36 protein-coding genes, 6 tRNA genes and 3 pseudogenes are annotated in these 57,671 nt (G+C 57.4%); 25 read left to right on the plus strand and 20 right to left on the minus strand.

What is annotated here, in order from left to right; genetic code table 11:
- Window positions 1-557 precede the first annotated feature (557 nt).
- A tRNA-Arg gene (locus tag J3U88_RS30200) sits at window positions 558-634 on the minus strand.
- Window positions 635-836: 202 nt separating this feature from the next.
- On the opposite strand from J3U88_RS30200, the gene J3U88_RS30205 reads away from it, so the two are divergent.
- The 4 genes from J3U88_RS30205 to J3U88_RS30220 all read left to right on the plus strand — a co-directional run bounded on the left by J3U88_RS30205 (window position 837) and on the right by J3U88_RS30220 (window position 4,608).
- Complete coding sequence (locus tag J3U88_RS30205) at window positions 837-1,868, plus strand: potassium channel family protein (protein WP_207862753.1); 1,032 nt, start codon at window positions 837-839, stop codon at window positions 1,866-1,868.
- A gap of 245 nt (window positions 1,869-2,113) precedes the next feature.
- On the plus strand, window positions 2,114-2,737 hold the full coding sequence (locus tag J3U88_RS30210; RefSeq protein WP_207862754.1) for an L-threonylcarbamoyladenylate synthase: 624 nt from the start codon (window positions 2,114-2,116) through the stop codon (window positions 2,735-2,737).
- Between the two features lie 72 nt (window positions 2,738-2,809).
- Window positions 2,810-3,856, plus strand: a complete 1,047-nt coding sequence (gene rfbB / locus J3U88_RS30215; protein WP_207862798.1) for a dTDP-glucose 4,6-dehydratase — start codon at window positions 2,810-2,812, stop codon at window positions 3,854-3,856.
- A gap of 161 nt (window positions 3,857-4,017) precedes the next feature.
- Window positions 4,018-4,608, plus strand: a complete 591-nt coding sequence (locus tag J3U88_RS30220) for a DUF4126 domain-containing protein (RefSeq protein WP_207862755.1) — start codon at window positions 4,018-4,020, stop codon at window positions 4,606-4,608.
- A 1,172-nt stretch (window positions 4,609-5,780) separates the two neighbouring features.
- On the opposite strand, the gene J3U88_RS30230 is transcribed toward J3U88_RS30220, so the two are convergent.
- The gene (locus J3U88_RS30230) at window positions 5,781-8,447 is read right to left on the minus strand and encodes a TonB-dependent receptor plug domain-containing protein (RefSeq protein WP_207862757.1); all 2,667 of its coding nucleotides are present in this window, start codon (window positions 8,445-8,447) and stop codon (window positions 5,781-5,783) included.
- 797 nt (window positions 8,448-9,244) lie between these two features.
- On the opposite strand from J3U88_RS30230, the gene J3U88_RS30235 reads away from it, so the two are divergent.
- Window positions 9,245-10,873, plus strand: a complete 1,629-nt coding sequence (locus J3U88_RS30235; RefSeq protein WP_207862758.1) for a hypothetical protein — start codon at window positions 9,245-9,247, stop codon at window positions 10,871-10,873.
- 323 nt (window positions 10,874-11,196) lie between these two features.
- On the opposite strand, the gene J3U88_RS30240 is transcribed toward J3U88_RS30235, so the two are convergent.
- The 4 genes from J3U88_RS30240 to J3U88_RS30255 all read right to left on the minus strand — a co-directional run bounded on the left by J3U88_RS30240 (window position 11,197) and on the right by J3U88_RS30255 (window position 11,669).
- Window positions 11,197-11,271 (minus strand) — tRNA-Gly (locus tag J3U88_RS30240).
- An 83-nt stretch (window positions 11,272-11,354) separates the two neighbouring features.
- Window positions 11,355-11,438 (minus strand) — tRNA-Leu (locus tag J3U88_RS30245).
- Window positions 11,439-11,455: 17 nt separating this feature from the next.
- Window positions 11,456-11,531 (minus strand) — tRNA-Cys (locus J3U88_RS30250).
- Between the two features lie 63 nt (window positions 11,532-11,594).
- A tRNA-Gly gene (locus J3U88_RS30255) sits at window positions 11,595-11,669 on the minus strand.
- Window positions 11,670-12,621: 952 nt separating this feature from the next.
- Between J3U88_RS30255 and J3U88_RS30260 the strand changes: the two genes are divergently transcribed.
- Both J3U88_RS30260 and J3U88_RS30265 read left to right on the plus strand, forming a co-directional pair.
- Window positions 12,622-13,074, plus strand: a complete 453-nt coding sequence (locus tag J3U88_RS30260; RefSeq protein WP_207862759.1) for a universal stress protein — start codon at window positions 12,622-12,624, stop codon at window positions 13,072-13,074.
- Window positions 13,075-13,219: 145 nt separating this feature from the next.
- Entirely contained in the window at window positions 13,220-14,116 is an 897-nt protein-coding gene (locus J3U88_RS30265; RefSeq protein WP_207862760.1) for a universal stress protein, read from the plus strand.
- 651 nt (window positions 14,117-14,767) lie between these two features.
- On the opposite strand, the gene J3U88_RS35485 is transcribed toward J3U88_RS30265, so the two are convergent.
- The 3 genes and pseudogenes from J3U88_RS35485 to J3U88_RS35495 all read right to left on the minus strand — a co-directional run.
- Entirely contained in the window at window positions 14,768-15,880 is a 1,113-nt protein-coding gene (locus J3U88_RS35485; protein ID WP_423842096.1) for a hybrid sensor histidine kinase/response regulator, read from the minus strand.
- Window positions 15,881-15,907: 27 nt separating this feature from the next.
- A pseudogene (locus tag J3U88_RS35490) lies at window positions 15,908-16,297 on the minus strand (PAS domain S-box protein); the annotation flags it as partial.
- Between the two features lie 21 nt (window positions 16,298-16,318).
- Window positions 16,319-16,648 (minus strand): annotated as a pseudogene (locus J3U88_RS35495) (hypothetical protein); the annotation flags it as partial.
- Window positions 16,649-17,092: 444 nt separating this feature from the next.
- Between J3U88_RS35495 and J3U88_RS30275 the strand changes: the two are divergent.
- The 10 genes from J3U88_RS30275 (at window position 17,093) to J3U88_RS30320 (ending at window position 41,272) form a co-directional block, all read left to right on the plus strand.
- Window positions 17,093-18,103, plus strand: a complete 1,011-nt coding sequence (locus J3U88_RS30275; protein WP_207862762.1) for a type 1 periplasmic-binding domain-containing protein — start codon at window positions 17,093-17,095, stop codon at window positions 18,101-18,103.
- A gap of 885 nt (window positions 18,104-18,988) precedes the next feature.
- The gene (locus tag J3U88_RS30280) at window positions 18,989-21,847 is read left to right on the plus strand and encodes a TonB-dependent receptor (protein ID WP_207862763.1); all 2,859 of its coding nucleotides are present in this window, start codon (window positions 18,989-18,991) and stop codon (window positions 21,845-21,847) included.
- A gap of 652 nt (window positions 21,848-22,499) precedes the next feature.
- Window positions 22,500-29,594, plus strand: coding sequence for a type I polyketide synthase (locus J3U88_RS30285; RefSeq protein ID WP_207862764.1), 7,095 nt, complete (start codon window positions 22,500-22,502; stop codon window positions 29,592-29,594).
- 142 nt (window positions 29,595-29,736) lie between these two features.
- A complete protein-coding gene (locus tag J3U88_RS30290) occupies window positions 29,737-34,071 on the plus strand; it encodes a beta-ketoacyl synthase N-terminal-like domain-containing protein (RefSeq protein WP_207862765.1) in 4,335 nt (1,444 codons plus the stop codon).
- Between the two features lie 11 nt (window positions 34,072-34,082).
- Window positions 34,083-34,361, plus strand: coding sequence for an acyl carrier protein (locus J3U88_RS30295; protein ID WP_207862766.1), 279 nt, complete (start codon window positions 34,083-34,085; stop codon window positions 34,359-34,361).
- Window positions 34,352-35,161 (plus strand): alpha/beta fold hydrolase, encoded by an 810-nt coding sequence (locus J3U88_RS30300; RefSeq protein ID WP_207862767.1) that lies wholly within the window; start codon window positions 34,352-34,354, stop codon window positions 35,159-35,161. The genes J3U88_RS30295 and J3U88_RS30300 overlap by 10 nt, the downstream gene beginning before the upstream one ends.
- A gap of 29 nt (window positions 35,162-35,190) precedes the next feature.
- Complete coding sequence (locus J3U88_RS30305; RefSeq protein ID WP_207862768.1) at window positions 35,191-35,982, plus strand: alpha/beta fold hydrolase; 792 nt, start codon at window positions 35,191-35,193, stop codon at window positions 35,980-35,982.
- Window position 35,983: 1 nt separating this feature from the next.
- Entirely contained in the window at window positions 35,984-37,183 is a 1,200-nt protein-coding gene (locus J3U88_RS30310) for a glycosyltransferase (protein ID WP_207862769.1), read from the plus strand.
- Between the two features lie 429 nt (window positions 37,184-37,612).
- A complete protein-coding gene (locus J3U88_RS30315; protein ID WP_207862770.1) occupies window positions 37,613-38,383 on the plus strand; it encodes a glucose 1-dehydrogenase in 771 nt (256 codons plus the stop codon).
- Window positions 38,384-39,367: 984 nt separating this feature from the next.
- Window positions 39,368-41,272 (plus strand): S8 family peptidase, encoded by a 1,905-nt coding sequence (locus J3U88_RS30320; protein ID WP_207862771.1) that lies wholly within the window; start codon window positions 39,368-39,370, stop codon window positions 41,270-41,272.
- 121 nt (window positions 41,273-41,393) lie between these two features.
- Here J3U88_RS30320 and J3U88_RS30325 read toward each other — a convergent pair whose 3' ends face one another.
- On the minus strand, window positions 41,394-41,999 hold the full coding sequence (locus J3U88_RS30325) for a DUF4291 domain-containing protein (RefSeq protein ID WP_207862772.1): 606 nt from the start codon (window positions 41,997-41,999) through the stop codon (window positions 41,394-41,396).
- A gap of 467 nt (window positions 42,000-42,466) precedes the next feature.
- Here J3U88_RS30325 and J3U88_RS30330 point away from each other — a divergent pair.
- The 4 genes and pseudogenes from J3U88_RS30330 to J3U88_RS30345 all read left to right on the plus strand — a co-directional run bounded on the left by J3U88_RS30330 (window position 42,467) and on the right by J3U88_RS30345 (window position 45,428).
- Window positions 42,467-42,538: transfer RNA gene (locus tag J3U88_RS30330), tRNA-Arg, on the plus strand.
- 24 nt (window positions 42,539-42,562) lie between these two features.
- The gene (locus J3U88_RS30335; protein WP_207862773.1) at window positions 42,563-43,870 is read left to right on the plus strand and encodes a hypothetical protein; all 1,308 of its coding nucleotides are present in this window, start codon (window positions 42,563-42,565) and stop codon (window positions 43,868-43,870) included.
- 812 nt (window positions 43,871-44,682) lie between these two features.
- Window positions 44,683-45,255: pseudogene (locus J3U88_RS35500) on the plus strand (ATPase).
- Complete coding sequence (locus J3U88_RS30345) at window positions 45,252-45,428, plus strand: hypothetical protein (RefSeq protein ID WP_207862775.1); 177 nt, start codon at window positions 45,252-45,254, stop codon at window positions 45,426-45,428. Before J3U88_RS35500 ends, J3U88_RS30345 begins: the two are co-directional and overlap by 4 nt.
- Before the next feature lie 60 nt (window positions 45,429-45,488).
- Here J3U88_RS30345 and J3U88_RS30350 read toward each other — a convergent pair whose 3' ends face one another.
- Together J3U88_RS30350 and J3U88_RS30355 are read right to left on the minus strand one after the other, a co-directional pair.
- Window positions 45,489-46,379, minus strand: a complete 891-nt coding sequence (locus J3U88_RS30350) for an SDR family oxidoreductase (protein ID WP_207862776.1) — start codon at window positions 46,377-46,379, stop codon at window positions 45,489-45,491.
- On the minus strand, window positions 46,376-46,660 hold the full coding sequence (locus J3U88_RS30355; RefSeq protein WP_207862777.1) for a hypothetical protein: 285 nt from the start codon (window positions 46,658-46,660) through the stop codon (window positions 46,376-46,378). The genes J3U88_RS30350 and J3U88_RS30355 overlap by 4 nt, the downstream gene beginning before the upstream one ends.
- 197 nt (window positions 46,661-46,857) lie before the next feature.
- Between J3U88_RS30355 and J3U88_RS30360 the strand changes: the two genes are divergently transcribed.
- Window positions 46,858-48,399: a sigma-54-dependent Fis family transcriptional regulator gene (locus J3U88_RS30360; RefSeq protein ID WP_207862778.1), complete on the plus strand. Its 1,542-nt coding sequence runs from the start codon at window positions 46,858-46,860 to the stop codon at window positions 48,397-48,399.
- Window positions 48,400-48,479: 80 nt separating this feature from the next.
- Here the strand turns inward: J3U88_RS30360 and J3U88_RS30365 are convergent, their stop codons facing one another.
- The gene (locus tag J3U88_RS30365; protein ID WP_207862779.1) at window positions 48,480-49,460 is read right to left on the minus strand and encodes a hypothetical protein; all 981 of its coding nucleotides are present in this window, start codon (window positions 49,458-49,460) and stop codon (window positions 48,480-48,482) included.
- Window positions 49,461-49,683: 223 nt separating this feature from the next.
- Window positions 49,684-49,860 carry a hypothetical protein gene (locus tag J3U88_RS30370; protein WP_207862780.1) on the minus strand — a complete coding sequence of 59 codons (177 nt, stop codon included), beginning with the start codon at window positions 49,858-49,860 and terminating at the stop codon, window positions 49,684-49,686.
- A gap of 365 nt (window positions 49,861-50,225) precedes the next feature.
- Between J3U88_RS30370 and J3U88_RS30375 the strand changes: the two genes are divergently transcribed.
- The 3 genes from J3U88_RS30375 to J3U88_RS30385 all read left to right on the plus strand — a co-directional run bounded on the left by J3U88_RS30375 (window position 50,226) and on the right by J3U88_RS30385 (window position 52,556).
- Complete coding sequence (locus J3U88_RS30375; RefSeq protein ID WP_207862781.1) at window positions 50,226-51,365, plus strand: helix-turn-helix domain-containing protein; 1,140 nt, start codon at window positions 50,226-50,228, stop codon at window positions 51,363-51,365.
- Between the two features lie 147 nt (window positions 51,366-51,512).
- Window positions 51,513-51,650 carry a hypothetical protein gene (locus J3U88_RS30380; protein WP_207862782.1) on the plus strand — a complete coding sequence of 46 codons (138 nt, stop codon included), beginning with the start codon at window positions 51,513-51,515 and terminating at the stop codon, window positions 51,648-51,650.
- 9 nt (window positions 51,651-51,659) lie between these two features.
- Entirely contained in the window at window positions 51,660-52,556 is an 897-nt protein-coding gene (locus tag J3U88_RS30385; RefSeq protein ID WP_207862783.1) for a sterol desaturase family protein, read from the plus strand.
- Here J3U88_RS30385 and J3U88_RS30390 read toward each other — a convergent pair.
- The 6 genes from J3U88_RS30390 to J3U88_RS30415 all read right to left on the minus strand — a co-directional run bounded on the left by J3U88_RS30390 (window position 52,464) and on the right by J3U88_RS30415 (window position 57,524).
- A complete protein-coding gene (locus J3U88_RS30390) occupies window positions 52,464-53,225 on the minus strand; it encodes a hypothetical protein (protein WP_207862784.1) in 762 nt (253 codons plus the stop codon). The genes J3U88_RS30385 and J3U88_RS30390 overlap by 93 nt on opposite strands.
- Before the next feature lie 70 nt (window positions 53,226-53,295).
- Window positions 53,296-54,930 (minus strand): DUF413 domain-containing protein, encoded by a 1,635-nt coding sequence (gene maoP / locus J3U88_RS30395; RefSeq protein WP_207862785.1) that lies wholly within the window; start codon window positions 54,928-54,930, stop codon window positions 53,296-53,298.
- Window positions 54,931-55,101: 171 nt separating this feature from the next.
- A complete protein-coding gene (locus J3U88_RS30400) occupies window positions 55,102-55,584 on the minus strand; it encodes a hypothetical protein (RefSeq protein ID WP_207862786.1) in 483 nt (160 codons plus the stop codon).
- On the minus strand, window positions 55,565-55,753 hold the full coding sequence (locus tag J3U88_RS30405; protein WP_207862787.1) for a hypothetical protein: 189 nt from the start codon (window positions 55,751-55,753) through the stop codon (window positions 55,565-55,567). Before J3U88_RS30405 ends, J3U88_RS30400 begins: the two co-directional genes overlap by 20 nt.
- 343 nt (window positions 55,754-56,096) lie before the next feature.
- Entirely contained in the window at window positions 56,097-56,921 is an 825-nt protein-coding gene (locus tag J3U88_RS30410; RefSeq protein WP_207862788.1) for a hypothetical protein, read from the minus strand.
- Between the two features lie 117 nt (window positions 56,922-57,038).
- A complete protein-coding gene (locus J3U88_RS30415; RefSeq protein ID WP_207862789.1) occupies window positions 57,039-57,524 on the minus strand; it encodes a nuclear transport factor 2 family protein in 486 nt (161 codons plus the stop codon).
- Between the last annotated feature and the right edge of the window lie 147 nt (window positions 57,525-57,671).

Genomic DNA, 57,671 nt, shown 5'->3' on the forward strand with positions numbered 1-57,671 from the left:
CCGAGAGACGGCACAGGGGTCCGACCTTTCGCGGGGCCGACCTTTCGCGGGGCCGACCTTTCGCGGGGCCGACCTTTCGCGGGGCCGACCTTTCGCGGGGCCGACCTTTCGCGGGGCCGACCTTTCGCGGGGCCGACCTTTCGCGGGGCCGACCTTTCGGCGTAGCAGCTGAGGCGAAGGCGGCTCGACCGAGTAATGCGGGAGGCAAACCCTCGTAATCGCATGGCTTGCCCCGTAGCAGAATTCCTTGTGAGCATTGCGGGTTAACCCGCAAAAAACCTTGCGAAGGGACGGGCACCAATCGACCACGGTTCACCGTGGGTGCCCCACCCCTGGGGTTCGATCAGTACCGCGCCCAAAAAGAAGTGCCACCCAGCGCGACGGACGCGAAACAAGCCGAGCGCGAGTCGACCGGCGCGTGATGCGCGCCAATGCTTCGTCAAAAACACGGGTGACCTCAGGACGAGGACGAATGGGACAAAAAAGATCCCAGAAACGACGAAAGCCCGGGAACTCAGAAGAGTCCCGGGCTTTTCGTATGTGGTGTTTGAGGGAGGTGGTGGAGGCAGGAGGATTCGAACCCCCGACCTTTTGGTTCGTAGCCAAATGCTCTATCCAGCTGAGCTATGCCTCCGTGGCGTCGCCCTCAGAACAGGCGCAAGAATATCGGTTTGCCCCAGGGTTGTCAAACACTTTTTTTATTTTTTTTTAACGCGCTTCCGGGCTTGCAACTTAGCCGGGTTACAGCCCGCCGCCGCCATGCTAAAATTCGGTTCTTTCGATGACCCATCCCTTATCGGCCCCATTCTGCCGCCACCTCATAAGGACCTTGCACCATGGATCCCGGCATTTATCAGGAATTTAAGCGAAAGGTTCGCAACCGCATCGCCGCCATGGTCGGTTTGCTGGCGTTGGTCGCGGCTTACGGCACCGCCGGCTTTTATTATTTCGAGCCCATGTCGCTGCGCGACGCCTTTTATATGACCATCATCAGCATCACCACCGTGGGTTACGCCGAGGTCATCCCCCTCTCTGACACCGGCCGCATGTTCGCGATAAGCACCATCCTGCTGGGTGTCAGCTCCTCGGGGATTGCACTGGGCATCCTCACCAACCTCGTGTTCGAAGAAACCCTGTTCAAAATTTTGCGAGGCAAACATATGGAAAAAGCGATCCACAACTTAAACGGCCATTATATTGTATGTGGCTACGGCACCACCGGCGCGAGTATTACCGAGGAGTTGCTGCTCCAAGGCGAAACGGTGGTGGTCATCGAAAACAATCCGGCTCGCGCACCCCATACCAACGAACGCACTTGCTTCCACCTCGAGGGCGACGCCCGCCAGGACGAAACCCTGGAGCAAGCCCATTTAAGCGGCGCCAAAGGTCTGGCCACCAGCTTGCCGGAAGACGCCGACAATGTCTTTGTGGTGCTCACCGCGCGTGCCCTCAACCCGGACCTGCGCATCGTAAGCCGTTACAAAGACGCGGATACCCAAAAGAAACTGCTCACCGCGGGCGCCAACCACGCCATCTCCCCCTACCAAATGGGCGGGCAACGCCTGGCCCTTGCCGCGGCCAACCCCATTCTGATGGAATTCATCGACAAACCCATCCGCCAAAAAGGCATGCTGATCCACTTTGTGCAGGTGGATGTCCCAGAAATGGCACCGATCATCGGTAAAGCTCTTAAAAACAGCTTAATCCGCGAACAGTCGATGGGCGCGCTCCTGGTTGGTTTGGTCCAAAAAAACGGCGAAACCGTGTTTAATCCCGGCCCCGACTTCCGGTTGGACAGCGTGCAACAACTGCTGATTCTCGGCGATGATGAGCAGATCAAGTCGCTCCGCCTTTATTTGGGTCATTAGGGGCTGGGACAGTTGAGGATTTGGGGGTCCCGATTATGCCGATCCTAACCGCCATTCCACACCCCCATCCCCTCATTCCTTGTTATAGTTAGGCTGTTTTGCGTCTTTCCGCCTTTGCCCCCATTTCTCTCAAGGCGTTCACGATCCAAACTTGTGGGAAATGCGGCCTGAATCGGTGCTGTTGAGCAATTTCCACCGGTGCCGATAAGACCAACGATGATGCTTTTGCATGAACAGGACGATTCATGAAAATTCTCAACATCCATCCCCAAACCCCACAGCAGCGTTTGTTGGATATCGCCCTCAACCACCTTAACCAAGGCGGGTTGTTGGCTTATCCAACCGACACCTGCTACGGGCTTGGATGCAGTATTCGCAACAAAAAAGCGATTGACGCCATTTACCGCCTTAAGCGCATGAAACCAGATAAGCCGCTCAGCTTTATCTGTAATGATTTGACCAACATCTCGGAATACGCCCAGGTTTCCAACCTGGCCTACAAGATGATGCGCAAGTTGCTGCCGGGACCTTATACCTTTGTGTTGCCCGCCACGCGCGAGGTTCCCAAATTGCTGCAAAGCAAACGCAAAGAAGTCGGCATTCGCGTACCCGACAACACCGTGGTCCTCGAACTCGTCCGCCAACTCGGAAACCCCATTATTTCCACAACCTGTCAACTGGCCGACGACGACATGCCCGCCACCGATGTGTGGGACATCAAAGATCGTTTCGGTCACTTGATTGATATGGCCATCGACGGGGATTATATCTACCCCGAGGTTTCGACCGTGGTTTCAATTCGCGATGATGAATGTGAGGTGCTGCGCGAAGGAAAAGGCGATACCAGCTTCTTCTCCTCGCTCGTGTGACCACCCGCCAATCCCCCTGCTTTTACCTAGATCCGAACCTTCCAGGAGGCTCCCGTGACCGTGAAAAATACCATGTTGGTGACCGGTGGTGCCGGTTTCATCGGTGCGAACTTTGTGCTGAATGCCGTTGATCAGGGCATCCCCGTGGTCAACCTCGACATACTGACCTATGCCGGCAATCCCAACAACCTGGCCCGCATTGCCGACAACCCCGGTTATACCTTTGTAAATGGCGATATCGGCGACGCCGCATTGGTCGCCAAACTGTTGCGCGACCACAAGGTTGGCGCGGTCGTTAACTTCGCGGCTGAAAGCCATGTCGACCGCTCGATTGACGGGCCCGCCGCCTTCATCCAAACCAACGTCAACGGAACCTTTAACCTGCTCGACCAATCCCGTCATTACTGGGGCGCGTTGGAAGGCGAAGCCAAGGAACACTTCCGTTTCCTCCACGTCTCCACCGACGAGGTTTACGGCTCACTGGGTCCCACCGGTTTCTTTACCGAGGAAACGCCTTATGCGCCCAACTCCCCCTATTCCGCTTCCAAAGCCGCTTCCGATCACCTTGTACGCGCCTATTTCCACACCTACGGCCTGCCCTGCGTGACCACCAACTGTTCCAACAACTACGGTCCCCTGCAGTTCCCCGAAAAGCTGATCCCGGTGATCATCCTCAAAGCGCTGCGCGGTGAATCGATCCCCGTTTACGGCGACGGCAGCAACATTCGCGACTGGTTGTACGTGGTTGATCACTGCACCGCCATCCAACGCGTGCTCGAGTCAGGGCGCCTGGGTGAAACCTACAACATCGGCGGCAACAACGAAAAAACCAACCTCGAGGTCGTCAAGCATATCTGTGCCCTACTCGACGAAATCAAACCCGGCGACAAACCCTACGCCGATCTGATTACCTTCGTCAAAGACCGACCCGGCCACGACCGCCGCTACGCCATCGACGCGAGCAAAATCAAACGCGAGTTGGACTGGGAACCCGCGGAAACCTTCACAACCGGCATGCGCAAAACGGTGCAGTGGTACCTCGACAACATGGCTTGGTGCGAAAACATTCTCAGCGGCGACTACCGCTTGGAACGGCTCGGCCTGGACGACGAAACCTAGCCGTGTTTCAGCGGACCCTGTAAGTCGCACCAAATGCGACGGACACGGTCGCCCCACGCCACCCACCTGGAAAAATACCGGGCGTCCCTTCCCTTTTCGCGATTGCGCTCTTATGTTTTAACAGAACAGCAATAAGGCACATCCAAAAGGAGGATTCGTCCATGGAAGAATTACTGGCACTCATGATTGGCGTCGGCTTGGCCGCGGCCTGCGGTTTCCGCATTTTCGTCCCCATACTCGGCCTAAGCCTCGCCGCCAATACCGGACACGTGGAACTCAGCGATTCATTCTTATGGCTGGGAGAACCCACCGCCGCGGCGGCCCTCGCCATCGCCACCTGTCTCGAAATCGGCGCGTACTACATCCCATGGCTGGACAACTTACTGGATACGGCCGCATCACCCTGCGCGGTGGTCGCGGGTGTCATCGCGACCGGGGCCATGACCACGGACATGAGCCCGCTCATGATGTGGAGCACGGCGGTGATCGCGGGCGGCGGAACCAGCGCCTTCTTCCAATTCGGCAGCACCATCACCCGGCAAATATCGACCCTTACCACCGGCGGTCTCGGCAATCCGGTCATCGCCACCGCGGAGCTGGGCGGCTCCATCGTCATGACGGTCCTAGCGATCCTCTTCCCGGTCCTCGCCATGGCCGCGCTGCTGGTTCTGGCGGTGCTGACCTTCCGCGCCTTCGGCCGATGGCGCGCCAAAAAGGCCCAGGCACAAGTCACGGCAGGCACCCTCGCTTAAAAAGCTCGCGAGAACAAGTCCCGTGCCAATGGTAGGGACGGGCCGTTCCTTTCCCAACCCATGCCCGCGCGGGCTTTTCCGCACGCGGCCCATGCCGGGATAGGCTTTTCCGCACGTGACCCATGTCCGCGTGGGCTTTTCCGCACGTGACCCATGTCCGCGCGGGCTTTTCCGCACGTGACCCCTGTCCGCGCGGGCCGTTGTTCACGCGTGTGCTGAAGGTACACGCACACCGCCATGCGTGGCCCACACTTAATTTGAACGTGAGGCAAAGCCGAACCTCTTCCTGCTGTCCTGAAAGGACTACCTATGGCAGCCCAGGGTCAAAAAACGAAGTGACTGCAACCCTGGGTCGCTTCGAATAACCGGAAACCCAGTCCTGAAGGGACTGGCGGCGGCACCGGTTCCCACCCACCAAAGGGCTCGTGTGGCAACCATTGGAAAACCGAAACGTTGGTATGGGTTCCTGATCGTAGAACCGAAACGTTGGTATGGGTTTTCAATGGCATCGGTGTATCCCGAAAAGGTTTCGGGGCCGGCACTTTCAGCGCCTGCGTTTCGGGAACCGCGGAGAACCAGGGTAGGCCCCTTTTTCAAAGGGCCCGACCCTTCGCTGCCATAGTTAGTCCTTACAGGACAGCTTGAGGTGGTTCGGCTCTGCCTCACATTTAAATGAAGCATGGTCCCCGCGGGACGGTGTGCGTGTACCTTCGGCACACGCCGGAGCAATATTATTTTTATTCCACGCCGCATCATTCCACACCGTATCATTCCACACCGTATCATTCCGTACCATATCGTTCCGCGCCGTTTCATTCCGTGCCGTATCATTCCGTGCCATATCATTCCGCGCCGTTTCATTCCGTGCCGTTTCATTCCGTGCCATATCATTCCGCGCCGTTTCATTCCGTGCTGTATCATGCCACGCCGTATCGATCCATCATCACTTCACGTCGTACCGAACCACCAACATCCACCCCCGCCCCCATCCCAGGCCACCCCGGATCAACACGAACCGAAACCACTCGATTTCCCATTACCCTCAACCCGACCTCGCTGTCGGCTATCGAATACCCGATCCAGAAATAAAAGAAACCCGGCCGCGTGCGGAACGCGAACCGGGTTTTGAGAACCGTAAGGCAATGTACCGTCCGAAGACGGTACCCTAATGCTTAGAAGCGGTTGGTGATTTGGGTGTAGAAGAACGTACCGTACAGGTTGTGGGTAGAACCATCGAAGTTGTCGTTAAACGCTTGCGCGGAGAACGGAGGCTCTTCGTCCAAAATGTTGTCGATACCAACGGAGATACGGAAGTCAGGGTTAATCGCGTAACCGGCTTGAACGTCAACCGTCAACCAGCTGTCGATTTCGCGAATGTTCCCGCTGAAAGGCTCAACTTCTTCGTAGGTGCTGATGTAGTTCATGCCACCGGAAACGTTGAGCTTGCCGGAGTTCAAAGACCACAACATGTTGATTTTGTAGTCGGGAACAGAACCAGGGCCGTCGTTACCGTCGAAGGTACCGGCGCGCTCGATAAACGCGGTGTCAGGCGTGGCTTGCTCGTCCCATTTGTCCATGTAGGTACCGTTCAAGGTGACACTCAAACCGTCCAACACATCAGGCATGCGGTAGTTGATGTTGAAATCCCAGCCACTTACCTCAACGCGACCCACGTTGATGGGGGTCGAAATCAACAATTGCAAGAAGCCGTCGGCGTCGCGGATAACCCGCTCGGCGAAGGCGCCGGAGTTGGCGTTTTCGTCGAGGATGTATTGCGCGTTGGCTTTAACCACGTCTTCTTGATCAATGACGAAACGGTCGATGGTGAAGCTCAGGTTTTCAACAGGCTCAACAACCAAACCGACGGTGGTTACCTCAGAACTCTCGGGAGAGAGGTCGGGGTTGGAACCTTCGACGGTCAAGAACTGAGTACGGGTTTCACCGGCAGGCGCCAGAGGGTCAACCAAGGTGGGGAAACCCTGAGAGTTACCGCTGAACAACTGGTTGAGGGTCGGCGCTTTAAAGGTTTCAGAGTAAGTAGCACGCAGTGCAACTTGCTCGATGGGCTTGTATTTGAAACCAAACTTGGGTGCGAAGTTGTCACCGAAGTCAGAGTAATCGGAGTAACGACCGGCGAAGGTCATTTCCAACAACTGAGCACCGGGAACGGAGTTGGCAATCGGAACGTACAATTCAGCGTACGCTTCTTTCAGATCGCGATCACCGAAGGTGCGCTCGAAGTTGGTGAAACCGATGGTTTCACCCAAGGAAACCAAGCTGTCGGGGTTGTCTTCACCGAATTCTTCACGGTACTCAACACCGGCCGCGAAGCCGAGACCACCGGCAGGCAAGAATGCCAAAGTACCGGCGATGTTGAACGCCAACTGTTTCATGTTGGAACGACCGGTGAACAGACCCGTGGTAGACACGTAGTCGAGCATTTCTTCAGTGATGCTGCCGGGGCCGCCGAACAGGTTCAACTGAACACAACCAGGGCTGGCGAGACATTGGTCGGCGGGACCAAGTGCCAATTCAACACGGGGACCGATCAAAGCACCGGCCTGGAAGTTACGGCGAGTATCTTCGTGCCACAAGAAGTAGGCATCCCAGCTCCAGTCCGTACCGAAAGAACCTTCAACACCACCGACGACGCGGTAGTTATCGCCTTCACGCTCGGCAGAGCGCAGGCCGGTTTCGATCATACGACGGCGAACATCGGGGATGTCCACACCGAAGGGGTTGTACTGGTTGTCGGCGGAAACGGTGATGGGACCGAAGCCGTTGAACGCGGTGAACAAAGGGTTCGGGGCCAAGCCGTTGTCGGTTTTAATTTTCATGTACCAGGCTTCGGCGAAGAAAGAGATGTTGTCTTTCCAATCGTAAGAACCGGTCATGAAGATGTTGCTGCGCTCTTGAGGCAGGGTGGCGGGTGTTTCTTCGCGGAAGTTGTAGCGGTCAACGGTGTTGTCGAACGCGCGGAAGTGAGACGCATCGGAACCGTCGCCGAGGGCGGGGTCCAAGGTCATGACACCCAAGCCGGGAACGTTGAAGTAACCGGTAGGGGTTGCGGAAGAACGGTTGAAGTAACCCAGGTCGATGCCGAAGGTTTGGCTGGTATCGGCGTCGTTCGAGATCGAACGATCACGGCTGAAGATACCGGTTTTTTCGTAGTAGTTCGCGCTAACCATGATGCGTGCACGGTCGGTGCTGGTACCAAACAAAACACTGTAGTTTTGGGTTTCCAGGTCGCCACGCGACGTTTGACCGTAGTAAAGCGGGGTTTCGAAACCGTCGACGTGGTCGCGGGTGATGATGTTTACAACACCGGCTACGGCGTCAGAACCGTAGATCGCGGAACCACCGTCTTTCAGAACTTCGATACGTTCAACGGCTTGCAGGGGGATGGTGTTCAAATCAACAGAAGCACTGGCACGACCGTGGTTTACCAAGCGGCGGCCGTTCAAAAGAACCAAGGTATTGGATGAATCCAGACCGCGGATGGTGATGGTTGAGCGGTCGTCGTTCCCGTTTGAGATGTTGGTGTTCAAAGCGCCGCCGGTTACGGACGGCAACTCTTGCAGGATGCGGTCGATTGAAGTCGCACCTGATTTTTCGATTTCTTCCCGAGTAACAACGTCGATTGGCGCCGCGGTTTCAGCGTCGGTACGCTTGATGCGGGTACCGGTTACGGTAATCCGTTCTTCAACGGGCTCAATCTTTTCGGGGTCTTTGTCATTGTCCTGAGCAAATGAAACAGCAGTAAACGAGAAGGCCATCGCTACCAATGCGGATAGACGCGCCAGTCCTCGGACTGCCTTTGAGTCAGTCAGAATACCCAACGTTTTTCTCCTAAAGGTCTAAGATTCGAATCTGAAAAATCCTACGAAAGGCACCTAAAGGCCTCGCAGTGAAAAAAAGGTTATAAATGCAAAGCATTGATTGAAACTGCTCAGAATCTACCCAATGCCCAAGGGAGGTGTCAACAAACATTTACAAAGCGAAAGGCCGGGCTCAAGCCCTTTTGAACCAACAATCCACGCCCTTCGTGAGATTTTTCACTAACTAAAGTGCAGAAAATATTAAACCTACCGGACCTTCATACGTAAACGCACCACCACCGTACTCCCCTAAAAGAAATTTGATTTTTTTTACACGGCGACGGTGCACCCTGGATCTCACCACATCCCATCCCTTAGCGGCACGCCGTCGTCTCCCTCCGCACGCTATCCCTCTGTTATCCAACACTTTTCACGGCCAAGCCCGTCTTCCCCTCGACGGCCAACCGGCAGACATTCAAAAGCGCAACACCCGCAAAACCACCGACTCCGGCAAAAATAGCGCGGAAGAACCGTTCCGTCGCCCCATCCCTGAACTTCCATGTCAACACCGGTCGCCCGCCGACCAACAACCGGAAACGCGGGGTCTCCCGATTGTGCATTTCAATGCAGCCTCCACCTATTTCGGGCGACCCTTCCATTCATTAATATATGGACGCCAAAAATAAATACAGGTCACAGCTTTCCACCCAACAACAACTTCGAGCGCCTAATCCGAGCCAGGGACTTGTCATCTCGCCGACGACAGGGTAAAAACGGGTTCAGCGAAGGACCCTCGCATTTTGCACCAAGGACGATTTATGAAACTTCGTATGTTGCTCACTTTTGTATGCCTAACCTATAGCGCACTACTCTGCGCCCAAGATCTCGAGACACGCCTGTTGCACGCACTGACCGAAAACGGCGAACAAACGGAATTCAGCACCCTGGATATGGCGCTGATTGCCGGCGGCGCCAAGGACCCAGACGCCCTCGCCGCCGCCCATAGCGCGTTCGAGACCGCCGCCCAGCCTTTTTCCATCAATGAGAAGCTGGCGAAGTTCGGCGGCGAAAAAGCGGCCAAGGCCTTGTTCAAAAGCATCGGCAAGAAACTGAAAACCGAGGACGCCGCCCAGTACGGCATCCTTGACGCTTTGAAAACCCGCGCTTATTCCACCGGCACCATGGCCTTTCTTTACAGCTACCTCGGCGATAAGTTCGGCATCTCCGCCGACGACCTCGCGGTTGTCACCAAAAAAATGGGCCCCTATTTCGCCGACAAAAGCGCCGTCAAGGTCCGCGAAAGCCTGGCGCTGCTGTTCGCCGACAAGGGCATCGCCCTCGCCGCGAGCGACCCCGTCGCCGCCGGCCGCGCCTTTGCCGTCAGCAGCAAGCTTTTTAACGCCGGCAAATACCTCTTCGGCGCCGCCGACACCAATATGTACAACCAAGGCCTCACCTTCTACAACGAAGGAAAATACCGCGAAGCCGCCGAACTGGTCGCCGGCGCGGCGGGCATGTGGCCCGACCGCAAAGAGTTTTCCCCGCTGGCCTTCAACATCGGTATCAAATTATTTGAACAGGCCGAGGCCGACAAAAACTTCGCCGCGGCGGTCCCCGTCGCCGAACGCCTCGCCCCCTTCACCGGTGAACACAAAAACCAGTTCCTCGACACCTTGGCCAAATTCCAGTACAACCAAGCGGTTCACCTGCGCGATAACGGAAACCTCGAAGCCGCGCTCAAACAAGCTGAAAACATCGAACGCCCCCACAGCGAAGCCACGATCAAAAACTTCCGTATCGGCATCATCGAAAACATGATCGAAAAAGCCAATGAGGCCGGTGATCAAGCCGCCACGACCTCCTGGCTAAGCAAACTGGAAGGGATCGACGCAAAACGCGCCGCCAACTTCAAAACCATGCTCTCCCAAATGGCACTGAAGGCCTTGGATGAGTCGGGTCAGTTCGACCAAGCCCTTGAACTCGCCGCCAAAGAAGTCGGCAACGCGGTGGGCAAACAAAACTACCTGGCGGTCCTGTCCCGCGCGGTGTCATCCCTCTCCGACCAAGGCAAGTTCAAAGAGGGTTTTGCCAAGCTGGCCCTGGTCCCCACCGAGGTAGAGGGCGACGACAGCTTGGTCAAACTTCGCGAGTTCCTCTACATCAACCAGCTGGCTCAATACACGGATCGCGATTACAAAAAATCGCTGCCGATCTTCGAAAAAGCGTTCGCCGACAAGAAGCTCAAACTGTCGGACGAAAACAAAGCCGCCTTCAAGGAAAACTACGGAAACGCATTGTTCCGCGAGGTGGAAGCCATTATCGCGGACCGTAAATGGGACCTGGCCGACAAGAAATCCAAACAAGCCTTGGCCAAATGCCCCAACCACAAACTCTTGGTTGACCAACGCAAAACGGTAGAAACCATCCTGAAACGGGTTGGCAACTAACCCAAAACCGCCTCCTCGGGGGCGGTCCCTCGCCCGTTTCTCTCACAAGGAATCTGCTACGGGGCAACCCATACGATTACGAGGGTTTGTCTCACGCGTTACTCGGTCGAGCCGCCTTCGCCTCTTCTGCCACACCGAATGGTCGATCCCCTGTGCCGTCTCTCGTTCGTCATCTTCGTGCGCACAAGGGTTTCAGCTGCTCGCGACGAATCCTTATGAGAACCGCGGGCTAACACCTGACAAGGCGGCCCTTGCGCCTGACAAGGGTGCGAAACGAGCACAGAAATTAAAAAAGGCCGAGTCGAAACTCGGCCTTTTATAAATGGAGCGGGTGATGAGATTCGAACTCACGACGTCAACCTTGGCAAGGTTGCACTCTACCACTGAGTTACACCCGCGTTAAAAACGCGCCAAAAAAAGCGAGGCATCACGTAAAGCTGAAAATCGATGATTTACAGGATGCCACGTCTTTTTTGAAAAGTGCCTGAGGCCGGACTCGAACCGGCACGGGTTTGACCCCGCAGGATTTTAAGTCCTGTGTGTCTACCAATTTCACCACTCAGGCGGTGAAGGTCGGACGGATGGAGGCGATGGCCGGACTCGAACCGGCAAATAAAGGTTTTGCAGACCTCTGCCTTAGCCATTTGGCTACATCGCCTTATATGAGCCTATAAACACAATCAGGGCTAAGACGGATCTTAACCCTAAAACCTGAAGAAAATGGAGCGGGTGATGAGATTTGAACTCACGACTTCAACCTTGGCAAGGTTGCACTCTACCACTGAGTTACACCCGCTCGTTTTCAATCAGCTAACTAGCCTCAACAAGATGTGGAGTATAAAGATTTCCCGCGGGGCTGTCAACACTCAATTCACAAAAACTATACTTTTTCTCTAAAGTCTCGCAAGCAACTCATAACATTCACTTTATCTATGATTTCGCAGCCCGAGAGTGCTCAAAATGAAAAAAGGCCCGCGCGAGACACGCGCGGGCGGGGCAAAACCTGGAGATTGATGTTGCCGGTCTTGGGGCGGCAATCGCTCACGATGGATGGTCAACCTCGCATGACGTCCCACCGCGATCATCAACCGGAGTCGGAACCGGTCTCCATCTCACCGCGCACCCTTCTGGCGCGCACGGGGATACAGAGGCCGGCTCCTTCTCGAAAGGCACTTTACCTTAGTGCAATCCGGCTGCCGGCTTTTCGAAAACACGCAACACCTCCAAGTAAACCACTTGCGCCCTTGAGTCATTTCAATCTCGCAATGTTTACTGCGATCTTTGCGCACCATTGCGCAACCCTGCGCAAAATAACCCTAACTCGAGTTATTCGTGCAGAGAACCGACCCGGTCATGATCGATCCCCAAGGAAGCGCTCCCCGGCTCCTCCCTCGCGGTTCCCGCGAAAAAGCACGAAACAAAGGTCGCGCTTGCGCTGGGAATACCTTTTCCCGCCCGCGTACCATCGCGCAACTTTGCGTAAAATAACCCTACACATGGGTGGTGGCTGAGCAGCCTTCCCCATCAGGCGCCGGCAATGATCCTCGGAACACCTCGGCGCTGGTCCTCACCTGCACGCCTCCCAATCAACCACCTTCGTACCAGTAGTTTAGCCGCACCCAATCAGCAAAAACCGCCTGGCTGTTCGCACAACATCCTGCCACCGTCCTACCAAACCAGATCTCACCGGCATAAAACCTGCTATTCTCAATGGTTGAACACCCAAACATCTTCAATAGGAGGTCACCATGGAAGACATTCGCAAAATCCTCTTCGCCACGGACTTTTCAGCCATTTCGGCCAAGGCTCAAGACTACGCCTTGTTTCTTCGCGACAAACTAGGCTGCGAGCTGGAGATCGTTCACGTCTTTGACCCCGACACCTTTAACATGCCCACGCCTTACTACTTCATGCCCGGCGTGGAAACATGGCTGGACGACCACATCACCACCATGAAGAAAAAAGGCCGGGAGGCCTTGGACGAAATCTCTGCCACCACCGGCGATTGCCCCACCACCTTTCTCGAGGGCAAAACCGGCTCGGCGCTCTGCGAATTTGCCAATGAACACAAGTTCGACATGATCGTCATGGGGACCCACGGGCACACCGGCTTCAACCGCTTGATCCTGGGCAGCGTCGCCGAATATGTGGTTCGTCACGCCCACTGCTCGGTGCTTACCATCAAACCCAACGAAACCTAAGCATTGAGCGCGCGAGGTCGTACCGAGCATCGCGCACACCCGGTACAAACACCCACTTTTCTAGCCCGTATTTCTCACAAGGATTCGTCGCGAGAAGCAGAATTCCTTGTGAGCAATGCGGGCTAGCACCTGATCGAGGTTAGTTATGAGCAGCATTAAACAGGTTTTATGTCCCGTCGATTTCTCCGAGGCCGGGGAAGCGGCGATTAGCGAGGCCTTCGCTTGCGCCCACCGGCAAGACGCGGTGTTGCACCTGCTCCATGTCGATGTGTTGTACGACCACGACCCCTACGGGGCCAAACATCTGCAACCGGAAGACCTGGAGATTTCCGAACGTACCAACACCTACTACGACGAAATCATCGCCCGATTCGGTAGCCGCGGCATCAACATCGTTCGCGCGGAGGTACGCGCCATCGCGGCGGCAACCGGCATTTGCACCTACGCGGAAGAACACAAAATTGACCTGATCGTGACCGGCAGTCACGGCCGCCGCGGCGTGAAGCACTGGCTCCTCGGCAGTGTTACGGAAGAAACCATCCGCAACACCCCTTGCCCGGTGTTAACGGTACGCGCGCAACGCCCGGAACACCGGCGCGGCCTGTACCAACGCATTTTGGTGCCGACCGACCTGTCCGAGGTCGCCGACCGCACCGTCCGTTACGCCCGTCAGGCCGCGGCCAACGCGGACGGCGAACTGCTTGTCCTGCACGTGGTGAACCGCGCACCCATTCACGACGTTTACGGCTGGCCCCAAAGCAGCGAATGGCTGCAACAGGCGCTCAGCACCAGTGAGGCCCGCTTGAAACGCCTGACGGCGGAGAAAGGTCCCACCGTGAAAAGCCAAATCAAAGTCGCCATGGGAACCCCGCATCAGGAGATCGCCGCTTGGGCTAAGGAAGCCGAGGCCGATATTATTTTGATGCCCCACCACAGCAACAACCAAATCGTCGACTACTTCATCGGCTCCACCACGGAACGCGTTCTGCGCGAAACGGCCTGCCCCATTTTCACAATCCCGGTCGACCGCCTTCATTATTAATAGGTAGGTGGTGGCGAACGGGTGGAACTTCGGGGAGCAAGACTCGGGCTAACTTGCTTCCCGGGATTCCCTTCCCATGATGGGCGATTTGGCGGAATTACCCTTTTCTAAAGAGCTCGCCCTGATGGAGGTCTTGCTTCCCCTGTTTTTATCAGGATTTTGAGATTTCCAGGATGGCGATTTCGCACCCCTCCCCTTTTTTAACTGGGTCACGCCGCGGATGATGCCGTCACTCCGTTAGACTGATTCAGGATTGGGTCACCGGCGCGCGCGCTACCCCCTTGCTTACATTGGCTTCAACTTCTCAAAATAACGACTTGTGCCGCCGCGGTCGCATGCATGTAACCCTGCAATTCCCTCAAACGCGCCCACTTCATCAAAGGCGTTGTCCGCCGCGCAAAGCAGGAAACCCGCAATCGCCCATCTTCATTTCATCCAAAAATCCTGAGAAATTTAGTGGACCAACGCCACGCACCTAGCCCGCATTTCTCACAAGGCTTCGTAGCAGAACTCCTTGTGAGAAATGCGGGCTAGGCACACACAAACCATCGGTTTTCAGCAAAACGCACCAACACCTGTTGCCGCCCTGATCAATCCCGACGAGAAAGGCGGGCTCAATCAGCCAACCCGATCAATCCAGCCATCCTTATCTCATGATAGGTGGCGGCGAATGGCGGCCAACATCATCTGTTTTGGTACAGGTTTCATTAACATTTCCCGCACACCCATCTGGGTCACATCCTCGGGTTGAATCACATCGCTGTATCCCGTCGTAAGGATAATGGGCAATTCACCGCGTCGGCGCAACATCACCTTTGCCATTTCCATACCCGACATTTTCGGCATGGTTTGATCACTGATCACCAGATCAACCCCGTAAGGATCGTCCTCAAAGGCCTCCAAGGCTTCCAGACCGTTGGTAAATAACCGCACGTGGTACCCTTGCCGCGCCAGCAAGCGCTGCTGGACATTTCGCAAGAACGCATCGTCATCCACCAAAAAGATGCGCTCCACACCCATTTCGCTCGGCTGCTCATCGCGCTCGCCGTCAACCGCGGCAACACCCTTTAAGGGCAGGTACACAATAAACACGCTGCCGTGGCCGAGCACGCTTTCCACCGTAATCAAACCCTCGTGGTTCTGAACAATACCGTGGACGACGGAAAGCCCCATGCCGGTGCCCTCACCCAAACGTTTGGTGGTAAAAAACGGGTCGTAAATCCGCTGTCGGGTGGCCTCATCCATCCCTTCCCCGGTATCCTCCACCCGCAACGCGGCGTAGCAACCAAAAGGCAACGCGTTGGCAATATTGGCGATTTGACCTTGGTAATCCACTTTCTTTAGAGAAACCTGCAGGCACCCACCGGTGTTGCGCATCGCGTGGTAGGCATTGGTACACAGGTTCATCATGACCTGGTGGATCTGGGTCGGGTCAATCACAACCGGGCCCAGGTCGGGGTCGATTTCCGATTGAATGTCAATGGTGGTGGGAATGGTGGCACGCAACAGCTTAAGCGACTCTTTAATAATTGGTTGAAGCTGGGCGGGCTTGCGCTGCGGCTGCTCCTGACGGGAAAACGTCAAGATCTGTTGCACCAGCTCCTTACCACGCATACAGGCTTTCATCATTTCGCCCAAATCGTCCTGAAGGTAGGAGCCCTCTTCGGCATCCTCCAGCATCAACTCCACATAGCCAAAAATGCCGCCGAGAATGTTGTTGAAATCGTGGGCGATGCCGCCCGCCAAGGTACCAATCGCTTCCATTTTCTGGGCCTGGCGCAATTGAGCCTCGACATATTTCTCTTTACTGAGGTCGCGCAACACGCCGACAAACACCTTCTCGCCTTCAAGCTCCGCCTCGCGACTGACGTTCAACAAAACGGGAATGGGTGATCCGTCCTTGTGGCGCGCGGTAACCTCGCGACCTTTACCGATGATTTTGGCGTTTCCGGTGCGCAAGTATTGGTCAATATAATCGTCGTGACGATCCGCGTGGGGGTTCGGCATCAACATCGCCACGTTGCGACCCAAAACGTCCGCGGCTTGGTAGCCGAACATTTTTTCGGCGGCCTTATTAAAGGTAAGCACCTTCCCGCTCTGATCGATGGTAATCAAACTGTCGAGCGTATGGTCGAAAACAAGACTTCGCAAATTTTCGTTTTCCTGGACCGCCTGTTCCATTAAACCGCGCTCGGTGACATCTTCCCCGATAAGCAACACGGCGGGGGCCCCGTCTTCCCAAACAACGGGATTGGCTTGGAAACGGAGCTGTGTGGCATCGACATTCTCTTTTTCGAGGCGGCATTCACAGCGCGACGTTTCGCGGACCTGCAAGCGCGCCAAACAGGATTCAAAATCCTGTGCCGGCCGGCAAAACTGAGACCAAAGGGTGCCCAACACACCCGCTTCATCCCGTTCCAACAGCGCACAAAGAAAGGGATTGGCAAAAAGCACAAAACCACGGGCATCTAGAACCAATGCAATTGCTTGCATGCTCCCAAATGCTTCTTTCATAAACGCGGTGTTGAGCATCGCCACCCCCTTCAAATCCCATTAAGAAGGGCCACTTTAGCACGTCCAAAGACCAAGACCTAGCAGGGTTGCGGGCGAAAGTACGAGACAACAGAAGCCCCGTTAAAAAAAAGAAAAGCGCCAAACTCCGGGCCGATCCCAAGTTTTATCTGGGCATACGGGATCGAGAGGGGTACACTGAGATGAAAAACCAATTGAAAATCGTGATTTCTCCTAGGAAATAATGATTTCGTCGGATTTCTTGATTCCTCCGAGGCTTAATAATTGTCTGTATGGAGGCAACACGACCGGTGGGTTCTAGAACCGCAGCATGCCCGGTCGCTTTATCCACCGTTCTTGTTCGAGGTCCCTCCTGCTTTGCGTTTCTCAGCCGTCGTTTTTCTCATCTTAAGTTCGGCACTCTGCACCCAGCTGCTTGAGGCCGCGGGCCCACAGGAAAAGGGCTTGCCGCCGGCCTATGCGAAAAAATCGGCAACCGTAATCGTGGTGCGCCCGCTACAGAAGGAATTCACGGATGCCGCCGAGGGCCTGGAAGACCATATCGATTACGATTTTCGTTTGGTTCCCTTCTTTCTCTCCAAGCAGGATCGTCGCCGACAAAACGTAAAAATGAAACGCTTTCACCAATTAGTTGAAACGGAACAACCGTCGATGTTCGTTTTGATGAACAATTATTCCGTTGAATTCATGCGGCACTTTCAAGAGACCTATCCCACCTACCGCAAGGTGCCTTGCTTGGTCATGATGGCGGTGTTCGCCGAAAAAGCGGTCTCACGGCTGCCCAACGCAACCGGCATCCAATATGAAGTCCCGGCGGTCACCAATTTGGTCAACCTCCGCTCCCTAATGAAACAACCCGTTCAACGGGTCGGCGTGGTTTATCGGCCCCACCTGAGACGGTTCATCGCGGAACAGAAAGCGTTGTGTGCCAAGGAGCTGATCTCCCTGACCGGGATTGAGGTGCAAAACGGATGGGGCATGCCCCGCCGCATTCGCTCCGCGCTCAAAACGCTCATCGAAGACCACGAGGTCGACGCCCTTTGGGTCATCAACGACAGCGAATTGCTCAGCAAACGCCTGATTCGGCGCGCCTGGAACCCGGCCTTAAAACACTTCAAAAGTCCGGTTGTCACAAGTTTGGAAAATTTTGTGAGTAACCCCAACCTAATGGGCTCCTTTGCGGTCGTACCGGACCACTACGAGCTGGGCCGCCAGGCATCCGACCTGCTAAGCAAGGTCAAGCGCAGCCATTGGCGCGCAGGAAACCTCCCGATGCGTTATCCCTTTAGCGTTCGTAAAATAGTGAATTTAGACAAGATCAACGCCGAGGTCCTCATTCGAAAAAGGGCTCTGATGGAAATGGATCAGGTCATCTCAACCCAGCCGGAGTCGATGTTGTCCCCCAAGGACGGCTCCAAACTTTCGGCCACCTTGACCAACGCGCGCCGGCCGTGAGCGAAGCCGCCGGCCCGACGAGAAAAATACAACGCACTCGAAAACACGCTGAGCCTCATAAAAAAACAGTATCTTTTGCGTACAAAAGTCCGCTTAAATAGGGACAAACCTCAGCGAAGAACAGCGACCAAATACACGCCTTTGTGACAACCAACAACATTAACGTTTTGGTCAAACGAACGCAAAAATTACTAAAAGAAACCGACAACGTGAGAGGACTCATCAAACGCGGGTTCCCACGGCGTTAAGGGTTGTAGAAGTTGCATCCGCTACCTACAATGCCCGTCTTTGGAAGGGTTTGATGACAAACCGCTTCCCGGAGTTTTGCACGACGCCGAACCTTCGTTTTCGCTTCCTTGGTGAAGGGACCAAGCTTAACCACGAAAACGAATTGCATCGGGCCACCTTCCACCAACAGGTTTGGTGGGCGGGTCCGGTTCGACGTGAACGGCAACCTTCAAGCAAATCCAGACAAGGACGATCAGGCCTGACGAGGCCCACAAACAGAGGTAAATACCCATGTCCTTGGCAAGCCGACCAACCCAATCCGCCCACGCGGCGGACAAGGGTAAAACTCGGCCTGGCGCCACGAAGGATCTACCACTCGGTAAAGGTGGTTCATGATTCAAGATTCATTGATTCAATGACACAAACCACATTTTCCGTCGGTTCTCCAGACCCACTTTAGGCTCATTTAACCCGAACAACCTTAATTCCATCCATTGAGCCTTTTCTAGGTACCCACTTCTTACGTGGGAAATCCCCACGCCATTCAACAGACACCAGATAATCTTCAAGAACCGGAGACGTTTGTCCGATAAGGTTTTTAATCTTTTCCTACCATGACAAACCAACCGTTCTGCACCGCATCACAGAGGCTCCACTATGAAGATAAAGGCCTTCTTTCTTGCCGTCCTTTCCTGTTCGCTCCTTTTCGCCCAGACCAATGAAACGGGCTCCATCTCGGGCATCGTCATCGACAGCAACGGCTTACCCCTCAAAGGGGTTACCGTCAAATGTACGCAGCCCGACGGCTCTTATCCACAAGCCGCATTCACCAACGATATCGGCATGTACCGCATCCTGTTTCTCCAACCGGGCGAATGGGAACTCACCTTTACCGCGGAAAACAAACCCACCAAAAAAGTAACCGGTGTGTTTGTCAGCGCCACTCAAACCGAAATCGTGGATATGTTGCTCGAATCGTCCAACGTCAACCAGACGTTAACGGTAACGGCGGCACGCGAACTGATTCAGCGCGCCACCACAGAAACCAACTTTCAGTTGGATATTGAAGAGATCAAGGCGCTGCCGGTTTCCCGCACAGCCAACGACTTGCTGGCTTTTGTACCGGGCGCCGATACGCGCGGCGTCTTTGGTGGTTCAGGTGATCAGGCCAACAGCTACACCTTGGACGGTGTTTCGGTGACCTCCACCGGTTTCGGCGGTTCATTTCTGCTGCCAAACGTGAACTGGATCAAAGAATTCCAGGTCAAAGGTTTGGGCGCCGGTGCCGAATACGGCAACTTCCAAGGCGGCTTGGTCAACATCGTCACCAAGTCCGGCAGCAACACCTTTAGCGGTGACGTGCATGCGATTTTCGAAAGCGAATCATGGAATTCAAGCAATTTGGTTCCCGGTCAAACCGGCTCCGAAACCGATACGTTCCAGGAATTTAACGCCGACGTATCCGGTGCGCTGGTTCGTGACAAGTTGTACTACTTTTTCTCGATTGAGCAACAGCGTCGCGACATCAATGTCGTCAATCTGTTGGCACCCAACTCAGACACGGAGATCAACTTCTACGACACCCAAATTGAGAGCCAGGAAACCAAGCTTTACAGTAAGTTAACCTGGCAGGTGGGCCAGTTCGATACGGTGAATTTCGTGTTGAGCCTGGACGATTTGGAAACCGACAACCGCGGTTTCAGCAACCTAACCACCCCTAACGCGGCATTTAACCAAACCTCACCCGCCCTCATTTACAACCTGTCTTGGAACCACATCTTCGGCAACAGCAACTTCTTGGAACTCAAATTCACCGGTTACGATGCGGAAGACGATCGCGACCCCATCAACGGCGACCGTCCGGCGGCGATCGAAATCGGTGGTTCCGGCTTCCGCGGCTTTAACTCGACCTTTCGGGTGAACCGTGAATTGAAAAACAACTCGGTCCGCGGTGTGTACAACGCCTTCTTTAACGTGGGTTCCAGCACCCACACGTTAAAGATCGGCGCGGAATCCATCGTGGGTAGCTTCCTCAACGAAAGCACCCGTAACGGGGGTTTCACCTGGCGTCCGCTGCTGGAGGATTTCCAAACCGGCGAGGCGTTCACCAACCGGGTCGAAGATCTCAACACCTGGGTCGCGCTCCTCTCGGAATGGGGCGGCGATACACGGCTCGACGCGGAAACCACCACCACGGCACTGTTTATTCAAGACGAGGTTAAGCTCGGTGACCGCTTGGATATCAGCGTCGGTTTGCGCTTTAACAGCTGGGACGGCGAAATCACGCCGGGTTTCAACGGCGGCGGCGCTTTTGAAACGCTGTCCGATTCTGCGGTGGCACCCCGTTTCGGCCTGACCTACGACCTGTCCGGCGACAACACCTTGGTCGCCCGCGCCCATTACGGCCGTTACTACCAAGGCATGTTCGCCAGCCAGTACCAACGCACGGCGGGCGCCAACCTGAACCGCGACAACGTCATTGAGTTTTTCCAATGGATTGGCACGCAATTGCCGGACCTCAACACGGTGATCACCTTGGAGAACCGCGATCAATTCTTCACGCCCTTCGGCACGCGCGACAATACGCCAACCACCGGCCGCATCGAAAACTACGAGCAGGCCTACACGGATCAGTTGGTGATTGCGCTGGAGAAACAGTTTTTGGAACGTTGGAAGGTGGGTTTCAACTACATCGACCGCGAAAATAAAAACATCCTGGTGCTGGCGGACAAAAACATCAACAGCAACTACGTGCGTTACGACAACGTGACGGTTTCCCAGGTTACGCGGGACCAGAACGATCAAGAAGTCAGCCGCACCACGGTAACCCAACTGCCCAGCCTGTTTGTTCCGGTGGCGGAAGGATTCAACCAAGACCTCGTGCTGACCAGCGACAACAATGCCTTCCGCGAAGTGGAGCAAATTCACCTGACCTTGGACGGTTCGGGTGACGGCTGGAGCATGCAGGCCTCCATCGTGAACAGCGACATCGTGGGTAACTTCTATTCGGTAAGCGGTGAAGAAGAGGTTCAGGGGATTTCCGTCGATCCCTTCGTGAATCCCAACGAGGCAATCAACGGAACCGGCAACCTGCCTGGTTACAGCGAATGGGAATACAAGCTGCGGTTTATCGCCGAACTGCCGTGGAACTTCCGCGTCAGTGGTTTCTACCGCATGCGTTCGGGTGAATACCACGCCCAGGTTTACACGGTAAACCCCGCCAACACCTTCACGGCGGACGGCGTGGACTTGGACGCCTCCCTTATCGGCGGCCTCACCGGGCAACCGATCCTGCTGGAACAGCGTGGTTCGCAACAGTTGGACAACGTTTCCACCTTGGACTTCCGTTTGGAGTACTTGGTTGATTTGGGCGGCGGCCGTCTCAGCCTGGCCGCGGACGCCTTCAACCTGTTCAACGAAGACGAAATCACCTTGTTGAACGACAACCTCACCGGCGACTCATTCAGCCGCCAAGCACCCCGTTCGATTCAATTCAAGGCAACTTACTCTTGGTAAGTTTAGGAGCAACCTACTCCTGGTAGTGGTTGCTTTTGGTTTATCCATCTCATCAGGTTTCACGAGGCCGCCGCAAGGCGGCCTTTTTTTATGGGCGCACGCCGCGACACGACACTAGATAACAGACCGAACTTGGTGCCAAGCCCGTCTCAAATCGGCCGATTTCACCGGGAAATAAGACCGCGGCCAAGGTGAGGCAGGCGGTTTTCACCCCAGGCCGATCTATTTTCACAAAGCGCTTACTATCAATATTTTGCACCTACTGAAAAGCGTTTTCAGAAGCTGAAACGGGTCCTTTTCAGCTTGATTTTCAGCCCCTGGCCGGGCAGCACTCTTTTAAGATGGCGCTCAGTTCAACAAGGCCCCACGACACAACACAGGTTGCACACAACACCTGCTTCTCGTTTCACCGTAACGCACCGCGGCATCTCCCAACAAGCGCCGTGCACCCCGATCCGGTGAACCCAAACCGGAGGAATAGGGCGACCCCGTGACGGCTTTGGCACCGACCTCGTTCTTGCGAATTTATTGACATATTTTGTCACATCTTCATTCGGCCATGGCGACTTCCGCCGCCGATGTGCAACCGGCCCCCCGACCGGTTCACCCCCTTGGTTTTAAACCGTCTGACAAAAGAAGAGGAGAGAACAAGATGGCTCCGGCACAAAATCCACCCATGGCTCACCGACAAAGCCCTTCGCCTTCGCTGCCACCCATTCTGGCGATGACCCCTTTTGAATGCCCCGATCCCCGACTCTACCGCGTCTTACAACAGGCACCGCACGCAACCGCGGTACTCGACTGCGGCCACAACAAAACGACGGCACAAACCGCGCTCGCCACCTGCCGGCCGACCGCGGTACGCATCCCAGGTCGCGCACCTTTGGATACGGGCACCGATCTGGCCCCGCAAAGCTTGGTCATTACCGATTTACACCACCCCGAACTGGCCCCCCTCTGTGAACAACACCGCGTCTTGGTACAGGTCACCAGCTTGTGCGAGGCCAAACGCGCGGCCGAATCCGGCATTGCCGGCCTGATCGCCAAAGGCGCCGAAAGCGGCGGCTTCATCGGCCGCGAAAGCAGCTACATTTTATTTCAACGCATTTTGCGCGCATCCCTCGGTTTGCCACTGTACGTGCAGGGCGGCATCGGCCGCCACACGGCGGCCGCGGTGGTCGCGGCGGGCGGGACGGGCGTGGTGCTCGACAGCCAACTCGCGCTGTTCCCCGAACGCGCTAACAGCGAAGCGATGTTCCGCCTGTTACAAGGCCTGGACGGCGGCGAAACACGCGTGGTCGATCAGGTTCGCTTCCTGGCCAAACCGGGCACGGCGGGGCACGGCACCCAAGCAACCACTGCCGACCAACTTTACGCGGCCCTGGGCGCCGAGGATCCCGCCACCGACATCATCATGCTCGGTCAAGACATCGGCTTGGCCAAATGGGCGGCGAACCGCTACAGCCGCATCGAAGATTATTTGGAAGCGATGGCGACGGCAATCACGGGCCACATCGAACAGGCCCAGGCACTGAAATCCCTGGCGGCAGACGGCCCGTTGGCGCAACACCACGGAACCCGCTACCCCATTGCCCAGGGCCCGATGACCCGCGTCAGCGACAACGCCGATTTCGCGTTGGCGGTGGCGGAAAACGGCGCGCTGCCGTTCCTGGCGCTTTCTTTGATGCGTGAGAAACAGGCGCGCCGCTTGTTGGAGGAAACCAAAACCAAGCTGGGCGAGCGCAGTTGGGGCGTCGGCATTTTGGGGTTTGCCCCGGCCGAAATCCGCGACTGCCATCTGGCGCTGATCCGCGAATTCCAACCCAAGGTGGTTTTGATCGCGGGCGGGCGCCCCTCCCAAGCCCGTTCCCTGGAACAGATGGGCATCCAAACCTACCTGCACGTGCCCGCGCCGGGTTTGCTGGACATGTTCTTAAAAGACGGTGCGCGCGGCTTCGTATTTGAAGGCCGCGAGTGCGGCGGGCACGTCGGCCCGCGCATGAGTTTCCCGCTGTGGGAACAACAGATCGAACGCCTGCTGGCGTTTGAGGATTGCGCTGAATTGCGTTTGTTGTTCGCGGGCGGCATCCACGACGCGGAATCGGCGGCGATGGTCGCGGCGATGACGGCCCCCTTGGCGGCACGCGGCGCCAAAATCGGGGTGCTGATGGGCACGGCCTACATCGGCACCCACGAGGCGGTCACGAGCGGTGCGGTGCTGGGCACCTACCAACAACAGGTTTTGGAACACGCGCAAACAACCCTGCTGGAAACGGCACCGGGCCACGCCACCCGCTGTTTGGCCACGCCGTTTGTGGACGCCTTCGAAGAAGAGAAACAGCGCCTCAAGGATAAAAACCACGACGATCAAGCGATTTGGCAATCGCTGGAACAACTGAACGTCGGCCGATTGCGCATCGCCAGCAAAGGCATCGAACGCCAGGGCGATGAACTGGTAAGCGTGGACCACGAACGCCAATTGACCGAAGGCATGTACATGATCGGCCAGGTCGCCCACATGATGAAATCCCGCCAGAGCATGGCCGACTTGCACGCCGGCGTGTGTGACGGCGCCGTTTCCTTGCTGGATCGCTGCCAGGCACCCGCGCTGCAAGCCACGCGCAAGCACGAGGACTTGGCGATTGTCGGCATGGCCTGTGTTTATCCGGGAGCACCGGATTTGGACAGCTATTGGCACAACATCGTTCACAACCAGGATGCGGTGGGAGAAGTCCCGGCGGATCGCTGGCGCGTGGAAGATTACTACGATCCACAAGGCACGGGCAGCAACGGTAAAACGGGCTGTAAATGGGGCGGTTTCATCGACGAGATTCCCTTTAACCCGCTGGAATACGGCATCCCGCCGCAATCCCTGGCGGCGATTGAGCCGACGCAACTGTTGGCGTTGGAAGTAGCCAAACGCGCGCTGGCCGACGCGGGTTACGCGGACAAACGCTTTGCACGGGAACGCACCTCGGTCATTTTCGGCGCGGAGTCGGGCACAGACCTGGCGGGCGCCTACGGGTTCCGCAACATTTTTAAACACTACCTGGGCGAGCTACCGGCGGAACTGGACGCGGCGCTGCCGACCCTGACGGAAGACTCCTTCCCCGGCGTGTTGGCCAACGTGATTTCCGGCCGCATCGCCAACCGCCTGGACCTGGGCGGTTCCAACTACACGGTCGACGCGGCCTGCGCCAGCTCGCTGGCGGCGGTTGAATTGGCGGCCAAAGAATTGGTGCTGGGCACCAGCGACATGGTGTTGGCGGGCGGTGCCGACCTGCACAACAGCATCAACGATTATTTAATGTTCTCCAGCGTGCACGCCTTGTCCCGCAAGGGCCGCTGCCGTTCCTTCGACAGCGAAGCGGACGGCATCGTCTTGGGCGAAGGCGTTGCGGTGGTGGTTTTAAAACGATTGTCGGACGCCCAACGCGACGGCGACCGGGTCTACGCGGTACTCAACGGCATCGCGGGCGCCTCGGACGGCAAAAGCCTGGGCCTCACGGCACCCCGCAAGGAAGGCCAGAAACGCACCCTGGAGCGGGCTTACCGCGCGGCCGGTTTACCGGCGGGCAAGGTCGGCTTGGTGGAAGCGCACGGCACGGGCACGGTGGTCGGCGACCGCACGGAAATGCAAACACTGACCGAGGTCTTCACGGAAGCGGGCGCGTTGCCGGGCGCCTGTACGCTGGGTTCGGTCAAAAGCCAAATCGGTCACACCAAATGTGCGGCAGGTCTGGCGGGCCTGATCAAAGTGGCCAAAGCACTGCACCACCGTATTTTGCCACCCACCAACCACGTGGAACGACCCAACCCGATTTACGGCGCGGCGCCAAGCCCGTTCCGCTTGGAAAGCGAAGCCCGTCCCTGGCAAGGCAAGGACCGCATCGGCGCGGTCAGCGCTTTCGGCTTCGGCGGCACCAATTTCCACGCGGTCCTGAGCGAAGCCCCAACCGCGGGTGCGGCCTTGGGTTACGAACAATGGTCCCACGAACTCTTCCTGCTGCGCGGCGAGACCCGCCAAGCGGCCCAGGCGCTCGCGGCCAAATTACGGCCCTTCGCCACCTTGGATAGCCAGGTAAGCTTGCGTGATTTAAGCCTGACCGCCAACGGCGACGGCAAACAACCCGTGTGGTTCGCTTTCGCGGCCAAGGACAAAACCGACCTGGACCACAAACTGGGCGCGGTCTGCGACGGTGTTTCGCACCAACAGGTGTACCCATACGCGGGCCAGGTCAACGGCAAAATCGCCTTCCTGTTTCCCGGCCAAGGCAGCCAGCGGCCGCACATGGTCAACGACCTGCTGGTCGCCTTCCCCGAATGCCAAAGCATCGCGGACCGCGCCGAGGATTTGGCGGCGACCTGGTTCCCGGCCAAGGCCTACAAGCCGGAAGACCGCAAGCGACAACAACAAGCGATCACGGACACCCGTGTCGCCCAACCGCTGCTCGGCCTGGCGGGAATGTTGACCCACCACATTTTGCAGCGCTTCGGCCTGCAACCGGACGCCTGCGCGGGCCATAGCTATGGCGAATTAACGGCACTGTGCGCGGCGGGTTCCCTCCACCTCGACGACCTGGTTCCCCTTTCGAAAGCCCGTGCCGCGAGCATGCTGGCGGCGGCACCCGGCGATCCCGGCATCATGGCCGCGGTCAAAGCCCAGGCGGGCGCGGTTGAACCACACATCGCGGACCTCGACATGGTGGTCGCGGCCAACCACAACAGTCCACGCCAAACGGTGATCTCCGGGCCGACGGTGGCGGTTGAAAAAGCGATGATTCGCTTGGAAGAGGCGGGTTTAAGCTGCAAAAAAATCCCGGTCGCCTGCGCCTTCCACAGCCCGGTCCTGGCGGCGGCGGAAGCAATGTTTGGCGAACACCTCAACCAAACCGCGTTCGCGGCGCCACGCAAAGCGGTTTACGCCAACCTAACGGCGGAACCCCACGCCCCGGATGCGGAGGCGATCCGCGAAACGCTGGCACGCCACCTGGTGAGCCCGGTGCTGTTCCAAACCCAAATCGAAAACATGTACCGCGACGGCGTGCGCTGCTTCGTGGAAGTAGGACCGGGCGGGGTGTTGTCGCAACTGACGCAACGCATCCTGCGCGACCAACCGCACCTCAGCCTAACCACGGAAGGCCAAGGCCTCTCGCGCCTGCTCGACACGCTGGCACAACTGGCGGCGCAGGGCCACGCGGTTGACCCGGGCGCGATCTTACGCGAACGCGGTGCTACAGCAATCGACCTGGACGCGGCGGTCCCCCGTCTGCACGCGGCGACCTGGATGGTCAACGGCCAAATCGCCCGTCCCCTCAAAGGCAAGCAACCGCCCCATGCGCTCAAGCTGCTGGACGCGCCGCTGCAACTGGGCATGGCGACGCCCCAAGCGCCAATGCCGACGGCGGTTGAGCGCGACCAAGCCGTCTTAACCTACCTGCAGGGCGTTCGCGAAATGGTTCAAGCCGGTCGCCAGGTGATGTCGCAGTATCTCGGCGCAAACATGCCGCCCATGCCAAGTGTCGCCCACGACACAGCCTTCATCGCCCCGCTCGATCCGATCACCATGGGCCCCGCGGCGCAACCCAGCCTGTTACCGGTCGGCCCGACCATCGCCGATGCGGTGGAACTGGCTGAAGCAACCGCGGCCCCGGTCAAACGCGACGTCCCCAAAACGCTGCTCGCGATTGTGGCCGACCGCACCGGTTACCCGGAGGACATGCTCGACCTGGACCTCGATCTGGAGGCCGATCTCTCGATTGACTCGATCAAACGCATCGAAATCATCGGCGAGTTGGCGGAACAGCTGGGTCTCCACGACAGTCTGGCGGAAGGCGACAACGACGCGATGATGGAAACCTTGGCGGCGCAAAAAACGCTGCGCGCGATGTTGGCCTGGCTGGAAGAGGTCTTGCCGGAAGCAGAAGAGCCGGCCCCCGCGACGCAAGCGGAAACGGCACCGCAACAAAACATGCAGCAACTGTTGCTCGAAATCGTCAGTGAACGCACGGGTTACCCGGAAGACGTGTTGGAACTGGACCTCGACCTGGAAGCCGACCTCTCGATTGATTCCATCAAACGTTTGGAGATCGTCGGTGAGTTGGCTGAGAAAGCGGGATTCTCCACGGTCGGCGAGGACCAGGACGCGCTGGTGGAATCGCTGGCGGCAATGAAAACCCTGCGCGCCATCGTCACCTGGCTGGAACAAGGCCGCGAAACCAAAACCGAGGCGACCAAAACCCAGGTGGTTGAAGAAACGGCGCCGATGCCGAGCCTCTCGGAAGTGTCGCGGTTCATTCTCACTCTGGACCAAGCACCCCAGGTCGTCAAAGGCGATTTCCTGCTCAAGGACAAACACTTCTTGATCACAGACGACACGCTGGGCCTCGCCCCGCTGCTGGCGGTCCGCCTGCAAAACCACGACGCCCGCGTCCGCATCATTAATTTAAATGACGCGGCGGGTGCCGAATTCGGCAAAGTCGACGGCCTGATCCACCTGGGGGGTCTGGCACCGCGGGCGGACGTGGCCGATGTCAAAACCTTTTTTACCATGATGCAAACCCTGCTCGCGGGCGGCGCCGGCTACCTGCTGGCGGCCGGCGGCCTCGGCGGCGCTTTCGGCCACTACCGCGAGCGCGGTGCCGAAACGGTGGGTTACGAACGCGGCGGTGGTTTGGCGGGCCTGATCAAAACCGTGGCCAAAGAACTGCCGGAGATTCGCACCCACTGGGTCGACCTGGACCCGGCCGAGAGCTTGGAGCACCTGGCCAATTACTTGGAAGGCGAACTTTTGGCGGACAACCCGCTGACGGAGGTCGCCTACAAAGCGGGCGAACGCCGCGCGGTCAAACTGATTGAGGCGCGCCTGGACGCGGAGATGACGAAACGCGTCGGCAAGCTGCAACTGGACAAGGACAGCGTGGTGGTGATCACGGGCGGGGCGCGCGGGATTACAGCCAAAATCGCGCTGGAGCTGGCGCGGCAATACGGCTGCAAAATGGAACTGGTGGGCCGCTCACCCTGGCCGACCTACGACGAAGATCCGGCCACGGTTGACGCCGAAGACCTGCGCGCCCTGCGCAAGGCGCTGATCCAGCACGGCGGCAAAAAGTCGCCGGCGGAAATCGAACGCGCGGCCAACCGCATCCTGGCCCAACGGGAGATGCGGCGCAACCTGGCGGCGATGGAAAGCTGCGGCAGCGCGGTGCGTTACCACGCGCTCGACGTCCGCGATCACGCGGCCTTCGAGACCTTCATCGACGGCGTTTACGACCACCACGGCCACATCGAAGGCGTCATTCACGGCGCGGGCGTGGTCGAGGACAAACTCCTGCGCCACAAAACGGCGGCGAGTTTCGAACGGGTCTTCGACACCAAGGTCTTCGGCGCGCTGGTCCTCGCCAAGAAATTACGCGCCGAAACCCGCTTCGTCGTGTTCTTCAGCTCCGTTGCCGGCGCCTTCGGCAACCGCGGCCAGGTCGATTACGCCGCCGCCAACGACGTCCTCGACAAAATCGCCCACGCCTTGCAGACCCGCATCCAGGGCCGCGTGGTTTCCATTAACTGGGGACCCTGGGCCGGTCAAGGCATGGTTTCCCCCGAACTGGAACGCGAGTACCACCGTCGCGGCATCGGCCTGATCCCCATCGATTCCGGGGTCAGCGCCTTCATGAACGAACTCAGTCACGGCCACGCCGACGACACGCAAGTCGTGTTGATGTGCGCCCAACCAGAGAGCATGCAGTAAGCACGGCTCCCCCGCCCGCACCGCTCACCAGGCTTCGTAGCAGAATTCCTTGTGAGAAATGCGGGCCAGGGCCGGCGCGGTGCCGGCCCACCCCGTGACCCGTTAACCGGCTTCGGCCAAGGACACCACCAAGGACACCACCATGGAGAACAAACAAACCCCACCGCTGGTCGCGATTGTCGGCATGGCTTGCGTTTTCCCGGGCGCCGCCGATCTCGATCAATACCGCGACAACATCTTCGCCGGCAAAGACGCGGTTGAAGATGTACCGCCCCACCGCTGGGACCCGGTTTATTACGATCCCGACAGCAAGGAACCCGACCGCTTTTATTGCCGCCGCGGCGGCTTCGTCGACCAACTCATCGATTTCGACCCCACCGAATTCGGCCTGATGCCGATCGCGGCCCAAGGCGCGGAACCGGACCAACTGGTCAGCCTGGCCCTGGGCGCACGCGCGCTGCAGGACGCCTCGCTGGACAAGGGCGATTACGATCCCAACCGTGCCGGCGTGATCATCGGGCGCGGCAACTACATCGGCGCGGGCATGACCCGCCTGGAACAGTACGTACGCAACTCGGAACAGTTGGTCGGCGCGATGCGCTCGCTCCACCCCGAACTGGGCGACGACGACCTGACCGCCCTGCGCCGCCAGTTCCAAAAGAAACTGGGCCACTACGGCCCGGACACGGCCATCGGCTTGGTCCCCAACCTCACCGCCTCGCTGCTGGCCAACCGGTTTAATTTGTTCGGCCCGGCTTATACGGTCGATGCGGCCTGCGCCAGCTCCTTGATGGCGGTGGATCAAGCGGTGCGCGAGCTGCAATCCAACCGCTGCGATTTGATGCTGGCGGGCGGGATTCACCTCAGCCACGACGTCGCTTTCTGGAGCGTGTTCTGCCAATTGGGCGCGCTCTCGCGCAACCAACAGATCCGCCCGCTGGACCGCCGCGCCGACGGCTTGGTGATCGGCGAAGGCGGCGGCATTGTCGCACTGAAACGCCTGGAAGACGCGCAACGCGACGGCAACCGTATCTACGCGGTGATCCGCGGCATCGGCATCGCCAGCGACGGCCGCGCGGCCAGCATGATGAGCCCGGCGGTCAGCGGTCAAACCCTGGCGCTGGAACGGGCTTGGCGCGAGGCGGGCCTGGACCGGGAAGCGATTGGGTTCCTTGAAGCGCACGGCACGGGCACGCCCACGGGCGACGAGGCCGAACTCACCACGGTCCGCCAATTCTTTGGCAGCGAGAAGGAACGCCACGCGGCGATCGGCTCGGTCAAATCGATGATCGGCCACACCATGCCCGCGGCGGGGATCGCCGGTTTGATCAAAACCGCGCTGGCGGTTCACGCGGGAAAACTGCCACCGACGCTCCACTGCGAGGAACCCCACCCGCTCCTCGAAGACTCCCGCTTCCAGCCACTTAGCAGCGCAAAACCCTGGCCGAAACACCTTGCGAGCCAACGGGTTGCCGCGGTCAACGCCTTCGGCTTCGGCGGCATCAACGCCCACGTGGTCTTGGCCGCCGATCCCACCGCCAACCCGCCCGAAACCAGGGTTCACGAGACGGCCGACGACAAACCCGATGCACCCTTCATCGAACACTACGCGGCCGATTCAGCCGAGGCGCTGCTACGCGATTTGGCACTGGGCAATCCCAGTGACGGCAATCCCAAAACCCTGCTGCGCCTCGCGATCATCGAGCCAAACCCGGCCCGGCGCCAACGCGCGGCCAAGATTGTAGAACGGGGCCGTGCTTGGCGCGGGCGCGACAACATTTATTTCACCACCAAAGGACTGGCCGCCGGCGGCGGAAAACTGGCGCTGCTGTTCCCCGGCGTCGACAGCGCCTTCGAACCGCGCATCGACGATCTCGCCGCATTTTTCGGCCAAACCCCACCTTCCCACGCCAAACCCGCCTCGGTCGTCGCCGACCTCGAACAGGTCGGTGTCGGCATCATCCAAACCAACCGCTTCCTGTTCGAAACCCTGAACAACCTGGCGATCCAGCCCGACGCCCTCGCCGGCCACTCCATCGGCGAGTGGAGCGCGTTGCTGGCGAGCGGCTGTTTGCCAGGCGATAAAATCGACGCCTTCATCGACACCCTCAAGCCGGGCACCCTGGAAGTTCCCGGCGTGCTGTTCCTGGCGGCGGGTTGCGGTGCCGACAAGGCCACACCGCTCATCGCCGACCTCGAAGAGGTTGCGATCTCCCACGAGAACTGTAGCCGCCAGGTCATTTTCTGCGGCCGGGAAGCAGGCATTGCCGTTTTGGAAGAACGCTTGAAGGAACAACGGGTTCTGGCGCAACGGCTCCCGTTCCGCAGCGGGTACCATTCACCGCTGTTCGCCGATTACCTGGGCCCGCACCTGGATTTTTTCCAAAACTTCCCCATGGAAAACCCGGCTATTCCGATGTGGTCGGCTACCCTTTGCGCACCTTACCCCAAGGAAATCAACGAGATCCGCGCGCTTTCCACGCGCCATCTGGTCGAACCGGTTCGGTTCCGCGGCTTGATCGAAAGCATGTACGCGGACAACTTCCGCATCTTCGTTCAAGTGGGTACGGGCAGCCTGCCGGGATTTGTGACGGACACCCTGGGCAAACAACCCCACCTGGCGATGAGTGCCAACCTGGCCAAACGCTCGGGTTTGGACCAACTGGCCCACTTGGCGGCGGCCCTTTGGGTGGAAGGCGTCTCACTGGACGACGGGATGTTCCGCGTCAAACCCGACGTGGAACCCATTAAGAAACGCAAAAGTCGTTCCTTTCCGTTGCCGTTAAGTGTGCCACTGGTTGAATTGGACACCGGTGCGCTGCGCGCCAAATTGCAACCGCTCCAGGTGGAAAGCAAACCCAAAACCGAACCAAAGACACCGCAACACCCCATTGCCCAAACCTTTCGCGCCATGCTGCGCGAGTGCGAGGATGCGGGCGAAAGCATTTTGCAACAGTGGGAAACGCGGAGTGCAACCGGCCCGGTCCCCATGCCGCAACCGGTAACGCCACAACCCGCGGCGGTCACCTTCAAGGAAGCGGTGACCACCCGCCGTCTCTCGGTGCAAATTTGCCCGGAGCTCCTCGACCACAGCTTCTTCGCGCAGCGGGCGGGCTGGACGGTGGTGGAGGACCGCTACCCGGTTGTCCCCATGACGATGTCGATCCAAATGATGATGGACGCGGTACGCAAGCAAATCGGCAAGCATGTCGTGGTCGCAATGGAAAAAATCCGCGCCTACAAATGGCTGGTGGTCGCCGAACCCATCGAGCTGACCTTCACCATGAAACAAAAGTCGGCCACCCGTTGGTCCGTCGCGATTGACGGCTACGCCGCGGCCGAGGCCGTCACCGCACCGGTTTACCCGCAAGCACCTGCCGCGCGTCCGCTCGTCCACGAGCAACCGGAACAACCCTTCATCGACGCCGCCGGCATGTACCGCGAACGCTGGATGTTCCACGGCCCCGCCTACCAAGGCATTCTCGATTTTGACGCCGTTTCAGATAAAGGCCTGAGCTGCCGCCTCAAAGCCTGCCAAGGGCCGGGCAGCCTGCTCGACAACGCCGGTCAGGCGTTTGGTTTTTGGATCATGGAACGCCACCGTTTGGACCGCTTGGCGATGCCGATTCACATCGAGAAGCTGCGGTTTTACGGGCCCGATCCCGTCGTGGGCGCCGAACTCGACTGCCGCGTGTTCATCACCGAGATGCACCCCAAGGAAGCCGCCGCCGACCTGCAACTGCGCCAGGACGGTCGGGTTTGGTGCGAAATCGACAACTGGCGCGACCGCCGTTTCGACACGGACCACCGCTTGTGGCCGGTCATCTTGCAAACCGAGAACCACCTGCTGGCGCAGCCGGAAGAACACGGCTTTGTGGTGTTTTTTGACAAATACGGGAGCGCGCCCTCGCGCGATTACCTGGCCCGCCGTTTCCTGACGAAGGTGGAACGCGATGCCTACAACGCGTTGAAACCCAAGGGCAAACGCCAATGGCTCAACGGCCGTATCGCCGCCAAAGACGCGGTCCGCCGCCACCTGTGGCGCGACGGTCAAAGCGCGATTTTCCCGGCCGAGATCCGCATCGAAGGTCCGCCGACCGGCACGGTTCGCGCCGTTCGCGACGACCGTGTTTTCACCGTGGTGCTTGACACCCGGGGTGAGCTTGCCGTGGCCGGGGTATTCAATCAGGCCTTGGGCGTGGCCCTCGGCATCCGCGCGGACCACACCGAACCCGCGCGGCCAACCCAAATCGACGAACTCGCCCAACGGGCGAGCGACCATCGCGCCGCCTTCCCCGATCACGCGCCCACCACCCCCGGTGTGGCACCGGTCGCCGGCGCGAACACCCACACCCACGGCGACCGCCAGGTCGCTTGGGCCGCCTCGCCCGATCCGAACCAACAGGCGGACGTCGAGGAAACCGTTCTGAGAGAGCTACTTACCGATACGCCCTACATCATTTGCTGGACATTATAAGAGGTGCATTCATGTTACAAACCAAAGATTCAATTCTGGATACCATCGCGAACCTGATTCGTGAGGTGATCGGCGAAGACTGGGTAGACGAAATCAACATCACCCAACACACATCGTTTAACGGTGAGTTGGAGCTGGAAAGCATCGAGTTTGTCGCCCTGGCCGAAAAGCTGCAAAACCATTTCGGCGACGACATTAACTTCGTCGGCTGGCTCTCAGAGAAGGAACTTGAAGACATTATCGCGCTGACCGTCGGCGACGTCGCGGAGTTCATTCAGTCATGTCAATAGTTCGCATCAATGAGCTGGATTTCCACGTGCAACAGGCCGGTCCGGCGCCGGCCGACGCGGCACATCCGCCGGTTTATCTGATTCACGGCCTTATGCTGGGCAACATGGTCGGTTGGTACTTCACCATCACGCCCCACCTCGCCAAGCACCGACCCGTGGTCATGTACGACCTGCGCGGCCACGGCAAATCACAGCTTGCCGCCTCCGGTTACGACCTTGACACCATGGCCTCGGATCTGGACGGCCTAATCAAGGCAAGTGACGCCGGGCACGACGCGGTCGACTTGGTCGGCCATAGCTGGGGCGGCCTGGTCGCCCTCACTTACGCGCTGTACCATCCCCACCGCGTGCGCCGCCTGGTCCTGATCGAGGTCCCACTGCCGCCCTCCAACATCGGCGAAATGAAACGTTTTATGGAGCTTTCACCCAAGGACATGTTGGCCGCGCTACCGCGTAGCGCCCAGCAGGGGTTTCTCTCCGGCGGACGCCAAACCTTTCGCCTGCTGCGTAACCTCGGCAAATTGGTGCGCAACACCACGGTTCTCGACGACTTCAAGGCCGCCAAAGACATCAGCGATACCTACCTATCCTTATTAAATGTGCCGGTGATGACCCTGTACGGCACTAAGTCACCCTGCCTCGAAACCGGACGTCGTCTTGAACGTGTTCTGCCCCAATGCCGTCACCTCGAAATCGAGGCCGGCCACAACCTCTACGCCGAGGCGCCGCAACAAACCGCCGATCTGATCAACGACTTTCTGGGCGCAACCGTCGCCCCCAACCCCCTCGCAACCGTGTAGGCACGGCTTGCTGCCGAAAGGATCCCACCATGGCTTTTGAAACCCTAAACGGCCTGCGCATCCACACCCAGGTGCTCGGTCGCCAAGAAGGACCGGTCCGCGTCGTGTTTCTGCACGGCCTGGTGATGGACAACCTATCGAGCTGGTACTTCACCTTCGCCAACCCCGTCGCCCAAGACCATAAGGTGCTGCTCTACGACATGCGCGGCCACGGTCGCAGCGAGCGACCCGCTTCCGGCTACCGGCTCGACGATTTCGTCGCCGAGTTGGCCGCGCTGCTGGAGCACCACGCCGGCGATTCACCGGTGACGCTGGTCGGCAACAGTTTTGGCGGTTTGCTCGCGCTGGCCTACGCGCTGGCCTACCCGAACCGCACCGCGGGTGTGTGTTTGATCGAAGCCCACGCCAACGTGCAGGGCTGGGGCGACGAAATGGCCGCCACCCTGCTGCAACAAGGTGATCAGGCCAGGGCCACGGTCGCCACCCATTTTGAGAACTGGCTCGGACGCCACAGCGAGCGCAAGAAAAACCGTTTGGCCGAAAATGCCAAGCAACTCATCTACGAGACCAGCCTGGTCGCCGACCTGCAGGCCACCCCCGAACTGGACGCGCGCGCCCTGACCCGCTTGCCCCAACCGGTGTTGGCGCTGTACGGCGAAACCTCGGACATCCGCGCCCGCGGCGAAGCCCTGGCCGCGCAACTCCCCAACGCCGAACTCCACATATTCTCCGATTGCAGCCATTCCATTATGTGGGAAGCGACCGACAAGGTCCGCACCGCCCTCACCGAATGGCTCAGTCACACCACCCAGGAGGTGTGAAATGACCCGCTATCTACTCATCGTGCCCCCGCTCACCGGTCACATCAACCCCTTGGTCAGTGTTGCCGCCGAATTGGAACAACGCGGCCACGAGGTGATGTGGCTGGGGTACCGCAAGCTCATCGAACCGCTGGCCGGGCCGGGTGCGCGCATTGCGCCCCTGGAAAGCAGCCGCTTGCGGGCGTTGTTGGAACCGCTCCAGGAGATGGCCAACATCGTGCGTGGCCTCGAAAGCGTGCGTTTCCTGTTTGAAGATTTTGTACTGCCCTTGGCGCGGGCCACCGTCGCCGACGTGGAACGCGCCATTCTGGAACACCAACCCGATCTGATCATTTGCGATCAACAAATGTTGTCCGGCGCCATCGCCGCGCGCCGCCTCGGCCGGCCCTGGGTCGCCAGCGTGACCACCACCGCCGCCATTCTCAAAGTGTGGGAGGTCGCGGACCGCTGGATTGTGCGCACCCTCGGCCGTTTGCAAGAGGAGATGGGTTTGCCGCGGGTGGAACGCCCCGACCTCTCCAACATCGCCAACATTGTGTTTAGCACACCGGCCTTTAGCGGCCAGTTCGAAAGTTACCAAGCGCCTTTTACCTACGTGGGTCCCTCGCTACAAGCGCGCACCATGCGCGCCGCCTTCCCTTGGGAACAGTTGAACGAAAACCTGCCCAAGCTGTTGGTCTCGCTGGGAACCATTAACCGCGACCGCGATCCACGTTTTTACCAAACCGTCATCGAAGCTTTGGCGGATGAACCGGTACAAGTGATCATGACCGCGCCGCCGGGATGGGTAGAAAATCCGCCCGCCAATTTCATTGTCCAGCCACACGTCCCACAGGTCGCGTTGTTGCCTTATTTGGATGCCGTCTTCTGTCATGGCGGCCACAACACCGTGTGTGAATCCCTCGCTTACGGTTTGCCGCTGATCGTAACCCCGATCCGTGACGACCAACCCGTTATCGGCCGCCAAGTAGCAAGCTCCAAGGCCGGCATCACGCTGCGCTTCAACCGGTTGAAACCGGAGCAAGTGCGGGAGTCGGTTCACCGGGTGTTACACGAAAAAAGTTTCCGCATTGCCGCCAAACGCATCGCGGCCTCGTTCGAGGCGGCGGGCGGCGCGCCGCAAGCGGTTGATTTCTTGACCGCGCTGCCGCTGCGTCGCAAACGGCAGACCATCGATTTCCTGCAACTCCATTCTGCTTAGCCCTTCCTTCATTCACATTTTCTCTCCGCCAGTCCTTCCCATTCGGTGCGTTTCCTCCTCACAACCCTTAGCGCGCTGAACGGGACACGGCATCCCACCCCGTCGTCGGGCGGTCGGATCGCAGGGGGCACGCGATCCGGCCGCCGGCACAGCCCGTCTCGACGGATGGGGTGATGCCGAACCTTCTTCCCCACCCGCCTGTTTCCCTTCTCGCGCCACAAGCACCGGACCCCTGTACACCCCTTGTCGCGCCGCCGGCGGGCCTCAACCCCGACCCCGCACCAACGCCCACACCGGGTGATCCGGTGCCATGTTTAACCCGCACCGCCCCCTCTCCCCTCCGTTTGCATCAGCCGACGGGGCCGGGCCTGCCTCCGTGCGTCTTGAAAGTGGCAGGCCGCGGGTGTTTATCCAGTAAGGAGCCATGAAATGAAACGCTTTGAAGACAAATCCGTTCTGATTACCGGCGGCGCGGCCGGCATCGGAAAAGCCGCCGCGCTGACCTTCGCCGGCGAAGGCGCCACCGTATTTATCGCCGATATCGCCGCCGAGGCGGGCGAACGGGTGGTCGCACAAATTAATGACTTGGGCGGAAAGGCCTATTTTTATCGGACCGACATCGCCCAGGCCGTGGAAGTCGACGCCATGATTGAGCGGGCCTTGCACCACTTGGGGCGCATCGACATGGCGTTTAACAACGCGGGCATCAGTGGAAAACGCGCGATGCCCTTGGCCCACATCCGCGAGGACGAATGGGACCGTATTATGGAAATCAACGTCAAAGGCGTGTGGCTGTGCATGCGGCGGCAAATCCCCATTATGGTCAGCCAGGGCGGCGGCAGCATTGTGAATACCGCCTCAATTTTGGGGGTCACCGGCACCGCCTTGGGTTTGGGACCTTATGTGGCCAGCAAACACGCGGTGGTGGGCCTGACCAAAGCCGCCGCGGTGGAGTATGCCAAGAAGCAGGTGCGCATTAACGCGGTGTGTCCGGGCTTTGTTGAGACACCGATGATCAACGGGTTACTCGATATTCCCGCGATGCGCACCAAAATCGAGAAGATGCACGCCATGGGCCGCATTGGCAGCGCCTGCGAGATCGTACGGGCCGTTTTGTGGCTTAGCTCGGACGAAGCCTCCTTTGTAACCGGCCACGACATGGTGGTTGACGGTGGTTGTTTGGCCCGTGCGGCCTCATAATCATCCGTTTCGCCGCCAAACGACCTCGAAACACCGAACCAGCGTTCATTTTCAGGTTTAGCCGTAAAAATAAGAATCAACTCTATTAAAAACAGCGGGATCCCTTGTTCAAAAGGGACCCGTTTTTGTGTGAACCGATGCGAAGGGCGCCAAGCCTTCGAGAAAACGGGTTTTGAACACGCGTTATTTCGGCAAAACCGGCTCGAAGCAGGCATATCGAAAACCCGTCCGTTTGACGCATTCCAGAAGTCAGACAAACCGCAATTCGTACACAACTTCAAAACTTTTCAACGACAACACCCAAAAAGTCACTTTACAATACAAAAAACCACACCATAACCTTATTTGAACACATGTAAAAACCATTCATTTTAAATCCTGAAGATCGATTCATTCCAGCAATATTTTTTGCCAAGTATCTAGTACCTTAAATCCAGTACATGAGACAAAATTCAAGCCAACAGTTGAACACATGACCAACAGTACAGCTACATAAGTCATGTAATCACACCGCAACCCTTTACACTTCTTTTTCATTGAGGCTGAAATTTCACATTTCACACTTCGAATATCCTCTTTATTTTAAATAATTTACACAAAATATACCGAAAAACACCCCCGAGATAACTGAAATTCGCACTTTTGATTACAAAAGCTTTACTATTCGCTTGTGTTTCGATCTACCTCGGATTAGGATAGCCACATCCCACGCTGATAACGAGGGGACCGGCAGCAACAAAGCGCTGTTGAATTGGTCACCAGTTACTATCCATCAACACATTCCTTGGTTGATATTAAAGTGTCCCATCTTTTGCTGAGCCTCCTGCTCCACTTTACTATCACGAAACATTGGCTTGGTCGTCCTAGATCGTCGCTCGTCCTTCTTCTGGCAGGTCGCTTGTCGATTGCCTAGCCCTTGTTGCGCTCTTTTCCTGCTGGGTTTTTACTTGCGCATTATTGCGTCAACATAATTGGAGGAATTTCATGCGAACCAAAAAGTTGTTTGCATCGCTGATCACCACCCTTGTGATCTCTCTGCTGTTGTCCTGGTCTGCTTTCGCTCAAACCAACACCATCTTGCACGCCGACTCACCCGATGCGATCCCCGGTGAGTACATCATTGTGCTGAAAAAAGATACCGACCTGCGCACCGCTTTCTTTTCCACGGAACGCGCGGTCAACAGTCTCGGTGGCGAAATTTTCCGTTCCTACGATGCCACCGTCAGCGGTTTCGCCGCCAAGCTGCCCGACACGGCGCTTAAGTCTTTGATGGCAAACCCCCATGTTGCCTACATCGAGCAAAACCAGGTTTTGAGCATCGCCATCCCTGAAGAAAGCCGCGCGCCGGCCAACTCTTGGGGTTTGGACCGCAGTGACCAACGTGATCTGCCCCTGGACAACGACTACACGCCGCCCAACACCGGCAGCAGCGTCCATATTTATATTGTTGATACCGGCATCCGCACCAGCCACAACGACTTCGGCGGCCGCGCTACCGCGCCTTTCGATTCCGTTGACAACGACAACGACGGCCAAGACTGTAACGGTCACGGTACCCACGTTGCCTCTACCGCCGGTGGTTCCGCTTACGGTATCGCCCCCAACGCCACCCTGTACGGCATTCGCGTCTTGAGCTGCAGCGGCTCCGGCACCACCGCCGGTGTTATCGCCGGTGTTGACTGGGTCGCCCAAAACCACAACTCACCTGCTGTTGCCAACATGAGCTTGGGCGGTGGTGCTTCTACCACGCTCGACAACGCGGTTGCCAACGCGGTTGCCGCCGGTGTTACCTTCGTTGTTGCCGCCGGTAATGAAAACCAAAACGCCTGTAACGTGTCTCCGGCTCGCGAATCCAGCGCCGTAACCGTTGCTTCTTCTACTTCTTCCGACAGCCGCTCCAGCTTCTCTAACTGGGGTTCTTGTGTCGACATCATCGCGCCAGGTTCCAGCATCACCGCTGCTTGGAGCACCAGCAACAGCGCCACGCGCACCATCTCCGGTACCTCCATGGCTTCTCCGCACGTAGCCGGTGGCGCCGCGTTGATCCTGCAAAACAACCCTTCCGCGACCCCTGCTCAGGTAACCAACGCCCTGACCAGCAACGCATCTTCCGGCAAAATCTCCGGCGCTAACGGCTCGCCCAACCTCTTGTTGTACGTCGGCACCGACGGCGGCGACGGTGGCGACGGCGGCGATGGTTCAGATGGTTCTGACGGCACCGACGGCACCGATGGTGGTGACGGCGGTGACGGCGGTGACGGCGGTGACGGCGGCCTGAACAACGGCGACAGCGTTGCCAACCTCTCCGGTACCACCGGTGACTTCAAGTTTTACTACATCGACGTCCCCGCCGGAGCGTCCAACCTCGACGTTTCCATCGCGGGCGGTTCCGGTGACGCCGACCTCTACACCCGCTTCGGTGCAGCACCTACCGTTAGCGAATACGACTGCCGCCCCTACCGCAGCGGCAACAACGAAACCTGCGGCGTTTCCAGCCCACAAGCCGGCCGTTACTACATCGGCGTTCGCGCTTACAGCAGCTACTCCGGCGTAACCCTCAGCGTTTCTTACACGGAGCCCGGCGGCGGCGACAACGGCAGCATCAACGAGTCCAACCTCTCCGGTGCATGGCGTTCTTGGCAGCACTTCACCATCGAAGTCGCTTCCGGCTCCAACCTGGCCATCCAAATGAGCGGTGGCACCGGTGATGCCGATGTCTACGTTCGCTACGGTGCACAACCCACCACCAGCGCTTACGACTACCGTCCGTACCTGAACGGCAACAACGAAACCGTAAACGTTGCCAACCCCCAAGCAGGTACCTGGCACGTAAGCATCCGCGCATACCGCGCATACTCCGGCGTCAGCCTGACGGCCGAAGTACAGTAACCCCAACACGGAGAACGCGGCTCGGGTACGCTCGAGGCGCGTTGTTCCACGGGTCTTCGTTAAGGAACCCCTCGGCTTCGGTCGAGGGGTTTTTTCTGTTTGGGAATAAGGCCGCGGAAGGTCACGCGTCCCCCAAATCCATTCCCAACACCTTACGCACATCGTCCGCGACGGGGTAGTCCCGTTCCTCCGGCAACAATGCACGCGCGCCGTCCAAATCACCGCGCAGCACCAAGGCCTCGATTTCTTGCGCCGCCGCCGTCACATCGGTGATCCGGCGAATCCAATCATGCACATACAACCCCACGGCACGACCCCGCAACCCAATTTGAATCGCGCGGTATTCAAGCGGCTGCAATTTAAGCCCACGCTCCGGGTCCCACTGAATGCGCACCGGCCCTTTCGCCGACCGCCAACGATCCTCATCGCCGTGGATCGCCGGAACGTAATGACTCAAACAACCTTCCGCCAAGGCCCAATCAAAACCAACCCGCGTGATATCAATCGCCAAAATTCGGGTTTGATTTTGGTCCTTACGACCCCAACCCGCGCGGTACATCATCCACAAAAACGAAGGTTTGATCCAGGTCATGCGACTTTTCTTGAAGGGCGGCTCTTGAAAGGTGCCGGCCGCCAAGGCCGCATCGGCGATGGTGTGGTTGTAAGCTTGGTAAACACGAATCGTGTCGGCATCGTATTGGGCGCGTATCTGACGGTAGTTGTCCATGCAATCCTCCTTGATCACAGCCTCCATCGCAAACCACGCGCCAAAAACAAAACAGGCAATACAAACCATGCCGGTTAACCCCATCTTCGGCGTCAACACATAAGCAAACAAACCCAAACCAAAAGAGGCTCTTCCCTTACCCCATTCAACAACATAATTCTTTTCAAGACGTTAAAGACCTCACCATAAACATATCGAATTCATTTGCCGGCACAACGCCGGTTCTTCCCCCCAAATTCGGCCTTATTGGAAATCACAAAAGCAGCAAATCCCGCCCACACAATTCCTATCCTGCTTTCTCGAATTCTATAAAATTACCAAAAGGCGTAATTCACCCGCCCTAACCACCAAACCCATAAACAAGATAAATCAAACAGTTTAAACGAAAATTCTATCTTGGCACGATTGACGCAATAGCCATTTCCCGACGCAACAGCCGGTTTTCGGTTCGACCGTCACAGCAAGACGCTTATGTAGCTCATTGGCAGAGCGCCCGGCTCCTATCCGGGAGGAAGCGGGTTCGAACCCCGTCATAGGCAGCCTTACATTACTGGGAGATCCCGATGGACGCATTATTCGAAACACTGAGTCGCCGCCCTCGCCCCGAGGATGTCGCCGTGCTGCTGTTAAAAACACACCGCGGCCATCTGAGTGCCGCATCGCAAAAAGCATTGAAACGCGCGGCCGATTACGCCACCCGTTACCCCTACTCTTCGATGTGGAACGAATTTGCATCACCCGTCGATTTCAGCAATAAAACGTCCGTGCTCGCCGACTTGTTTCCCGGCGTAACGCTCAGCAGCGAAGATCGCGCCCACCCACCCGCGATTGGCGCCGGCTTGGAACGGGCCGGTGCCATGATTGGAAAAACCCGAACCGGCAACAGCTTCCTCTACGACCGGCTCAACAAGGAACACCGTGAAGCACTGGGGATGGACATCTCCAAGAAACAGTACAACAAACGGTTCCGGTTTTTGCGCCGCATGGAAGCCAAGCTCGAACGTTTGTTGAAGAACCAAGAGCTCGCCGACCTGATCACCAAAGGGTTTTCAGGTTTGGCCACCGACCCGTCCCATCGCGTTTTCTCGGAGGATCCGGCAACCGCCGCGTTCATTGCCTATTACACCGCGCGCTGTAACATGCGTTCCACCTTCACCTTCGGTACGCAGGTTCGGCCCTACGACACCATCGCCGAAAGTTTGATGGAAACCTGCCGCAACCAAACCACCACTAACTGGTTCGCCATCGCCCACGTCTACCCCGACCTCGCGGTCCTGGCCAATCTCACGGCCCACCAAACAGGCATCCTGTTGGGCCGTTGGTACGGCATTCTGGAACGCTGTGCCGTTCAACTGAAGCAGGTTTGGGAAGCGTCGACCTTCCATCGGGACACCATGGTGGTCAAACGCGGCGACGATTCGACCACCTGGAACCTGTTGGCGGGAGCCTGGAACCGCGCACGACGCAACTGGATCGCGCTCAACGACGCCATGGGCACGGAGGACATTTTGGACACCTTGTGCTTGGGCAAGGTTTTGCGCCTGATGGCCGCCGACGTCGCCTGGGGTCACCAGATCTACGGCGACGCTCTCGAGGACGACACCCCGGTTTGGGCGGAGCTGCCGTTCCCGTGGCAAGTCTTCGCGGGTGAGGCGGAATGCACACGCATCATGGTGGAAAAGGTGTGCCGTCGCCACGGCGTCGACCCCATCGTCAAAGGCTGGATCGCCCCACCGGCAAAACACCCGCCGGTCCCCTTCACCTTCACCCCGGAGCTGGTTCACGGCGTCGCGGTCGGCCACCCGGCCCTCGCCAAAATCCTCAAACAGCTCGGCATGTTTTCCGGCAAGAAGCTGAAATTCAAACGGTAACCCTCGGCGCTCGGCATGGTTCGCGCCCGAAAAAAACAGGCGCACGCCAGGCGAAAAACCCTTTCGCGGTACAACCAACTCGGGATAGCTCAGCGGCAGAGCGTCTGGCTCGTTAACCAGAAGGACACGGGTTCGAATCCCGCCCCGAGACCCCATCGGCGATCCCTCATCCGGCCCCAATCGGATGGGGGGCCCTTTTTCCATGTTCCTGGTAGCTCAAGTAAACGCGGCGGCAAAACCACCTGCTTCGGGAGCAGGAAGTCGGAGGTTCGAACCCTCTCGCCCCAATCATTTCTCTATTTAAAACAGCCATTTAGACCTAAAGTTGCGATTCGGATGGATGCAATTGTGCAAATATTGGCGCAGGACGCGCCGAGGGTTGGAGCGAAAGGTGTTGGAAAAGCGCACCGGGGTCGCGCACGACGCGTACCAAAAAGGCAGTCGAGCATTTTTACTGCCCCTTGCAGCCCCACTCTCGGCGCAGGGCGCGCCGAAACTTGTGCAAGTGCACCGCCAAGAATCGCTCACTTTAGGTTAGAGCGCCCTCGTGCTTTTTTCGTATTCGGTGTTGTCATTGGCTTACCTCGTTGATCTCAAACCTCTTACCTAACGAATTTTAATGGCGCCGACTCGACTACTACTCAACTGACATTCGGCGATATTTTTTACGGCTGATGTGGGTAACGCTTATGTGGGTAACGCTTTTCGGCGCGATACCATTGAGGTTGGCATCAATCATCTGCCTGAGTAGCGACAACGCATGTTATGTTTTCTAGAGAGACGGGCTCCCCATTCAAGAAAAAGAGGCGAACATGCCTACCTGCTGGATCATTGCCGGCCCCAACGGCGCGGGCAAAACTACTTTTGCTATGGATTATCTGCCAAGTGTGGCGCGATGCACCTATTTCATCAATGCCGATCTGATTGCCGCCGGCCTTTCTCCACTTGCACCTGAGCGGGAATTGGTGGCTGCCAGTCGGCTTTTACTTCAAGAGATCGAGGCACGGATAGAATCAGGGGTCGATTTCGCCTTTGAAACCACCCTCGCCGGCCGTGGATATCTCAAATTGATCAAACGGCTTAGATCGATGAAATAGTCCGTCGAGCTCATCTATCTCGCTCTGCCAAATATTGAGATGTCCCGAACCAGAGTTTCCGAAAGAGTTGCGCATGGTGGCCATCATATTTCCGAAAAAGATTTAGTTCGTCGTTTTCCCCGGAGCTTACGTAACCTTTTGGATGAGTTCAGTTACGCGGTTGACCATTGCATCTGTTTCATGAACAATGGTGCTAGCCCGGCTTTGATCTTCGAACAACGGGGAGAACATCGGGAAATCGACCATGAGTCCTTATTCCAAGCACTTACAAAAGAGGCGAGTAGATGACCGTCACTTATAGGACTGAACCCTCGAAAAAAGCCAAGGTGATTTTGGACGCACTCCAGAAAGCGGTGATCAAAGAATTAGATAGAAAACGCAAACTGGGACATTATGCGGTTTTCTGGGATGGCGAAAAGCCGCTGTTTGTAGGGGATGATGCTCCTTTCAGAGACGAATAACCTTCTGAAGCACTCCTGGGCTGGGGGAAAGTTTTTAATGCCTCCTTAAGAGCGATGCTTTTACTCGGCTTGAACGACGGGTCGCTTATTCTTTGCCTGGTTTTGTTTGGTTTCTTCCTCAAAGAAGTCACGGAGGCGATGGTTTCCATAGGGCTCACCCACCAGATTACGGTTCATCACCGCGTAAAAAAACGCCAGCGGGCCGGCTGCATGTTTGGGCATCAACCGCTTGAACGGCAGAATACCCCAACGCATCAACCCGTTGGGAATGGTGGTAATCCGTGGTTTTTTTCCGAGACAGGCAAACACGAGCTCCGCGATTTCCCGGTAACTAAAGACCTCTGGGCCGCCAATCGCCAGCCTCGCGGGGCCCTGTTCGAGGTTCATGGCCACGGCCCTCGCAAGATCACACCCGTGGATGGGATTCATGCGCGCGGACCCGTCGCCAAACAGGTAGATCCGTCCCGAACGCGCCATGTTTAGGAAATCCTTCATGTCGGAAAAATAACCGGTCGGCAAGACGACCTGCCCCATAAATCCTTGTTTTTGCAAATGATCCGCAAAGGCTTGCTTGGCGCGTAACAAAGCGACCTCCGGCATTTCTTCCGCGCCCAAGGCGTGGATGTAGGTGAAGCGGGCCACGGAAGCGGCCTGTGCTTCAGCAAGCAGGTTCATGTTTGCCTGGTAATCCACGTCCATGTAATCCAGGCCGTCCCGCTGCCGGGTGATGCCCACGGCCGAAACCACATAGTCCATTCCGGCCGCAACACCTCTGATTTCGTCCGGCCGGCGCGCTTCTCCGAGACGGATATCGTCAAAGGGCAGGTCTTTAACCTTGTGGATGCTCTGCTGACGCACCAACACGCGCACCCAAAAACCCGCCGCCTTCAACGCGGCTACCAGGTGGCGACCCAAATACCCGGACGCACCGGCCACTAACACTTTTTTCATACAGGCTCTCCTTTTTGGTCAATACTGGGTACGGTCTCCCATCTGCCCAGGTCAACGAACCCGAGTTCGTTCAACGCCTCGCGGGTTTGGAAGCCGATCACATTCCCTCCCCGATCCAACGGCGGCGTCACGTGGGTCAACGCCGCAACTGATTCACCGGAAATCCGCGGATCAAGCCTCAGCAAACGCGGATGCATCTCGGGATGGTCGGCGATGGTTTTGCGCAACGCGATGAGGCATGGGTCAACCTGAACAGGTCGCTTGGTTGCAAACTGAATCACGAAACGCTCGATCCACCGAAGCAACCGCCCATCCATCGGAGAGCAAACCCGATACCACTTTCAAGCAGCTATTTTTAAATGACTTAAACTTTCCACATGCACAAAACTGTGATATTTCGCGGCCGACGCCTTCGAAATATCGCGGGCGGTTGTTATACTGCGAAATATCGCGGTTTAACGGGAGCCTGATTGAATCCATGATCTCCGACCAGGAACGGCTTGCTTTCTTAGAAAAGGCCACCAACGCCATTTGTAGCCACGTTTATGTCACCCAAGCTTTGCAGTCGTGTGTCCAGCTCTTGCACCAATTCATGCCCGCGCAACGCATGTACCTCGACCTGTTCGAAAATGATTTTGGTACCGTTCGCACGGTCGCCACGGCGACTCGCGATACCGCCAAACGCCTGGACAAACCCGTACCCATGTCGCCTGAGCAACGCCGTGAAATCCTCGGCTTCCGAAACCAACATCAAACCGACCACGTTTTCTGGTTCGATGATGCAAGCCAAGACCCGCTGTGCCGGCGGATGTTGCAATCACTTGGCGCGCGTGTGGACGTTTCCCTGATCGGCACCTATCCCATCTACAACGGTCAACCCATTGGGGCGGTCGTGCTTATTGCCCCGGGTTTCGCACCATACCAGGCGCACCATCGGGAACGTTTCAAAATGCTCCAGAACCTGTTTGGCATTCTGATTCACAACGCCAAGCAATTCCGCGAATTGCTGCAACTACGCGACTTGCTTGCGGAAGAAAACCAATACCTCAAGCGGGAGATCGCGTCGGACCACGACCTGATCGGCGCGGATGCCGGCCTTTCCAAAACCATGAGAAAAGCGGATCAAGTGGCCGCCCACGACAGCCCGGTCCTGATCCTGGGCGAAACCGGCGTGGGCAAGGATTTGGTGGCCCATTACATCCACCGCACCTCGGCGCGTTGCGACGGACCGTTCATTACCATGAATTGCGGTGCCATCCATGAAAGCCTGATTGACAGCGAACTCTTCGGCCATGAAAAGGGCGCATTTACCGGAGCCTTGACCAAAAAACGCGGGCGTTTTGAGCGCGCGCAAGGCGGAACCCTCTTTCTGGATGAGGTCGGGGAACTTTCACAGGCGGCCCAGGTGCGCCTGCTGCGGGTCATTCAAAATAAGGAAATCGAACGCATCGGCGGCGTTGCACCGATCAAGATTGATGTCCGTATCATCGCGGCAACCCACCGTGATTTACACCAAATGGTGCAAACACAACAATTCCGTCAGGATTTATGGTTCCGTTTGAATGTGTTCCCGCTGAGGGTCCCACCGCTGCGCGAGCGGCGGGAAGATATTCCGGCGCTGGTGGCCTATTTTATGGACCGCCTTCGCAAGCGCCTTAAAATCATTGAGATGCCTCACTTCAAACCCAACGCCTTCGATTTACTCCTGGCCTATGCTTGGCCCGGAAATGTAAGGGAACTGGCGAATGTTATCGAGCGGGGTTTGATTCTGGCGGAACAGGGTGAGATCGATCTCGGACCCATTCTCCCCGAGGCGGATGCGCGGGTACCCGCCCAACCCCAAACGGCCAAACAACGGTGCAGTCTAGAAACGGTGATGAAAAACCATATTCGGTCGGTGCTGGAACAGGTCGGCGGTCGTATTGAGGGCAGCCAGGGTGCCGCCGCCATTTTGGCGATGCATCCCAGCACCCTGCGCAGCAAGATAAAAAAACTGGGCATCACCTACAACAAGCCCTGACGCGACCCAGGTCACGGTGTTAGGGCCGTCGGATCGCGGGACCGTCACAAGGGTTACCGCCGCAAGATCAAGCGGCACAATCAACTACCGCTGCCGCGGCGCTCGGGCTGTAGGAATTTATCTTGGGAACGTTTGAGGAACCGGTCGCCTTCCGCGTCTTCAACCAGCTCAAAAATCTCGGGGCCGTTGATGCACGGGTAAACTTCGTTGGGGAGCTTGCGTCGTTGGATAAAGGTCCCCTGGTGATCGAAATGGTCGGCAAACAGGGCGAAGGGTTCGCCGTTCAGGTCGTCGTTTTTGGCGCGAAACAATACCGTGTAACCCGTTTGGGTTTTGAGGGTTTGCTCGCTCATCAGGGTCACACCGCCTTTGATGGGGGCCGGCTCGCTGATGTCGCCTACCAACACCATCACTTCTTCACCGCGAGGCAAACTCGCGCGGTTGTAAACCGAAACCTGGTAGGTATCGTCGGCTTGCGAGCCGGTCACCCGCGTTTTGAAGATGTGGCCGTTGTGACTGGTTACCATCAACCGTCTGGCTTTTTGTTCCATGTGGCTCAAGCCGGTTTCGGCAGGCGGTCGTTGCAGGTAGGCGGCTGTTTGCCGCCAAGCACCGTCCGTCAAGACCATTTCGGTTACCAAATGGTTTTGGTTGGAGAATGCGGTGTGCAAGAGCCAGATGGTGTCGGGTCCGGCGTTAATGCCGTAAACCATCGCACCGGCGGCGAGGTCGGCAGGCAGTGCCGGGACCGCGCGGTCGTCCGGCACCAGGTCGGCATTAAAAGCGAGGACCTGCTTGCGGTTGGAAACACAGAGCACCTTGTCCGCGTGCACACCCAGGATCCAGGGATAAAAAAGTTCCTTGGGGCCTTGGCCGGAGCGCGTGTAGGCATGGGTCGTTTGACCGGTTTGGTTTAATCGGTATAACTCGTGACCTTTTTTGCCAACCACCACATAGTGGTCACCGACCTGGAACACTTTGGCACGAAACCCGTCACTCATTTGATCATAGGAAAAAGAAAATTCGCCCATCCAAAGGGACATCAACAGCAAACAGAACACGGTCGCTCCTTTTAACGTTGCCGACCGGCTCCGGCGCGGCGAAGCTTTGTCGGGAAAAGGTGTCGGTCAGGTGAATCCACCATGCCACGGTTGAGAATAGGTGTCGGCTGGGTAGGGCCGACACCATAGAGAAACCACGCTGCCGTGGTTCCCCTCACTTCGAAAAGACGCGGTAGGTGGGTTCATGAAACAGCACCTGGGCCGGCGGCTTTACGGTCGCGGGTTATTGGTACATTTCACACTCGATAACGCAAAAAACCCGGTCGAACCAGCCGTCGGCAATAACGTCGCAGATTTCACCGCACCAAGAAGCAGCCGCGGCTTGTTGATCGACAACCTCTTGGTTGGCGAATGAGAATGAAGACAAAGCGAACATCAGGATCAAAACAAAACCTTTCATGGTTTCCTCCAAAATAAAATATTCGAGCCAGGTTGGGGGGCTAGCCCGCAAAAAGAACCCAAACGAACGACAAAAACCGCCGGGATCCAACACCGTGCCTTCCCAAGAAAACCGGTGTTCCCTTGCTCAACCAGCTATATGGCAAGCCGCGGGCCAAAACGCGCCAAAACAACAACTATATTTTTTCCAAATGTTTACCCATACACCCTTCTTCAAAGGGCTGTCAACATAAGGTCACTGTCGTTATGTCGCCGGCGGCATATTGACAAACAGGGTTTTCGTACCCTTCTGGAAAAACCTATCAACGCGCGAAACCACCCTCGCGGTAAACTAAACCGGTCTGACGCCATTCGCGGGGGATATCCATGGTTTTTAGCGGTGCGCAACTGATGTGTTTCTTGGGTGCGGTGCAAGCCCTGCAATTGGGGATCGTCGCCCTGCTCCGGTCTGAAAAACCCCGCGCCAATCGTTGGTTTGCCGCCACGGTGTTGCTGATCGGTTTGTTGTTGGCCGTCGCCGCACCCCGGTTTGCGGTACAACCCGCCGAACAACCGCCCTACTTTTGGATGCACCTGTGGAGCTCGTTGTCCCTGTTGGTCAGCCCGCTGATCTATTTTTATGTGCGCGCCTCGGTCGGGGTGGTGCGCTTTCGCCCTGTTTCCCTATTGCACTTTTTGCCCGCCACCGCCCACCTCAGCCTGCTGTTCCCGCTGGTGCTGATGGATGCCGGGACCCGCGCCGAAACGGTAAACTTCTATATGGAACGCGAGCTCTACCGCTCAATCATCCCCGGCCTGCGCATCGGGGCCGGGCTTACGTTCATCTATTGGATCGGCTGCTTCTGGTGGGTGCGCCGGCTAGAAAAACACATCCTGGCCACGGCCTCTTTCTCCGACCAACGCCAGATCGATTGGCTCAAATGGTTCACCTCGCTGCTGGTGGTTTTGTTGGTAATGCTCGCCCTCGGCCGTTTGCTCGCCTCGGATCAGGTCGAGTTGGTCGGCGTCACCTGCTTCGCGCTTTTCCTGCTGATCCTCAACATCTCGGCCATGGTGCGACCCGAACTCTTTCACGGTATCGCGGCCGATTTACAACTGCCTGAACCAACCCCGGCGGAAACACCCAAGTACGAACACTCGCAGCTTGAACAGGACGAAAAACAGCGAATTGCACAAAAATGCCGCGACTGGTTCGAACGCGAAAAACCTTATTTGGATGAAGAACTAACCCTTGCCCGCGTGAGCCAAGCCCTTAAGGTTTCGCGCAACGAACTCTCGCAAGTGCTCAACGAAACGGAAGCGTCTAGTTTCTACGACTACGTCAACGACTACCGCATCGCCGCGGCCAAAGGCCTTCTGGAAGACCCGACTCAGGATCATCTCAGCATCGACGGCATCGCGCTGGAGGTGGGTTTCCGCTCCCGCTCGGTCTTCTACACGGCCTTCAAAAAACGGACAAACACCACCCCGGGCGCCTGGCGAAAACAGCGAGGCAAAATAGGCTAAACTCTTTAATAAAATAGTGATACCAGTCCGACAGGACACAAACGGACATCCGAATATCCCCAACCGGACACCCTAGAAAACGGAAAACCCCATGTTGGAAGAGTCGTCCCATGGACGGCATCCCAAGCCCCAACCTGGAGATTTCACATGCGCACCTTGCTGATCGTTTTTCTGACCACCGCACCCTCATCCGAACCCACTCCCGCCGCCACCCCCAACCCGGCCCATTCCTTCCTCGAAGCGCGTCGCAAAGCCATGCGCAAACAATTCATGGGCAAGGCATAGGAGGCGACCGTGACAGTACCCACCCTGATCCTACTCGGAATGATTGCGTTCGGCATCTCCTGCGAATGGCTGTGGTCGCAATGGACCCATCGCGCGGTTTACAGCGCCAAAGAAGTGCTCGCCAACCTCGGCGTCTTGCTCGGCGGCCAATTGCTGAAACCCATCACCCTCGCCTGGAAGCTCCTTGTCCTCAGCTTGGTGGAACCGCTACAGTGGTTCCAATTACCGCTCAACGCGGGCACCATCCTGCTGACCTTTATGGCGGTGGAGTTCGCATATTATTGGTATCACCGCTTTAGCCACGAGATTCCCTTCCTTTGGGCGATCCACCACGCGCACCACAGTTCCACCCACATGAACCTCACCACGGCGGTTCGCCTGAATTGGATGGGCGGTTTTGTATCGATTCCCTTTTTTATGCCGCTGGTCTTGCTCGGCTTATCGCCCAACATGATCGTCACAGCCCTGGCCCTGAACCTCTTGTTCCAATTCTTTTTGCACACCGAGGCGATTGGTAAATTGGGCAAATTGGAAGGCGCCTTGATCAACACACCGGCGGCACACCGCGTTCACCACGGCACCAACCCGGCCTACATCGACAAAAATTACGGCGGCGTGCTGATCATCTTTGATCGCCTCTTCGGCACCTGGGAACCGGAACAGGAGCAAGTCCGTTACGGCGTGACCACCGGCCCGGTGCGCTCCAATCCGTTCGTGATCGTGTTTGCGCCGATGCGGCAATGGTTGCGCGGCGCCTTTTTTCGCGAAAAACATACCGGGCGCCCCGGAAGTTCCCACGGCCGAGTTTCGGCCTCAGCCAATCGAAACCTCGCGGATGGGATGACTTTGGTGTCGGCGGCTGAGCATGTTGAGCAAGAGATGAAAACATGCGGGGTGTGCGAGTAGGGTTTCGGTGTTCCACTGCAGCCGGTCGGGGGAAACAAAAGCGACCTCGCTTGCGGCAATATTCGACCAACTTTGCGGATCCCCGGTCATGCGGAAACCACCCACCAAGAGCTGTTCCCAGGTTTTGAAGCCGGCAATGAAGGCGGCACGTTCCTGGGCCGCCACGGCTGTTTCGAAATCGACGATGATGTACAGGTCGTCAATGTAGGGCATGGTGGTGCGGCTCGGTTTGCGCGTGACCGGAAACGGGAGCGGTCCCAGCAAAGGTGGATAAGGGGCGCGGAAGGTTGCCTCCGTAATTCCGCTGCCCTTGATTTCGTAATCGAATAACGGGACGAACAAATAACCGAAGCCGGTTAACATGCCTTCCACCATGCGGAAGCAGCCGGGTGGAAGGTGATCGGCGTGAAACCGTCGTACCAGGGTGGTTCGATCCACGCGGGTCACGGGCGGCGGAGGCTCGGGGCAGCGCACCATCTCTCCCGGTGCGAGCAGGTCGCATTCAATCGCATCGGTGATTGCGTCCAAGGTTTGGTTTAGGAGATTGAAATACAAATCACGTGGAGAAATTTCCGATTGTTCGGCGAAAGGGTCCAGGCCAGGCGAAGGTGGCGGCGGATCGGGCGCCACCACCTTAATTTCAAAAGCGCCGCTCAGTAAGGATTCCATCGGTTCCCTCCCGGGTATGATTTGCCGAGCATAAGACAGACCCCAGCCAAATTTCTTCTGTGCTCCATGGTTATTCCTTTGTTTTCATATATTTAATCCAGGCCGTCTCGTAGGGATTGGTGGCTTTGACCTTGCCGGCGACGGCTTTTAAGAAGTGTTCCTGATCCTCGTGGAACGGGACGATGTCGCCGCGCACCAAGGCGTCGAGGTAACGGCCGTAAACAGTAATCGCGTAACCTTCCAATGGTGTGAAGGCGACCGACGGCGGTAGGTCGTAACCGCCCCGTACCAGGTAGGCCAAATGGGCCTCGGGAAAGTGGCTTTTGGTTTGGCCGATCAGTTCGATGAGTAAATCGAGGGTGGCAGGATCCTCGAGGATACCGGTATGGCTCGCGGCGACCAGGTAGGTTTGCGCGGCCGCGGCGAGGGCACGGGCGCGTTTCTGCGAGCGAATCGGCACCACGCCGTCGTCGACGGCTTCACGACCGTCCGTCCGCGCGGGGCCGGAGGCAAAGAACAGGTAATGCCTGGTGGCCGCGGGTAATTCGTGGCGGAACAGTTCGGCGATAAAACGGCTGTCGGGGTTGAGGTCGCGCCAGGAGGGTAGCACCACCGGCGCGTTTTCGGTGCCGGTCCGCGCGGCGGGGTGGCCGTCGAAGGGCGTGGCCAAACTGATAAATTGGTCCACCTGGTTGCCTTTTTTGGCGCGCCGATGCAGGTTCAGCGCCTCGCGTACCACGATCCCACCCATGCTGTGCGCCACAATCACCAGCGGGGTGTCGCCGGTGGTCACCACCTTGCCGGATAGGAAAATGCGCTGGAAAAAGGCGGCGGTTTGGTGGAGATCGGCCCCGCTTGGGTAGTGGAAAAACCACGCTTGGTAGTGGTCCCGGTCGAGCCGTTCCACGATGGGTTTGAACTGCGCGGCCGAGCCGTCGATGCCGTGGACAAACACGACGGGGACCTTGTGGCCGCGATGCTCTTCCAAGGCGTAAAACATCATCGGCGCTTTTTCTAGGAACCGGGAGGGCGCATACATCCCGAGCGTGGCCATGTGACGCGAGAAGATGGGATCGTCCAAGGAACGGATCGAACCCTTGGGAAAGAACAGAGAATCGCGGGTGGGCGCCGGCGGCTCAAGCTTTAGGTTAAAGGCAGTTTGGAAACCGGTCGCGCCCGGTGCGAGCTGGATATCCACCTCCCCCAACACCATCTTGGGATTGGCGGCGGGATCCAGTGCCAGGTGCCTGCTTCCCAAAATTTCGTTGGGGGTCAGTTGAAAATCGCCGTTTTGATCGGCCAAAACGACGAGGGTGTAATCGCCGGGCGGCAGGTTCAAGCCGTAATAGGAATCAAGCCGCGAAACGCGGTTGAGATCGACCACTTCCCAACGACCGAAGCGGTTGGAGAACGCGGCCACCGCGAGCGGTAACTCGGGATCCACGGACGGCGCCGCCAACAAGCGGCCAAACACAAAAAACGTCTGGCGGGTAATCATGTGCTTGAGGTTGTGTTGGCTGGGGTTCACCGATTGTTTGAGATGGTAACCGCCCTGACGCGTCGCGAATTTGACGTAGGTACAGCCATGGCCGGTCAGCATGGCGACCAACAACAACGCGTGAATCAGCAGCCGGCCACCGCGGAACGAGAGGCCGCGCCTCGAAACGAGATAGGCCTGGAATGCTTTTGCCGCGGTCCCTGTCATGGTACGACCCCTGTCGCCTGTGTTGGATTTGGGAAAAGAGTATGGTTGTCCGATAACGGTAGCACATGTGGAGCCCGACCCTGCTTCCACCACGGTCCTACGCTGGGCCGGAAGGTCCTTTGAGGCATGGGCAGGGGTGTTTATACGGCCAAAAGCATCGCATTGTTGCGGCTAGCCCTTTTCGCGCAGGGTAGCGCGGAGGACGGGAAGAACCGCAAGGTCCTTAGGGCGTCCCACTTCTTCTTTGGTTTTAATTAATGTCTCTAAGTCTAACAGGCGGAAGGAAATACTTTGCAGGCTTCCCGTTTTTGCCTGTTGAATAAGGTCGTCGTAATCATGACCTTTGCCAATGGTGGCGAGAATATCGAGGTGGCCGAAGCGGGTATTCAGCAGCAAATGGCCGCGCGCTTTGAGGTGGCCGTGGTTCGGCTTGACGACCTTCTGGTGCAGTCGGCTTCTTCCTTCAAGTTCATCCAGTGCGCCAAGCAATTTGGGCGCGTTCGCTTCATCCGTGGCGCGGAGGATATCGAGATCAAAAGTAGTAATCGGGGCACCGTGAAAGACGCCGCACACGCCGCCTACCACAATAAAGTCGACCTCATGTTTGGTTAAGACCTTCAATATTTCCAGGAAATTAGCTAATGGTGATTTCATCTCGAATCATGTTGATGGTGTTGATGTGGTCTTGAAGAACCAAAAGGCGCTCTTCCATGGTCAACGACAGCATCCAGCGAATTAAGCTGAGATCGACGCCGTCCTCGTTATAAACCGGTGGGAGACGTTCACCGGGCGCTACCATGGGAAAAAACAAGGCATCGCTCATCGCCAACCTCCTATCAGATGCTTCCAATCTGCCTTCTGGAACTCAAAAACGCAACCAAAACAACGGTTTATTTGCTGATTTGCGCCTCAAGCTGCCGCACCAGGATGTCGCAATTGGCGTTGACGCAGAGGGACCACCTTAGCCTGGCACATCGTAGTGACTGATAAGTTGGCCTTTAAGCTTTTCGATGGAAATGGTCACCCGGTCGGCGAGGTCGGCGGCAAGCGCGGCCCGATCACCGGTCATCTCACGGAAATGGCCGGTTTAAATTCCTAAATCGTGAGATCCGCGAGGAATGCATCGAGAAGCGAAGTGTGCATGGCTACCTCTTGTCTTCGGTCGGCTAATTGCCCAATTCGGGTGACTCGTGGATGCGGTAAAAGACAGACCTCATGAGGTGAATGCGTTGTACCTTGAAACCGAGTTTACGCACAATGAACACATCGCCGGCTAGGGATTCTTTGGGAATATCAGCCATGGCGAAACCGGGCTGGATGCGCGCCAAAACGACCACGGCAAAATCTACAGCGTAAGGATTTGGGTGGGTCAATTGGGTCCGTAGGAAGGCGGCGCCGTCAGACAATTGCGTGACCCATAAGTTGATTAGTTGATTCACTTTGAAACAGAAAAAGGTGTGCTGATAGGCTGGGTCGTCTTGATAGGTGCGCTGCATTTCAAAAAAGGGTTCCGTCAACGGCCAAATCTCCTTCGGCTTCCGCTTCCCTTTTTTGAGACTTGCTCCTACTTGATCGATCACGGCCTGAAATTGATCCAAAAGGATCTCTAAACGTTGTTGGTTCGTCTTCTCCGCCAACTGATCGGCCAGGCTATTGAACGCTAAACCGATCAAAACCAAACGGCCGGAATTCCGGTCGTAGCGAAAGCGACAGTGCGCCTCTTCGACCAGTCCGCTCGGATGGAAAAAAAACATCTCGGCCCTAAGTTTGTCTTTAACCGCACTTCTCGGTCCCTGATACCTAGGCGCGTCGAACCCACTCCCTAAAGAACCGGAAACATGGGTCACCGTTGGGGTAACCCGCTCGCGCAGGTGCTGGTAAAGAAAGGCAAAGATCGGCTCGGGGTCGCCGACCAGGACGCGAAGAAATTCGGTTTTAAACACGGGAACGGAAACCCCTTCGCGGATCAGTTGCAGCAAGTTGTCGTTCACGGTCACCCTCGTTTTCCTCGTAACGCTATTGTTCGAATTCAGTCAATGAGCGAATGGTGATTTCATAGTGTCTTTTCATCTTCCGCCTTGAATCGTAAACGCAACCAAAACAACGGTTTATTTGCTGATTTGCGCCTCAAGCTGCCGCACCAGGGTGTCGCAATTGGGGAAGCCAATGTGTTCCACCACTTTGCCGTCTTTGAAGCGCAGCATGATCATCAGCTCGGAGGAACCCCGCAATCGGCCTTCTTTGCCGTCCATGATGCTGCGATCCGATTCGAACTTGGAAATCAAATAATAGACGGCCCAAGGCCCGGTTTCAAACGCGTGGCGAATGTCAAATTCCAAACGATGGGTCACGGCGAAAGAACCGCCCCAAAAGCGCATAAACGCCTCTTTTCCCTTGGCTTCCAAAGGCTTGCCGTTAAAACAGGTCGCGCTGGGTTCGTGGAAGTGAATGTCGTCGGCGATGAGCTTGGCCAACATGGTTGCGTTTTCGTGCTCCAGCGCGCGCAGGTATTGGTCACCCAATACCTGCAGATTGCCGGAACCCTCCACCTTGGGGTAATCGTTCATGACCAGCATCATCATCAATAGCAACATGGTTCCTTCCTAAAAATGTGTACAGGATTGGTTTCAAGGTTTCGTATGGGGAACATTTCGTCCTTATTCTCGGTGGAAACAACAGGCAACACAAGGAACAAGGTGCGGTGCGCCGGATACGGGGGACAGGCCGAGGCCCTCGTGAGG

Source organism: Acanthopleuribacter pedis, assembly GCF_017377855.1.
Lineage (GTDB): Bacteria > Acidobacteriota > Holophagae > Acanthopleuribacterales > Acanthopleuribacteraceae > Acanthopleuribacter > Acanthopleuribacter pedis.

What these genes read in the sequence shown, in the direction of transcription:
- J3U88_RS30205 (WP_207862753.1), top strand. Translation starts at nt 837, where the DNA reads ATGGATCCCGGCATTTATCAGGAATTTAAGCGAAAGGTTCGCAACCGC.
- J3U88_RS30300 (WP_207862767.1), top strand. Translation starts at nt 34,352, where the DNA reads ATGTCAATAGTTCGCATCAATGAGCTGGATTTCCACGTGCAACAGGCC.
- J3U88_RS30360 (WP_207862778.1), top strand. Translation starts at nt 46,858, where the DNA reads ATGATCTCCGACCAGGAACGGCTTGCTTTCTTAGAAAAGGCCACCAAC.
- J3U88_RS30220 (WP_207862755.1), top strand. Translation starts at nt 4,018, where the DNA reads ATGGAAGAATTACTGGCACTCATGATTGGCGTCGGCTTGGCCGCGGCC.
- J3U88_RS35485 (WP_423842096.1), bottom strand. Translation starts at nt 15,880, where the DNA reads ATGGAAGCGATTGGTACCTTGGCGGGCGGCATCGCCCACGATTTCAAC.
- J3U88_RS30380 (WP_207862782.1), top strand. Translation starts at nt 51,513, where the DNA reads ATGCGCACCTTGCTGATCGTTTTTCTGACCACCGCACCCTCATCCGAA.
- J3U88_RS30400 (WP_207862786.1), bottom strand. Translation starts at nt 55,584, where the DNA reads ATGAAATCACCATTAGCTAATTTCCTGGAAATATTGAAGGTCTTAACC.
- J3U88_RS30265 (WP_207862760.1), top strand. Translation starts at nt 13,220, where the DNA reads ATGAGCAGCATTAAACAGGTTTTATGTCCCGTCGATTTCTCCGAGGCC.
- J3U88_RS30350 (WP_207862776.1), bottom strand. Translation starts at nt 46,379, where the DNA reads ATGAAAAAAGTGTTAGTGGCCGGTGCGTCCGGGTATTTGGGTCGCCAC.
- J3U88_RS30325 (WP_207862772.1), bottom strand. Translation starts at nt 41,999, where the DNA reads ATGGACAACTACCGTCAGATACGCGCCCAATACGATGCCGACACGATT.
- J3U88_RS30415 (WP_207862789.1), bottom strand. Translation starts at nt 57,524, where the DNA reads ATGTTGCTATTGATGATGATGCTGGTCATGAACGATTACCCCAAGGTG.
- J3U88_RS30295 (WP_207862766.1), top strand. Translation starts at nt 34,083, where the DNA reads ATGTTACAAACCAAAGATTCAATTCTGGATACCATCGCGAACCTGATT.
- J3U88_RS30370 (WP_207862780.1), bottom strand. Translation starts at nt 49,860, where the DNA reads ATGAAAGGTTTTGTTTTGATCCTGATGTTCGCTTTGTCTTCATTCTCA.
- J3U88_RS30375 (WP_207862781.1), top strand. Translation starts at nt 50,226, where the DNA reads ATGGTTTTTAGCGGTGCGCAACTGATGTGTTTCTTGGGTGCGGTGCAA.
- J3U88_RS30280 (WP_207862763.1), top strand. Translation starts at nt 18,989, where the DNA reads ATGAAGATAAAGGCCTTCTTTCTTGCCGTCCTTTCCTGTTCGCTCCTT.
- J3U88_RS30235 (WP_207862758.1), top strand. Translation starts at nt 9,245, where the DNA reads ATGAAACTTCGTATGTTGCTCACTTTTGTATGCCTAACCTATAGCGCA.
- J3U88_RS30260 (WP_207862759.1), top strand. Translation starts at nt 12,622, where the DNA reads ATGGAAGACATTCGCAAAATCCTCTTCGCCACGGACTTTTCAGCCATT.
- J3U88_RS30390 (WP_207862784.1), bottom strand. Translation starts at nt 53,225, where the DNA reads ATGGAATCCTTACTGAGCGGCGCTTTTGAAATTAAGGTGGTGGCGCCC.
- maoP (WP_207862785.1), bottom strand. Translation starts at nt 54,930, where the DNA reads ATGACAGGGACCGCGGCAAAAGCATTCCAGGCCTATCTCGTTTCGAGG.
- J3U88_RS30315 (WP_207862770.1), top strand. Translation starts at nt 37,613, where the DNA reads ATGAAACGCTTTGAAGACAAATCCGTTCTGATTACCGGCGGCGCGGCC.
- J3U88_RS30210 (WP_207862754.1), top strand. Translation starts at nt 2,114, where the DNA reads ATGAAAATTCTCAACATCCATCCCCAAACCCCACAGCAGCGTTTGTTG.
- J3U88_RS30405 (WP_207862787.1), bottom strand. Translation starts at nt 55,753, where the DNA reads ATGAGCGATGCCTTGTTTTTTCCCATGGTAGCGCCCGGTGAACGTCTC.
- J3U88_RS30345 (WP_207862775.1), top strand. Translation starts at nt 45,252, where the DNA reads ATGACCGTCACTTATAGGACTGAACCCTCGAAAAAAGCCAAGGTGATT.
- J3U88_RS30310 (WP_207862769.1), top strand. Translation starts at nt 35,984, where the DNA reads ATGACCCGCTATCTACTCATCGTGCCCCCGCTCACCGGTCACATCAAC.
- rfbB (WP_207862798.1), top strand. Translation starts at nt 2,810, where the DNA reads ATGTTGGTGACCGGTGGTGCCGGTTTCATCGGTGCGAACTTTGTGCTG.
- J3U88_RS30335 (WP_207862773.1), top strand. Translation starts at nt 42,563, where the DNA reads ATGGACGCATTATTCGAAACACTGAGTCGCCGCCCTCGCCCCGAGGAT.
- J3U88_RS30305 (WP_207862768.1), top strand. Translation starts at nt 35,191, where the DNA reads ATGGCTTTTGAAACCCTAAACGGCCTGCGCATCCACACCCAGGTGCTC.
- J3U88_RS30285 (WP_207862764.1), top strand. Translation starts at nt 22,500, where the DNA reads ATGGCTCCGGCACAAAATCCACCCATGGCTCACCGACAAAGCCCTTCG.
- J3U88_RS30290 (WP_207862765.1), top strand. Translation starts at nt 29,737, where the DNA reads ATGGAGAACAAACAAACCCCACCGCTGGTCGCGATTGTCGGCATGGCT.
- J3U88_RS30320 (WP_207862771.1), top strand. Translation starts at nt 39,368, where the DNA reads ATGCGAACCAAAAAGTTGTTTGCATCGCTGATCACCACCCTTGTGATC.